Origin of the sequence: Cellvibrio mixtus subsp. mixtus J3-8 (assembly GCF_000766945.1) — a bacterium.
In the GTDB taxonomy this organism is placed as follows: Bacteria; Pseudomonadota; Gammaproteobacteria; order Pseudomonadales; family Cellvibrionaceae; genus Cellvibrio; species Cellvibrio mixtus_A.
Genome location: NZ_KN266210.1, coordinates 234,936 through 283,625, shown reverse-complemented (window position 1 = coordinate 283,625; position 48,690 = coordinate 234,936). Strand labels below are relative to the sequence as shown.

The 48,690-nt window shown below is 45.0% G+C and carries 46 protein-coding genes, 1 pseudogene and 1 riboswitch (1 of these 48 cut by a window edge); of the genes and pseudogenes, 36 read left to right on the top strand and 11 right to left on the bottom strand.

The genetic code is table 11. The annotated features are described in order from the left end of the window. From A596_RS16240 to A596_RS16230, 3 genes and pseudogenes are all read right to left on the bottom strand, one after another. Positions 1-201, bottom strand: a pseudogene (locus A596_RS16240) (acetyl-CoA carboxylase biotin carboxyl carrier protein); the annotation flags it as partial. A 65-nt stretch (positions 202-266) separates the two neighbouring features. After that, positions 267-704, bottom strand: a complete 438-nt coding sequence (gene aroQ, locus A596_RS16235; protein WP_039916606.1) for a type II 3-dehydroquinate dehydratase — start codon at positions 702-704, stop codon at positions 267-269. A 343-nt stretch (positions 705-1,047) separates the two neighbouring features. Then, complete coding sequence (locus A596_RS16230; protein WP_052417595.1) at positions 1,048-2,826, bottom strand: protein-disulfide reductase DsbD family protein; 1,779 nt, start codon at positions 2,824-2,826, stop codon at positions 1,048-1,050. A 213-nt stretch (positions 2,827-3,039) separates the two neighbouring features. Between A596_RS16230 and A596_RS16225 the strand changes: the two genes are divergently transcribed. After that, positions 3,040-3,771: a tetratricopeptide repeat protein gene (locus A596_RS16225; protein WP_039916724.1), complete on the top strand. Its 732-nt coding sequence runs from the start codon at positions 3,040-3,042 to the stop codon at positions 3,769-3,771. Positions 3,772-3,992: 221 nt separating this feature from the next. Next, the gene (waaA, locus tag A596_RS16220; protein ID WP_039916603.1) at positions 3,993-5,267 is read left to right on the top strand and encodes a lipid IV(A) 3-deoxy-D-manno-octulosonic acid transferase; all 1,275 of its coding nucleotides are present in this window, start codon (positions 3,993-3,995) and stop codon (positions 5,265-5,267) included. Between the two features lie 69 nt (positions 5,268-5,336). Here the strand turns inward: waaA and A596_RS22235 are convergent, their stop codons facing one another. Together A596_RS22235 and A596_RS16210 are read right to left on the bottom strand one after the other, a co-directional pair. Further along, positions 5,337-6,302, bottom strand: a complete 966-nt coding sequence (locus tag A596_RS22235) for a pectate lyase (protein WP_052417594.1) — start codon at positions 6,300-6,302, stop codon at positions 5,337-5,339. 470 nt (positions 6,303-6,772) lie between these two features. After that, on the bottom strand, positions 6,773-8,137 hold the full coding sequence (locus A596_RS16210) for a TolC family outer membrane protein (protein WP_039916601.1): 1,365 nt from the start codon (positions 8,135-8,137) through the stop codon (positions 6,773-6,775). A gap of 446 nt (positions 8,138-8,583) precedes the next feature. Continuing rightward, positions 8,584-8,681: riboswitch (TPP riboswitch) on the top strand. 61 nt (positions 8,682-8,742) lie between these two features. Here A596_RS16210 and thiD point away from each other — a divergent pair. From thiD to A596_RS16140, 14 genes are all read left to right on the top strand, one after another. Next, on the top strand, positions 8,743-9,555 hold the full coding sequence (gene thiD, locus A596_RS16205; RefSeq protein WP_052417593.1) for a bifunctional hydroxymethylpyrimidine kinase/phosphomethylpyrimidine kinase: 813 nt from the start codon (positions 8,743-8,745) through the stop codon (positions 9,553-9,555). Positions 9,556-9,626: 71 nt separating this feature from the next. Next, positions 9,627-11,537, top strand: coding sequence for a phosphomethylpyrimidine synthase ThiC (thiC, locus tag A596_RS16200; protein WP_039916716.1), 1,911 nt, complete (start codon positions 9,627-9,629; stop codon positions 11,535-11,537). A gap of 173 nt (positions 11,538-11,710) precedes the next feature. Further along, the gene (locus tag A596_RS16195; protein ID WP_039916599.1) at positions 11,711-12,325 is read left to right on the top strand and encodes an NUDIX domain-containing protein; all 615 of its coding nucleotides are present in this window, start codon (positions 11,711-11,713) and stop codon (positions 12,323-12,325) included. Between the two features lie 106 nt (positions 12,326-12,431). After that, on the top strand, positions 12,432-12,920 hold the full coding sequence (locus A596_RS16190; RefSeq protein WP_052417592.1) for a DUF1249 domain-containing protein: 489 nt from the start codon (positions 12,432-12,434) through the stop codon (positions 12,918-12,920). A 240-nt stretch (positions 12,921-13,160) separates the two neighbouring features. Further along, positions 13,161-13,982: a 3',5'-cyclic-AMP phosphodiesterase gene (cpdA, locus tag A596_RS16185; RefSeq protein ID WP_326979718.1), complete on the top strand. Its 822-nt coding sequence runs from the start codon at positions 13,161-13,163 to the stop codon at positions 13,980-13,982. Positions 13,983-13,991: 9 nt separating this feature from the next. Further along, a complete protein-coding gene (locus A596_RS16180; protein ID WP_039916596.1) occupies positions 13,992-14,588 on the top strand; it encodes a YqiA/YcfP family alpha/beta fold hydrolase in 597 nt (198 codons plus the stop codon). Continuing rightward, positions 14,581-16,470, top strand: coding sequence for a DNA topoisomerase IV subunit B (gene parE, locus A596_RS16175; protein WP_039916593.1), 1,890 nt, complete (start codon positions 14,581-14,583; stop codon positions 16,468-16,470). Before A596_RS16180 ends, parE begins: the two co-directional genes overlap by 8 nt. 112 nt (positions 16,471-16,582) lie before the next feature. Next, positions 16,583-17,221, top strand: a complete 639-nt coding sequence (locus tag A596_RS22230) for a hypothetical protein (RefSeq protein WP_052417591.1) — start codon at positions 16,583-16,585, stop codon at positions 17,219-17,221. Further along, the gene (locus A596_RS16165; protein WP_039916591.1) at positions 17,199-19,115 is read left to right on the top strand and encodes a Mu transposase C-terminal domain-containing protein; all 1,917 of its coding nucleotides are present in this window, start codon (positions 17,199-17,201) and stop codon (positions 19,113-19,115) included. Before A596_RS22230 ends, A596_RS16165 begins: the two co-directional genes overlap by 23 nt. Continuing rightward, positions 19,115-20,116: a TniB family NTP-binding protein gene (locus tag A596_RS16160; RefSeq protein WP_039916588.1), complete on the top strand. Its 1,002-nt coding sequence runs from the start codon at positions 19,115-19,117 to the stop codon at positions 20,114-20,116. The genes A596_RS16165 and A596_RS16160 overlap by 1 nt, the downstream gene beginning before the upstream one ends. Then, positions 20,094-21,041, top strand: a complete 948-nt coding sequence (locus A596_RS16155; RefSeq protein ID WP_039916587.1) for a hypothetical protein — start codon at positions 20,094-20,096, stop codon at positions 21,039-21,041. Before A596_RS16160 ends, A596_RS16155 begins: the two co-directional genes overlap by 23 nt. A 31-nt stretch (positions 21,042-21,072) precedes the next feature. Next, on the top strand, positions 21,073-21,948 hold the full coding sequence (locus tag A596_RS16150) for a hypothetical protein (RefSeq protein ID WP_039916585.1): 876 nt from the start codon (positions 21,073-21,075) through the stop codon (positions 21,946-21,948). 38 nt (positions 21,949-21,986) lie between these two features. Further along, on the top strand, positions 21,987-23,456 hold the full coding sequence (locus tag A596_RS16145) for a TniQ family protein (protein WP_268745695.1): 1,470 nt from the start codon (positions 21,987-21,989) through the stop codon (positions 23,454-23,456). Positions 23,457-23,632: 176 nt separating this feature from the next. After that, positions 23,633-23,833, top strand: a complete 201-nt coding sequence (locus tag A596_RS16140; protein WP_039916580.1) for a hypothetical protein — start codon at positions 23,633-23,635, stop codon at positions 23,831-23,833. A 50-nt stretch (positions 23,834-23,883) separates the two neighbouring features. On the opposite strand, the gene A596_RS16135 is transcribed toward A596_RS16140, so the two are convergent. Then, on the bottom strand, positions 23,884-24,882 hold the full coding sequence (locus A596_RS16135; RefSeq protein WP_039916579.1) for a CBASS cGAMP-activated phospholipase: 999 nt from the start codon (positions 24,880-24,882) through the stop codon (positions 23,884-23,886). Between the two features lie 148 nt (positions 24,883-25,030). Between A596_RS16135 and A596_RS16130 the strand changes: the two genes are divergently transcribed. From A596_RS16130 to A596_RS22225, 3 genes are read left to right on the top strand one after another with little or no spacing between them, the layout of a single operon-like run. Further along, positions 25,031-26,218 carry a CBASS cGAMP synthase gene (locus A596_RS16130; RefSeq protein ID WP_039916578.1) on the top strand — a complete coding sequence of 396 codons (1,188 nt, stop codon included), beginning with the start codon at positions 25,031-25,033 and terminating at the stop codon, positions 26,216-26,218. Positions 26,219-26,237: 19 nt separating this feature from the next. Further along, on the top strand, positions 26,238-28,043 hold the full coding sequence (locus A596_RS16125) for a ThiF family adenylyltransferase (protein ID WP_039916577.1): 1,806 nt from the start codon (positions 26,238-26,240) through the stop codon (positions 28,041-28,043). 3 nt (positions 28,044-28,046) lie between these two features. Further along, the gene (locus A596_RS22225) at positions 28,047-28,550 is read left to right on the top strand and encodes a Mov34/MPN/PAD-1 family protein (RefSeq protein ID WP_052417590.1); all 504 of its coding nucleotides are present in this window, start codon (positions 28,047-28,049) and stop codon (positions 28,548-28,550) included. 31 nt (positions 28,551-28,581) lie between these two features. Here A596_RS22225 and A596_RS16115 read toward each other — a convergent pair whose 3' ends face one another. Further along, positions 28,582-29,235: a Cap15 family cyclic dinucleotide receptor domain-containing protein gene (locus tag A596_RS16115; protein ID WP_039916575.1), complete on the bottom strand. Its 654-nt coding sequence runs from the start codon at positions 29,233-29,235 to the stop codon at positions 28,582-28,584. Then, on the bottom strand, positions 29,235-29,699 hold the full coding sequence (locus A596_RS16110) for a hypothetical protein (protein ID WP_039916573.1): 465 nt from the start codon (positions 29,697-29,699) through the stop codon (positions 29,235-29,237). The genes A596_RS16115 and A596_RS16110 overlap by 1 nt, the downstream gene beginning before the upstream one ends. A gap of 666 nt (positions 29,700-30,365) precedes the next feature. Here A596_RS16110 and nudK point away from each other — a divergent pair. From nudK to radA, 4 genes are all read left to right on the top strand, one after another. Next, positions 30,366-30,947: a GDP-mannose pyrophosphatase NudK gene (nudK, locus tag A596_RS16105; protein WP_039916571.1), complete on the top strand. Its 582-nt coding sequence runs from the start codon at positions 30,366-30,368 to the stop codon at positions 30,945-30,947. Positions 30,948-31,078: 131 nt separating this feature from the next. Beyond that, entirely contained in the window at positions 31,079-33,430 is a 2,352-nt protein-coding gene (locus tag A596_RS16100) for a hypothetical protein (RefSeq protein ID WP_039916569.1), read from the top strand. A 164-nt stretch (positions 33,431-33,594) separates the two neighbouring features. Then, positions 33,595-34,515, top strand: a complete 921-nt coding sequence (locus A596_RS16095) for a PDC sensor domain-containing protein (protein ID WP_039916568.1) — start codon at positions 33,595-33,597, stop codon at positions 34,513-34,515. A 24-nt stretch (positions 34,516-34,539) separates the two neighbouring features. Further along, complete coding sequence (radA, locus tag A596_RS16090) at positions 34,540-35,910, top strand: DNA repair protein RadA (protein WP_039916566.1); 1,371 nt, start codon at positions 34,540-34,542, stop codon at positions 35,908-35,910. 12 nt (positions 35,911-35,922) lie between these two features. On the opposite strand, the gene A596_RS16085 is transcribed toward radA, so the two are convergent. Genes A596_RS16085 through A596_RS16075 form a run of 3 tightly spaced genes read right to left on the bottom strand, consistent with a single transcriptional unit; the run spans position 35,923 to position 37,567 of the window. Further along, positions 35,923-36,747, bottom strand: coding sequence for a substrate-binding periplasmic protein (locus A596_RS16085; RefSeq protein WP_052417589.1), 825 nt, complete (start codon positions 36,745-36,747; stop codon positions 35,923-35,925). Between the two features lie 22 nt (positions 36,748-36,769). Beyond that, positions 36,770-37,135: a PilZ domain-containing protein gene (locus A596_RS16080; RefSeq protein ID WP_039916563.1), complete on the bottom strand. Its 366-nt coding sequence runs from the start codon at positions 37,133-37,135 to the stop codon at positions 36,770-36,772. A gap of 45 nt (positions 37,136-37,180) precedes the next feature. Then, the gene (locus tag A596_RS16075; RefSeq protein WP_039916561.1) at positions 37,181-37,567 is read right to left on the bottom strand and encodes a PilZ domain-containing protein; all 387 of its coding nucleotides are present in this window, start codon (positions 37,565-37,567) and stop codon (positions 37,181-37,183) included. Positions 37,568-37,716: 149 nt separating this feature from the next. Here A596_RS16075 and A596_RS16070 point away from each other — a divergent pair, with 149 nt between their 5' ends. The 13 genes from A596_RS16070 to A596_RS15995 all read left to right on the top strand — a co-directional run. Next, a complete protein-coding gene (locus tag A596_RS16070; RefSeq protein WP_039916704.1) occupies positions 37,717-38,628 on the top strand; it encodes an ROK family protein in 912 nt (303 codons plus the stop codon). Between the two features lie 10 nt (positions 38,629-38,638). Continuing rightward, positions 38,639-39,511 carry an ABC transporter substrate-binding protein gene (locus A596_RS16065; RefSeq protein WP_039916560.1) on the top strand — a complete coding sequence of 291 codons (873 nt, stop codon included), beginning with the start codon at positions 38,639-38,641 and terminating at the stop codon, positions 39,509-39,511. 20 nt (positions 39,512-39,531) lie between these two features. Beyond that, positions 39,532-40,533 (top strand): FecCD family ABC transporter permease, encoded by a 1,002-nt coding sequence (locus A596_RS16060; RefSeq protein ID WP_235425754.1) that lies wholly within the window; start codon positions 39,532-39,534, stop codon positions 40,531-40,533. Then, entirely contained in the window at positions 40,533-41,333 is an 801-nt protein-coding gene (locus A596_RS16055; RefSeq protein WP_039916558.1) for an ABC transporter ATP-binding protein, read from the top strand. Before A596_RS16060 ends, A596_RS16055 begins: the two co-directional genes overlap by 1 nt. 134 nt (positions 41,334-41,467) lie before the next feature. Continuing rightward, complete coding sequence (locus A596_RS16050; protein ID WP_052417588.1) at positions 41,468-41,974, top strand: DUF4442 domain-containing protein; 507 nt, start codon at positions 41,468-41,470, stop codon at positions 41,972-41,974. Positions 41,975-41,993: 19 nt separating this feature from the next. Beyond that, positions 41,994-43,031 carry a Gfo/Idh/MocA family oxidoreductase gene (locus tag A596_RS16045; protein ID WP_039916556.1) on the top strand — a complete coding sequence of 346 codons (1,038 nt, stop codon included), beginning with the start codon at positions 41,994-41,996 and terminating at the stop codon, positions 43,029-43,031. Between the two features lie 30 nt (positions 43,032-43,061). Beyond that, positions 43,062-43,631 carry a hypothetical protein gene (locus A596_RS16040; protein WP_039916555.1) on the top strand — a complete coding sequence of 190 codons (570 nt, stop codon included), beginning with the start codon at positions 43,062-43,064 and terminating at the stop codon, positions 43,629-43,631. A 53-nt stretch (positions 43,632-43,684) separates the two neighbouring features. Then, complete coding sequence (locus A596_RS16035) at positions 43,685-43,999, top strand: hypothetical protein (protein ID WP_152600206.1); 315 nt, start codon at positions 43,685-43,687, stop codon at positions 43,997-43,999. Between the two features lie 13 nt (positions 44,000-44,012). After that, a complete protein-coding gene (locus A596_RS16030) occupies positions 44,013-44,423 on the top strand; it encodes a GFA family protein (RefSeq protein WP_039916553.1) in 411 nt (136 codons plus the stop codon). Positions 44,424-44,435: 12 nt separating this feature from the next. Beyond that, positions 44,436-44,885: a GNAT family N-acetyltransferase gene (locus A596_RS16025; RefSeq protein ID WP_039916551.1), complete on the top strand. Its 450-nt coding sequence runs from the start codon at positions 44,436-44,438 to the stop codon at positions 44,883-44,885. 250 nt (positions 44,886-45,135) lie between these two features. Beyond that, complete coding sequence (locus A596_RS16020) at positions 45,136-46,302, top strand: lytic polysaccharide monooxygenase (protein WP_052417597.1); 1,167 nt, start codon at positions 45,136-45,138, stop codon at positions 46,300-46,302. A 430-nt stretch (positions 46,303-46,732) separates the two neighbouring features. Continuing rightward, on the top strand, positions 46,733-48,343 hold the full coding sequence (locus A596_RS22720) for a cellulose binding domain-containing protein (protein WP_084128464.1): 1,611 nt from the start codon (positions 46,733-46,735) through the stop codon (positions 48,341-48,343). Between the two features lie 330 nt (positions 48,344-48,673). Further along, positions 48,674-48,690 carry the 5' portion of a glycogen debranching protein gene (locus A596_RS15995; protein WP_039916545.1) on the top strand. The gene runs 2,038 nt beyond the window's last position, so the window shows 17 of its 2,055 coding nt (coding positions 1-17); the start codon lies at positions 48,674-48,676; its stop codon lies beyond the right edge, outside the window.

The window sequence follows — 48,690 nt, the reverse complement described above, 5'->3', positions numbered from 1 at the left end:
AGAAGCGGGTGCGGCTGTCGGGGCTGCGGCAACGGGTGCAGCTGCCGGGGCGGCATACGCCGGTGCCGGTGCACTGAAATATTGAGTAGTACCGCTATTGCGGGCAATTCGTACAGATTCTTCGCCTTCTTTGATTTCCAACTCACCGATGTTGGATTCCTCCAGCAGTTCGATCAGTTTTTTAATTTTGCGAATATCCATGGTGTCCTCTCTGGCAACAAGTAGTTGTAATGGTTTGGTAAGACCAAATGGTTAAAGGGTAGGTGTTATTTTACGAGTTTGAATGCGGCTTGAAGTGCCAATTCATAACTGGTGGCTCCAAAACCGCAGATGACGCCCTGGGCGACATCAGAAAAATACGAATGATGGCGAAACGCTTCGCGTTTATGCACATTGGATAAATGAACTTCAATAAACGGGATGTCGACGCCGAGCAATGCATCGCGCAAGGCAACACTGGTATGGGTAAAGGCCGCCGGGTTGATGATGATGAAATCCACTCCTTCCTTGCGCGCATCATGAATACGGTCAATCAGTTCGTATTCGGCGTTGCTTTGCAGGGTTTGCAGGTGGTGACCGGCTTTTTGCGCGGTTTGCGCCAGTGTGCGGTTTATGTCGTCAAGGGTAGTTGCACCATAAATTCCTGGCTCGCGCAGCCCTAACAAGTTCAGGTTGGGGCCGTGAAGTACCAAAATGGTTGCCATTGACTGTTTTCCTGCGGTTATTTTCTGTTTTATGTGGCGAATTTAGCCAATTGGTTGCGATTTGTTGCAATTGGGTTAAAGCGCCCCATCCGGGGAATTCAAAGTGAGGGGAGTTTGCCGCAAAAAAAAGGCTATGTCCACGATAGCTGCAAAATTTTATTCAGATGGCAGAAAATCGCTGCAAGATTGCAGAAGTTAGTTATCGCAGGAGTAAAAATTCAACTGTAAATAACAGTTTTGCACGATTATCCCCGCATCTTGTCGCCCTGTTAGCGACAAGATTAGGGAAGTTTCGTTAAAAAGCCTTTATTTGTTAAAAAATTCGCCCAAAATCGTCGAATTGTCAGTTATTTTTACCGGTTAGTGTGGTGACCAACAAATCTTTCGTCAAAAGTTGCGGCAATATTTGGGCTTTTCCCACACTGTTGGCAGGAAACCACAGATATAAAGGAACGCCACTACGGCCATATTCTTGTAAAAGTTCAGTGATTTTTGGATCTGTATTAGTCCAATCACCTTTGAAGGTTGCTACATCCAGTTCATCAAAGGTTTTCTCCACAGCTTCTGTATGCAATGCGATTCGTTCATTCGCCAGGCAAGTCAGGCACCAATCTGCCGTTAAATTGATAAATACCGGACGGCCTTGAGCGCGCAGCTCGGCAACCAGTTCAGCGTTGTAAGGTTGCCAGCGACTGGAGGTTTCGGTTTTTTGGTGTTGGGTTTGAAAGGGTAGGCTGATGGCCGCAATCCAGCTTAGGGCGATTAGCAAGCGGCGAATCCATTGCCAGAATCCCTTGGCGTCACGACCTGACAACCACAAGCCAAATGCGATAAGGACCGCCCCTGCTGCCAGAGTCGCCATGCCATTAACACTGGTTTGGCGGCCATAAACCCACAGTAACCAAATAGCGCTGAGATAAAGGGGAAAGGCAAGAAATTGTTTGAGGTTATCCATCCATACACCCGGTTTGGGCAGGCGTTGTGCAAGTGCTGGCAAATAGCACAGTAATAACAGCGGTAAGGCCATACCGAATCCAAGGGCTGCAAACACTGCGATACAAACATACGCCGGCTGGGTGAGTGCAAAGCCCAGTGCTGTTCCCATAAAGGGGGCGGTGCATGGGCTGGCGACAACAGCGGCGAGTACGCCGGTAAAAAAGGACCCGCTTAAGCCGGATTTTTGCGTGAGTCCCTGGCCGGCGCCCATCAGGCTGGTACCAACGTTAACCAGGCCGGACATGCTCAATCCCATCACAAAGAATAAATAAGCAAGTGCAGCAATTAATCCCGGTGATTGCAGCTGGAAGCCCCAACCAATGGCTTCACCACCTTTGCGCGCAATCAATAAAGCAACAGCAAAGCCAACAAAGCAGGCAACGATACCCAACGTGTAAACCCAACCGTGAATTGCAAGGCGTGCGCGATCTGCCGCGGCCAGGCTCATTACCTTGATAGACAACACCGGAAAAACGCAGGGCATAAGGTTAAGGATGGTGCCACCCAGGATCGCCAATAAAATAGCCTGTAACAGCCAGCCGGATTCAGCCGGTGCGGGAGCTGGTGCTTCTGTGGTGGGCGGTGTTGATGCAACCGGTATTGCTGCTGCCGATTGCTCCACAACCAATGCGTTGGCCGGATCTATCGACAAGGTTTTCTTTTGCGGGGGGTAGCACAAACCGGCATCGGCACATCCCTGGAATTCGAGCTTCAGGATAAATGGTTTATTAATAGTGCTGAGGTCGAAGCTTGCGGTAACTTCATGGTAATGCACCATGGTTTCGCGCTCGAATAGCTCGTCATACTTCATTTTCCCCGGTGTGTAGCTTGGGATCAGGGTAATTCCTTCATCGGCTTTGAATTTAAAGCGTTCCTCGTAGAGGTAGTAGCTATCGGCAATTTTCCAGTGCAAAACCAGCTTGCCTTGCGCGATGGTGTATTCCGGAATAAATGCCTGGGCGACCGGCAAAAACTCATCCTGCGCAGCAATCTTGTTTTCCAGTGACACGGGGGATTGGTTAAGGCTCTGGTTTTTGGGGGCAAAAGGATCGTTTGCCGCAACCGCTGAAAAACAAGCCATTAACAGCACGGATTGCAGGGCGAATGAAATCAAGCGTGAAAACATAATCGTGTTTCTTTGTTGTAATGGTGAGTACCGGATGCCGGAACGGCTGAGTTACAGTAACATACGCGACCCTATGGACACTGGGCAATGACTTTCATTCCCGAAAAGCCACCATTCCGTAACATTTTTATTCCTGATCCCATATTTGTTATAAAGCGGCCATCCACTGTGGGAATTTCCGCAACAAATGTTGTTTTGCCAAGAGATGTTTTTATGTTGAGTATTGTTGTCCGTTGCAGTGTGTTGATTATTGCCAGTCTGGGATTGGCCGCTTGCCAGGTCAATTTATGGAAGAAAAAAGAGCCTCCACCGCCCCCAGCCCCGGCGCCGGTAGTACAGGCTCCTGCACCACTGACTAAAGAACAACAAGCGGCAAAGTTGTTGATCCTGAATGGTGAATACACACTCGCGCAAAACCAGTTGCTCACTCCCGCAAATGACAATGCATTTGATTATTTCCGTGCGGCGTTAAAGCTGGATCCAAATAATGCGCGCGCAAAAGGCGGTTTGCAGGGAATTGTAATGCGCTATGTGGATTTGGCCCGCCAGGCAGCTGCGCGGGGAAGTTATTCCCAGGCGACTACCATGCTCAACAATGCCCGTATTGTGGACCCGGAAAATCTGCTGATCAAAGAAGTGTCTGCGGCACTGGCTGAGCAAATTAAATCCGCGCCGCCGGTAGAACCTTATCGCGGTGGTGCCAATGAATTCTTATTGAATGCGGATCTAGTGGGCAAGGATGATCCACAAATAATCGCGAAACTGGGCGAGATCGCACGCAAATTAAAAGATACTAATTCGCTCGCGATTATTATTGCGCGCACCGATGTAGAAGGTCGCTGGATCTACCAGAAAATGCGCGAAGCTGTTCCAGGTCATCGCGTACGTGGCGATATAAAATTGGGTAGCCCTGCACGGGTGCAATTGGTACCCATAGCGCAATAATGTTTTACAAGAAAGCGGCGCAGGAATGCGCCGTTTTAATTTATGGGTAATGCGTGTGGTGCAGCGGGGTTGATGGGATATTTGTTCAAGTTCCTGATTAAAGCAGGCCCAAGCCGGTGCGCTAGCAGTTTAATAATGCCTGCCTTGCTGAATGGATAAAAGCTTTGGAGCGTTAGAGGTTTTTGTTATTCTGCCGGTCTTGTTGTTTATTGAGTCGTGATATGCGCTTTCTTTACACAATAGTTTTCTACTGTTTATTACCTTTTATTTTGCTGCGCCTGTTATGGCGCTCCTTTGCTGCGCCAGCTTATGCCAGGCGTTGGGCAGAGCGATTTGGTTTTTTCCCCCGATTAGTTACTGCAAAAAAAGTGGTGTGGTTGCATACCGTTTCCGTTGGGGAGTTCCTTGCTGCGTTACCAATGATTCGCCGTTTAATGGCTGATGACAATTTGCACCTGGTGATTACGACTACTACACCAACAGGTTCAGAGCGGGTACAGGCAACTCTGGGAAATTCAGTATTTCATATCTACGCTCCTTACGACGTACCTGACGCGTTGGCCCGTTTTTTCAAGCGAATAAATCCGGCAGTGTATTTGGTAATGGAAACCGAGCTTTGGCCCAATACATTAGCTGCTTGTACGAAACGCGGCGTTCCCGCGATATTGGTGAACGGGCGTTTGTCAGAAAAGTCGGCGCGAGGCTATGCACGGCTCTCTGCATTGACGTCGCCCATGTTAAATAATTTGCAATTGGCATTAATCCAAAATGCAACCGATGCTGCACGTTTTGTCCAATTGGGGCTGTCGGAATCCAAAGCTCTTGTGACTGGTAATATTAAATTTGATTTGTCCCTTACCGATGAATTGCGCGCGCGCGCTGCGGATCTGAAAAGGCAATTGTCGGATAACGCTAATCGGCTTGTCTGGATTGCCGCGAGCACACACCAGGGAGAAGATGAAATTATTCTCGATGCGTTTGCCGGAGCGCGTGCAACGCTTGGTGAAACAGCGCGGCAATTGATGTTGATATTGGTTCCTCGCCATCCTGAGCGATTTGAAAAAGTAGGGCAGCTGTGCGAGGCGCGCGGATTTAAAACCCGGCGGCGTAGTCGCAATGAAATTTCTGCGGATATGGATATTTTGCTCGGTGACACTATGGGTGAACTGATGTTGCTGTTTGGTGCGAGTGATATTGCGTTTGTTGGTGGCAGCATGGTGCCGAATGGCGGGCATAATTTTATCGAGCCTGCTGCCTGGGGATTGCCTTTGTTAAGTGGCGAACATTTGTTTAATTTTTCTGAAGTATCTTCTTTATTAAAAGCTGCTGATGCGCTCGATATTGCGCGCAATGCCGATGAGTTGACGGCAATGTTAACGCGCTTGTTAAATGATCCGGAGTTGCGACAGCAAAAAGGAGAAAATGCTTTACGTGTGGCAGTTGAAAATCGTGGAGCCCTGGACAAAACATTGGAGTTCATAAAAACAGTATTGTAAAAAAACGCCGGACTTGTAAAAAAGCCCGGCGTTTTTTATGGTTGGTCTATTAATCAGGATTCGCTCCCATTAATAATTGGTAATACCTGAACTGGTGCAGCTTGCCCATTTACCGATACAAATAGAGCCCGCATTACGCAAGCGGCTATTGGTAATTTTTGCGGTACTGGCTGAACTGTCGGTGCGGAAAATACCTTCCCCCATATTGGATATCTGGCAGCGATCCACATTAACAGTGATTTTAAATGTGGTGCCACCATTTTGACGAAGGAACTTCCCCATGCTATCGACAACACAATTGGAAACATTGAGCGTAGATGCTGCATTCACTTGGATAAATTTATCCGAACCATCGTAACCGGAAATATTTTTCACATTTACCGTACCGGAAGATTTGATGGTCATCGCATCCTCGCCCACGTTAGTCCAGCGAATATTATCGATGGTGCCGCCGTTGTAAAAATGAATTCCGTCGGCCGCATTATTACCCAGCACAACATTTTTCAATGTCGCTCCGTTTTCTACACGGAATACCGGTTTTTGTCCTTCGCTTTGGCTTCCATTACCTAATGCACTGGTAGCATTAAATACTTTACAGCCGCCATCATAAATACCGCTCGAAACAACAATCGTGGAGCTTACATTCACAGTGCTACCGCCGGATCCACAGGTTGCACCCGTGATGCTGCCGGAGCCACCACCACCATTATTACCGCTACTGCTGGTGCTAGCCGATGATGCTGGTGTTGAAGAGGTAGTTCCACCGGAACCTGATTTGGGAATGGAACATTCTTTTACGGATTTGGACGGGTTTGGATCTGAACCGAAGGTTGCAACAGAGCAAGAAAAACTGCCGCTTAAAATTTTATAAACAAATTTATCGGCAGCGCCAAACGCGACGTTGGTTGCACCGCTTACTGAACAGGTTTCTCCAATTTTACAGATAGTGACATAACCCTCAGGGCGATTGGATGCAGAAAATGCGCTGGCAGCGCAACCTAGAAGTGCAGTGGTGATAACGATTTTTTTTAACATAATTACAATCTCGTCAAGTTATGGGAAATAAATGGACGGATTGACCGAAACGATAAGTCTGGATTTTCAGGGGAACTACAGCTTTCCAGAGAAACAGTTACAGACTTTTTTATAGTTATTAGTGCTCTTGGGTACTGCGAAAAGCAAAATGACTATACGTATTTTCTGGTTCTATTAACATTTTGGTTGGATGAAAAATTATATTTTTGTGAATTGGTAGATGTTGTGTTGATGATTGATATGTCATCTTTTTTGAATGTGGCCCTATTTTTTTATTGGTAAATAAAAAATTTCCGATAACATCTACATATTTTTTTGCCGCCAGATGAGCTTGCACTGTGAGGGTTGTATTGCTCGTATTTGGATTGTTGATTCGAAAGCAAACGTATTGGCATGTTGAAATAAATCCTTATCAATAAAAATGCCGGGAACTGGCCCGGCATTTTTTTTCACTAATTCAATTATTGATATTAGTTTTCGTATTGCTGGCGGCTCACCAGTGAGTCATCCAATAACCATTTATCAATTTCCTGTACATCAGCTGGCGTTAACATGCCGGCTACTTCGCGCAGTTTGATGGTGTCAATTACATAATCAAACAATGCATTGGAATAATCGCGGCGCGCTTGATAAAGGTTGCGTTGTGAAAGCAATACTTCTACCAGGTTACGCGTTCCTACTTCATAACCCGATTGGGTAGCTTCCAACGCAGATTGGTTGGAAACAATCGCCTGTTTACGTGCTTGTACGGATGCTACATCAGTTTCAACAGATAAGTGCAGTGCACGGGTATTTTGAATTACATTGCGTTGAGTGCTGTTATACAACTCTTGTGCTTGTGTGTATTGCGCGTACGCCTGACGGCTACGGCCAGTAGTTGCTCCACCACTGAAAATGGGTACATCAACTGAAATGGTTACCGAGCTGCCATCGGTTGTACTATCAACAAGGCCACTGCTTCTGGTGCCATCGGTATCATTGTCGGAATATCCCAATGATGCACCCACGGTTGGTAAATGATTGGATCTATTAGCTCTGGCATTTTGCAAAGAGGCATCTGCCTGAAGCTTCGATGCCTTGAGGTTGTAGTTATTGGTTAATGCAAACTCAACCCAATTGGCACGGTTGGCAGGTTCCGGGTTTATTACCGGAAACTTGGCTGACAATGGTGCAACTTTATCTTCCGGTTTGCCGGTCAGTACTTCCAATGCTTCGTAACTAATGCCCAGATTGCCGCGCGCTTCCAATGTGGCTGCACGGGCACTATCAAAAGCAGCTTGTGCTTCGTGAACTTCGGTAATCGCAGTCAAACCTACTTCAAAGCGTTGTTTGGTTTGTTCAAGCTGCTTGGACAATGCTTTTTCTTCTGCAATGGTGGCTTCCAGCGTTTCGATGGAACGTAATACATTGAAGTAAGCTTCCGCTACGCGAACAATCAGGCTCTGCTGATCCGCTCCAAACTGCGCTTCTGCTTGCTCGCTCAATTTCACACCCTGTTTATAAGTAAACCAGGAGGCCATGTTAAACAGCGGCTGGTTAAGCGAAATTCTCCAGCCTTTAGAGTCGTAGTCATCCTTTGTTGTAACGTTGGTGCGATTATTGGTGGTCTCACTATCTTCTTTTCTAGCTTCGTAAGCGGCATTAATTTGCGGCAACAAGCCGGCACGACTAATCGTTTTATTCTGCAAGCCAGCTTCGTATTTGGCTTTATCGGCTTTTAATTGAGCATCATTTTGCAGGGCCAGTTCGTAAACATCGAACAGACTATTGGCGTGCGCGGTAAAAGGAGTTAGGGAAAACAGGCTGACGAGCAGGTAAAGCTTGGTCTTTTTCATAGGGGTATCCAAAAGTCCAGTGTTAAGAATTCCAGTTCGCTACCGGATATTCCGGCTAACTGTCACCCCCTGGAACGATATGGGGCGCAGCTTGTTAATTCATGGTTTCAGGTGAGCGTGGAGTGTAGCTGCTTGACGGTTTCGGGTCGAGCGGTGAACGTAAGTTCATTTTGGGTAAAGAGTAAGGTTTGGCGCCGTTGCGGTGAAGTTACAAATGTAAGCCTCAACGTTACTTTACCTTTCTATACCCACATTCATATCCGGGCGCGGCGGCTTTTGCCATCAACCGTCACGATTAAACCAGGAGCGGCTACCTGTCGTTAGACCCGGACGGGCATCATATAGATTCAGGATGCAAAAAAATGTCAGGGGTTGTAACTGATGAATCATCCGGGCTGGATCAGGCCATTAGCTTTACTCTCCCTGGCAACTCCAATAGACTGCCCACTTTCTTGTCGGGGTGCTGATGCATGTGTATTGGCTGAGATATACCCGTCGACCTGATCCGGTTAGTACCGGCGTAGGGAACGAGATTCTCCATACAACCCATCTGGCCTGTCTGGCGTTTTTCTCTGTTTCCGTGTCTTTTTTATTGCGGAAATTCCATGAGCACACCGATAACACCCATTGCCTTGACCATTGCCGGTAGCGATAGCGGCGGCGGCGCAGGTATCCAGGCTGACTTGAAAGCCTTTTCGGCGTTAGGCGTATTTGGTTGCAGCGTTATCTCTTCACTGACCGCGCAAAATACGTTGGGTGTGCAAGGTGTATACCCCATCCCGCCTGCGTTTGTGCAGCAGCAAATTCATTCTGTGTTGAGCGATATAAATGTTGGTGCAATTAAAACCGGCATGCTGGCTACGGCCGATATTATCGCGGCAGTTGCTGAATCATTGCAGGCCTATCCGGGCATACCTTTTGTACTCGATCCGGTAATGGTTGCCACCAGCGGTGACCGTTTGCTGGCAGAAGATGCTATCGAAACGTTAATCAGGCAACTAATCCCGGTGGCGACGTTAATCACACCCAATTTGCATGAAGCGGCTGCATTATTAAATGAATCTGTGGCGACTGATTTATCCGGCATGCAAGTGCAAGGTGAAAAATTATTGGCGCTCGGTGCAAAAGCAGTGTTGATGAAAGGTGGCCATACCGATGGCGAGCAAGCCAGTGATCTGCTTATTACCTTGGATAGTGCGGAAGTTTTTTCTGCACCGCGCCTGCACACAAAAAATACACACGGCACAGGTTGTACCCTGGCCTCTGCCATTGCGGCCGGTTTAGCGAAACAATTGCCACTTAAGGAAGCCGTGCAGCAAGCTAAAGAGTATTTGCATAACGCATTATCGCACTCAGAAAAATTACAGATAGGGCAGGGTTCCGGCCCGGTCCATCATTTTTATAAATTCCATCCCTAGGGGCGCATCTATTGCGTCTGAAAATTGCTATTCATTCAATCAGCGAATTAAACCAAAAAGCCGAGGACATTATGAACACCAGCGTCGATAAAATTCTGAGCCAAACCGCCGAGGTGGATAAAGCCTCCATTCAACCTTTTACCGGTTCGCAAAAAATTTACGTGCAAGGCTCGCGTGCAGATATTCAAGTGCCTATGCGTGAAATTACCCTGGATGATACCCCGACTGCATTTGGCGGTGAGAAGAATCCACCGGTGCGTGTTTATGATACTTCTGGCCCTTACACCGATCCAAAAGTGAAAATCGATTTGCGCACCGGTTTGCCGGAAGTGCGCACGCGCTGGATCGAAGAGCGTAACGACACCGAAATTCTTGAAGACAGCCATTCAGAATTTACCAAGCAGCGTTTGAGTGACAAAGGTTTGGATCACTTGCGTTTTAATTTAACCCGGCAGCCGCGCCGCGCAAAAGCGGGCCAAAATGTATCGCAAATGCATTACGCCAAAAAAGGCATTATTACACCGGAAATGGAATACATCGCCATCCGTGAAAATATGGCGTTGGCGCAAGCACGCGAGCTGGGCATTCTCAATCAGCAACACAAAGGCATGAGTTTTGGTGCAAGTATTCCCGATGAAATTACGCCGGAATTTGTGCGCAGTGAAGTAGCGCGTGGCCGGGCAATTATTCCTGCAAATATTAATCACCCCGAAGTTGAGCCGATGATTATTGGTCGCAATTTCCTGGTGAAAATTAACGGCAATATCGGTAACTCTGCATTGGGATCTTCTATCGAGGAAGAGGTTGAAAAACTGACATGGGGCGCGCGCTGGGGCGCCGATACCGTAATGGATTTGTCCACCGGTAAAAATATCCACGAAACTCGTGAATGGATTATCCGTAACTCCCATGTACCTATTGGCACCGTGCCAATTTACCAGGCACTGGAAAAAGTAAATGGTGTCGCAGAAGATTTAACCTGGGAAATTTTCCGCGATACATTAATTGAACAGGCAGAGCAGGGCGTGGATTATTTCACTATCCACGCGGGTGTATTGCTGCGTTATGTTCCGCTTACGGCGAAGCGTGTGACAGGTATTGTGTCGCGCGGCGGTTCGATCATGGCAAAGTGGTGCCTTGCCCATCACAAGGAAAATTTCTTGTACACACACTTCGAAGAAATTTGCGAAATCATGAAGGCTTACGACGTAAGTTTTTCATTGGGTGATGGCTTGCGCCCCGGTTCAATCGCCGATGCAAACGACGAAGCGCAATTCGGTGAATTGGAAGCCCTGGGCGAACTAACCAAAATTGCATGGAAGCACGATGTGCAAACCATGATTGAAGGCCCGGGCCATGTGCCAATGCATATGATCAAAGAGAACATGGAAAAGCAATTGGAAGTATGTGACGAAGCACCTTTCTATACGCTTGGTCCATTAACGACAGATATTGCTCCGGGTTACGATCACATTACCTCCGGTATCGGTGCGGCCATGATTGGCTGGTATGGTTGCGCGATGCTTTGTTATGTAACGCCAAAAGAACACCTGGGTTTACCAAATAAAGATGATGTTAAAGAAGGTATCATCACTTACAAAATTGCAGCGCACGCCGCTGATTTGGCGAAAGGACACCCCGGTGCGCAATTGCGCGATAACGCGTTGTCTAAAGCACGTTTTGAGTTCCGTTGGGAAGATCAATTCAATCTGGGCCTGGACCCGGATACCGCACGTGCTTATCACGATGAAACCTTGCCAAAGGAATCGGCAAAGGTTGCCCACTTCTGCTCCATGTGTGGCCCGAAATTCTGCTCTATGAAAATTACCCAGGAAGTCCGCGACTATGCGGCCAAACAAGGTGTAAATGTTGAAGGTATTAATGAAGATCAATTGGTGCGTATGATTGATGTGGAAGCAGAAATGCAACAAAAATCCAAAGAATTTATCGAACAGGGCGCGGAGTTATATCACAAAGTATAATCATTTTTTCCCCTTTGGTTGCGCACCTGTTTCCAAAGGGGAATATCTCCCTTCGGTATTATTGGCATCGTTTAATAATGTAATTTTTACGTTGCAAAGTCATATCTAAATTCGCCTATCTAAACTCCCCGCCCCTTTGACGAAAGGGGCGGGGGTATTCAACAGGACTTACCATGATCGAGAAACCCCAATTCACCAATACCGATGTAGAAATTATTCGCCGCGAAGAAATGTATAAACGTTTTTTTCGTGTTGAAAAATTATTTCTTCGCCACAAATTATTTAACGGTGAGTGGAGTGGAGAGATTGGGCGTGAATTATTTGTGCGCGGTGAAGCAGTAGCCGTTGTGCTTTATGATCCACATCGGGATTTGATTGGTATTGTGGAGCAATTTCGTGTAGGTGCGCTTGCTGAACCTAATGGTCCCTGGTGTTATGAAGTTGTTGCCGGTATGTTGGAAGAGGGCGAATTGCCGGAAGATGTTGCACGTCGTGAACTCAGGGAAGAAGCCAATGTAGAACCTTATGCGTTGGAATATATTTGCAATTATTTATCCAGCCCCGGTGGTTGTGATGAGAAATTACATTTGTATTGCGGGCTCTGTGATTTGAGCCAGGCAGGTGGCGTTTATGGTTTGCCGGAAGAAGGTGAAGATATTCGCGTGCACGTGTTCGCAGCACATGAAGTGTTTGCCGGATTATATAGCGGTGCATTTAATAACGCCGCTGCATTGATTTGTTTGCAATGGTTACAGTTAAATCGTAGCCGCTTGCGCGCAACAACGTAATAAATTTTTTCACCCATTGACTTGGTTGTGAGTCTGGCTAACACTCTGCGTAAGCGATAACAAACACAGCATCTTTTTCCGGCTTAACCAATCCCAACGGGTATCTATGTTCACACTGCGCGTTAATAAACCTCAACCTGACTACGTGACCTATAAAGAGCGTTATAAGGTGGACCTGCCTTTGCAGATGGCGGAGTGTGAGGCTAACTATGCGCGGTTGATGAAACTGGCCGCCGATAAAACCCAAAACGAATTTCGTTTTATGGTGGCTCGTGGCGATCAGCAGTGGTTGCACCTGTTACGGGTGTTGGAAAGATCACCCTATACCACTACATTGGAATTGAGTCGTACATCAGTCGGTATCAGTTCCGAATGGCTTGCTATGCCAAAGTTAACCTTGCGCATGTATCACGACGCAAAACTGGCAGAGGTCCTCGCATGGCAAGGGCACAAACGTTTGCGCCCCCGTTATGAGTACCCTAACCAGGCCATGTACCAAAGCGATGAGAAGTATCAACTCAATCGTTTTTTAGGTGAATGGCTCAATGTCTGTATTGAGCATGGATTTGCACCGGATGCCCGTTTCCCGTTTTAGAACTGCTTAATTCTTGTGCGTAAATATTTCCTTTCATAAATCCCGGGCAGATTATTCACATTTGCATTTATACCCTTTTCACAAAATTTACATGTTTTAACCACGAATGCCCGTTTTTGCGAGGTCGCAGGGTGGCGTAAACTGTGTTTAGCGTATATCGTTGCGATTGATATTTATCCATTCTGACACCTCAGGCCACGAAAAGACGGGATGGATACCCGCAATCAATAACAAAAAAATATCAACCAGATTCAACTATACCGGGAACGAGAATTACCAGTGCGTCTGATTCAGATCACCGACTGCCATCTGGGTCCACGGAAAAGTGAGACCTTGTTGGGACTAGATACCGACCAGAGCCTTGAGGATGTGTTACAGCTGATCCAACAGGCCGAGCCTTCTTTTGATCATTTGCTATGTACAGGCGATGTGGCCAGTGCTGGCCATATTGATTGTTATGTCCGCTACGAACAAATTGTGCGCCGCTACTTTGCCCAACCATTAAGCTGGTTGGCGGGCAATCATGATGCTGCCGATATTATGGAATCCAGCCAGGACTTTCTCGGTGTGCAAGGGCGTCTCGTAGAATTGGGAAATTGGTTGGTGGTATTGTTGGACTCCAGTGTACCCGGTCAGGTCTATGGCCAATTGGCGGCGAGTGAACTGGATTTTCTCGAGCACATCCTTGAATCCCATCCTGATAAACATATTGTCGTTTCCCTGCATCACCAGTTAGTGCCTGTCGGTAGCGCCTGGATTGACCAATACGTTGTGCGCAATGCTGATGCGCTGTTCCAACTCACTGATGCCCATTCGAATGTAAAAATTATTAGCTGGGGACATGTGCATCAGGAATTCCAATTGAAGCGTAACGGCGTTGAATTGCTGGCTACGCCATCAACCTGTGTGCAATTCAAGCCTAAATGTGAAGATTTTACGGTGGATACATTAATGCCTGGTTATCGTTGGTTTGAATTAAATAATGATGGCAGTTTTTCTACCGGTATTGCTCGCGTTACCGGTAAGCAATACGTCATTGATTACAAATCCGCCGGTTATTAATTCATATTCATGGCCGCGTTGTTATACATCCACGGATTTCTCAGTTCCCCCCAATCATTTAAAGCCCGGCAAACCCGATTCTGGTTGGCGGGGAATTATCCTGAAATCGATTTTTATTGCCCGCAATTACCGCCATATCCTGCTGAAACCCAGGCTATCCTCGAATCGTTAGTAGAATCTTTATTGCCTCAACCGGTGTATTTGATGGGCAGTTCACTGGGGGGATTCTGGGCGACATGGCTGGCGGAAAAATACAATCTGCGCGCAATCCTGATTAACCCGGCAGTGCAACCGCAGAATTTTATGCCGGCGTATTTAGAGGTTGACCTGAAAAGTTATCACACGGATGATAGCTACCGTTTACACGCGCAGCACATTGACGAAATTATCGCGGCTGATACGCCCGTGACCCGCCATGCCAATTACTGGCTGCTGGTCCAAACCGGTGACGAAACCCTGGATTATCGCCAGGCAGTACAAAAATACACCGGTTGCAAACAAACAATTGAAGAAGGTGGCGATCACGCCTTTCAAGGTTTTGAACGTTACTTCCACGATTACATCAAATTCTTTCACCACACAGAACACCAATTAAAAAATGGCTAATTATTCCGCAGAAGATATTGAAGTACTCACGGGATTAGACCCGGTAAAAAAACGCCCGGGTATGTATACCGAAACTACACGCCCTAATCACCTCGCGCAGGAAATTATCGATAACTCCGTCGACGAGGCGCTGGCAGGGCATGCGAAATCCATCGAAGTGATTCTGCACAAAGATCATTCCATCACTGTCATTGACGATGGCCGCGGGATGCCGGTGGATATTCACCCCGAACAAGGCAAGCCCGGCGTCGAAGTAATTTTATGTACGCTCCATGCGGGCGGAAAATTTTCCAACAAAAATTATCAATTCTCCGGTGGTTTGCACGGTGTGGGTGTGTCGGTTGTTAACGCCCTGTCTGAAAAATTAATCGTCACGGTTAAACGTGATGGCAATGTTTATCGCATGGGTTTTTCCAATGGCGATAAGGCGAGTGACCTGGAAATTATTGACACTTGTCCCAAACGCCAGACGGGTACCAGCGTCCATTTTTTACCGAATCCAAAATATTTTGATTCGAATAAATTTTCTGTCACGCGTTTGCGCCATGTGTTGCGTGCGAAAGCGGTATTGTGCCCCGGTTTAACCGTTTCATTCCTGGATGAGCAAACCGGCGAAAAAGATGTTTGGTATTACGAAGATGGTTTAAAGGATTATCTGGCCGGCGCCACTAAAGAATGGCTCACCTTGCCCGAACAGCCTTTTGTTGGCGATTTCAGTGGCCAGACTGAGGCGGTGAGCTGGGCGGTACAATGGTTACCCGAAGGCGGCGAATTAATCCAGGAAAGCTACGTCAACCTGATTCCCACTGCACAAGGTGGAACCCATGTAAATGGTTTGCGTACCGGTTTGCTGGATGCCCTGCGTGATTACTGCGAATTCCGCAATTTAATTCCGCGCGGTATCAAACTCGCGCCGGAAGATTTATGGAATGCCTGTTGTTATGTGCTTTCTTACAAACATGCTGACCCGCAATTTTCCGGTCAGACCAAGGAGCGATTAACCTCGCGCGAAGCAGCCGCATTTGTTTCCGGTATCACCAAGGATGCGTTTGCACTTTGGTTAAACCAACACACTGAAGATGGCGATAAACTCGCTGAATTTTGTATCAGCAATGCGCAAAAGCGCGTGCGCGCCAGCAAAAAAATTGAACGTAAGCGCGTAACCCAGGGGCCGGCATTGCCAGGAAAATTGGCAGATTGTTCGAGCGGTGATCCTGCGCGTAGCGAATTGTTTTTGGTGGAAGGGGATTCGGCAGGCGGTTCGGCGAAACAAGCGCGCGATCGGGAATTCCAGGCAATTATGCCGTTGCGCGGAAAAATCCTGAATACCTGGGAAGTAGACTCTGCAGAAATCCTGGCGAGCCAGGAAGTGCACGATATTTCTGTTGCTATTGGTATGGACCCGGGTAGTGAAGATTTGAGTGAACTGCGTTACCACAAAATTTGTATCCTCGCTGACGCTGACTCGGATGGTTTGCATATCGCTACATTGCTGTGTGCGCTCTTTGTAAAACATTTTCCAGTATTGGTACGCAATGGCCACGTGTTTGTCGCAATGCCACCTTTGTACCGTATCGATATAGGCAAGGAAGTTTATTACGCGCTTGATGAAGGCGAAAAAAATGGTGTGTTGAATCGCATCGCCGCGGAAAACAAAAAAGGCAAACCCAATGTGCAACGCTTTAAAGGGTTGGGTGAAATGAATCCGTTGCAATTGCGCGAAACCACCATGGCGCGCGACACGCGCCGTTTGGTGCAATTAACCATCGATGAAGGCGATGAAACCATGCAAGTAATGGATATGATGCTGGCAAAGAAAAGGGCCAGTGACCGCAAAAATTGGTTGGAAGAAAAAGGTAATCTCGCTGAGATTGCTGTGTAGTTGTGAATTTAATCAAAAGTTTATAAATTTATAGGAGAAGTTTATAAAATTTTAATGATAAAGTTATAAATTAGGTTATTATTTGAGCAGTATCGGTTCTGGATGTACTTTAATGACCAGTCCTGCGCGCAAACTCAAAAAGTCAGCTGTAAAAAATATCGTCCGTTTTCCCTCTATTAAGTCAAATGGAGGGAAAACTATCCTTGTTGAATCCCTCCTTGAATCAAAATATTGCCTGCATTTGGAGTTTGACCCCGGCATCTGTGCATATTCCCCTCAACCCAAAACATTCAAAATTCAGGATGAAGACATTACCTACACTCCGGATTTTGAAGTTCTTTATGTTTCTGGCAGTCGTAGCTATGTTGAAGTAAAGCCTGCTCGATTCGCCTCTTCTGACCATTACCAATATATATTTTCATGCTTTGAATCAGCTCTCCAAGGTACCGGTATAACGTTTCTAGTTGTTGATGAGGTAGATATATATGAGCAACCTTTATTGTCCAATTATGAGAAGTTGTATCAGTACAAAAAACGCCCTTTATTGAATATGAGAAATCTTCATGAGTGTGCTAAGGGAATAAACATTTCAATGCCTTTATCTCATCTTATTAGTAAGTTGGAAGATCGAGTTCAATTGAGAGAAATATATTCATGGCTCGCGCTTGGGTATTTGCAATTTGATATGAAGACCGAGCATCTAACTATGGCGACGGAGGTGAGGTTTCATGTCAGTGGATCTTTGGATTGATGGTGTAATTGTCGAGTTTGTTAAAGAAGGCTCTTGTCACCGTGCCATCATTAGGCAAGTAGGAAAAAATGAAATCATCGTAGCGGATATTTCTGATGGCACGACGGAAAGGTTAAATAAAACAAGCCTTCGAGAAATGTATGATTCTGGTGAGGTGAGATTTTTGGCTGAATCTCGTGATCATGGGGAGCTTAAATTTTTTGACTTAACGGAAAAGGAACAGCGTGAGACCAATCGGAAGTATCTTTATATAAAAAGATTAAAGGAAAAAGGAATAAATAAAATAACTGCAAAAAGTGCAGAAATAATAATACGCGAAATGGCTACTGAGCTTGATGAGGATCCACCACATTGGCAGTCTGTTCGTAATTGGTATAAAAATTTTATCGATGCGGGTCAAAAGTTAAGAGGGCTTTATCCAAAACATCGATTTAAAGGTTGTTGTTCTCCAAAAATTGATGCAAAAGTTCTGGCAATAATTCAATCGGAAGCGAAACGTTATTATAAGCTAAGCCAACCTACTATGGCGTCTATTGTTCGTAATATTGAAGATAAAATAATCGCGCATAATATAGATAACCCTCAAAATCCTCTTGAAGCTCCCTCGTATCTGACAATTCAAAAGCGTGTTATGGCTGGGCTATATCATAACAAGCAAAAAGCACGACAAGGCGCACGAGCCTTTAAGGCGGAACTCAGCGGTGCAGTAAGTGCTATTGAAACTAATCGAATTTTGGAACGAGTTGAGATGGATCATACGCTCCTCGACATTCATGTTCTCCATGATGACCATAAAACCCTGCTTGGAAGACCAAACATAACTGTGTTAATTGACCATTATTCACATATGGTGCTCGGTTATCAGCTCTCTTTCGAAAAGCCTTCTTTCGCGGCAGTATGCATGGCATGCATGAATGCTTTTTTACCAAAAGAATCTTTTTTGAATGCTATAGGTTGCGACTCAGTTTGGCCTGCGCATGGAATTCCAACAACGCTTGTAACAGATAATGGAAATGAGTTCTGGGGAAAAAATTTTATCGCTGTTGCTGATGAGGTTGGTTCAATTTTTCAGTACTGCCCTGTTAGAAAAGGAAACTATAAAAGTCGTATTGAGCGCTTTTTCGGAATTGTAAACTCATTGGTGATTGATGATCTACCTGGAGTGGTACGAAAGCAGGGAAAAAGTGGTGACGGATATGATGCACGCCAAGAAGCTAAAATGACATTTTCAGAATTCAAACGCTATTTTACTACTTGGCTTACAGAAATATATCATGGCTTGCCAATAGAAGAATCTGGCATGACTCCAAATGAATTATGGAAAAAATCGGAGGAACAGTTTCCTGTACCTTTAGAAGATGAAATGGATCTGACTCCAATTTTAATGGCCACTCATTCCCGTGAATTAAGCAAAACTGGAATTAGAATTTTTGGAATGGATTACAATTCATCCATTTTAAAAGATATGTACAGACGAGATGGGCCTGGAACTGTAACAGTAAAATGTAACCCCTTTGACATCGGATATATATTGGTTTTGGATCAGGTGAATAAAATATATTTGAAGGTTAATTGCGAAAATTATTCATATGCGTCAGGAATTTCTGAGTTTGAGCACAATAAAATTAAGGCGGAGGCTAAAAATTTAGGTAAATCGAAGTTAGATAACCTTGATCTTCAGAGGGCAAGGGTTAAATTGTCGCAAGAGCGTGACAAACTCCATGCAAGAAATGCTAGAAGAAAGACACAAGTTACTGTAACAAAGGCAGCAAGATCGGAAAAGATTGGAGTTAATGATTTGAAATTAGTTATCAATAACTCAAAAAACATGCTCTACCTGGATTCTGAAGTGGAGGAAGATGAGCTGAATCTTGATGGGTGGAGTAGAAGTTGATGAAAGAGTCTTCGATTGACCGCCCGTTTATAAAAAGCCCATTCTTATCAAAAATAATTGAGCTATTTGATTCTTTACGCTTTAAAAAAGCACATTTTGGGGCAGCCTCATGTTTTTTACTTACCGGAGAATCTGGGAGTGGAAAGAGTGAACTAGCAAAGTACTATTTGAAAAATAATCCTGTTGTTGAGCAGGCTGAACGGACTTATATTCCTGTGGTTCATTTTGAATTGAAATCTATTTCCACACCGCAGGAATTTCTTAGATCTATGCTCGTCACTATTGGTGATCCTCAACAAGGATTGGGTGCAAGGAACAAAGGTGAACTTTATGAGCGTCTGGTAAGGTTAATAAAAGTTACTGGTATTGAGTTGCTTATTCTAGATGAGATTCAGGTGATAATTGAGAGACGAAGTGCAAAAGTCGTTACAGGGATTGCAGATTTATTTAAAGATTTAATAAAGGATACGCAGTTGCCCATAGTATTTATGGGAATGCCATGGAGTACATATTTGATAGATTCAAACCAGCAACTAAGGCGACGTATAGCATATCGTTATGTAATCCCTCCCTACCGGATTAGCCAAAAGGAGTATAGAGAGGATTATCGAAGGTTGTTAAAGCTGCTAGCCGATGCATACGAAATTTCGAAAGACATCAAGTTGGAAGAGCTCTCAATGGCTTTAAGATTTTTTGGTGCGACAAATGGCAATCTTGCAATTACTTCTGACTTAATTTTTGATGCATTTATGCGATCAAAAATGGAAAATAAAAAAGTAGATATAGCACTGCTTGCAGGCGTGTTAGGCGATTATGGAATACATGATGATTGCAATCCATTTTTATTGCCTATAGAGAAACTAGAGCTTAAAGAGTTGATTGTATATTCGGACTGGCACTTTGGTAATCGTGCAAATAAAAATTCAATTATCGAAGCCGAATATGCTATGTATGGCGTTACATCTGACAAGAAGTTATATGCTGTTAGCGGCGTGGCTTAAGGATTTTCATGTGAGGTTGCTATATCGAAAAGAAAAGCATGTTGATGAAAATTTTTTTGATTATGTTTCCAGGTTGGCGTATTGGAATGGTTATTCATCGGAAAAAATATTTTCGGATAAGCTTATTTTATTGTTCAAAAGAAAATTTCCTGATCGGTCGTTTTATGTTGAGAAAACCCAAAAAATAATTACTATGATTGAGTTTCTCATCGAAAAAGAAATTAATTACTCACAGTTAAACTTGAGCATTTTTCGTAAGGTTAATAGTGAATTTCATATCTGCCCTATATGTTGGGAAGAAAATGGTTACATTCGGTTTTATTGGAGGTATGAAAATTACTTGGTTTGCCACATCCATATTGCAAATATGCAGAAGGTATCAGAGCTCGATTATGGTGGCCAAATTGCATGTATGGTAACAGATGAGAGTGTTAAGCCGAATTACAGTTGCTTAATATTAATGCGCTCTGTGGCTGTCTTCTCAAAGTCTGATGGGGCTCCCGATATGGTGAAAATGGAAGTTCAAATTAATTATATTATGATTGGCATGGTAAAGCTAATTTGCAATGTGTTTATAAGCCTATTCGATGTTTATTTGCATGATAAAATTATTATTAGTGCGCTTAAAAATGGATATTTTGTTGGTCTTTCCATTTCTAAAAAAATGGAAAAAATGTTTACTAAGCTGTTGTATGGAAATAATAAGTATCGAGTTGATTTGCAAGGTTTGGTTATGATCTTAATTGATAGTAATCCGATTTTTTTAAGTGGTCAGGCTGGTCGTGAATTTCATGAGTGGTTAACTTCCGAAGGATTTTCTACTAAGCTTTCCATTGAAAATTTTTTAAATGGCGGATTATTTTTTGAGCATTATAATTTCAAAAAAAGTAAGGAAAATCTAATAAGATATAAATTTTCAATTTAATAGTAATTTTTATTTTTGGACGAAAATAACTATGAGTTCATCAGTCGGTGGATCTATTGAGTTCCATGATCGCTTATCCAAACCTAATGCTTTTTTATTTATGCTTGTCGTGGTGTTGTTTTCAGATACTTTTTTGACTTATAGATTTGGAGCTAGTCTTTATTTGGTGGATTATGAGTGGTATGAGAAGTCTCTAAATATTGGCGACTTTATGTTGTATGCGCTTCTGTTTTCATTTTATTTTGGCGTTTTTATCCCATTTTTACTGGCATTTATTGATGCAAGAATAACAGCATCAAAAAGAGTGGTTTCTATGGGTGATAATTATATTCGGTTATACAGATTAAGATTGGATTCAATCGTAGAGAATAATCAAGTTTCCTATCTCGCATATGAAAATAAAGTTGACGAATTAAACAAGCTAGAAGCAACGAAAAAACTAATGCTAGCAAGTGTTGTACTGCTTCTCGCACAAATTTTTAATTACTTTTTTTCGGGATTGGATTCTGGGTTTATTGTATCTTGTTGCATAGAAAAAGTTAAACAAGAAGGTGTGGTTCCGTTGTTTCTTCGTTTGTTGTTGTTGGGTATATCATTCTGGTTTTACTACGGCCTTACTTCAGCAACGGATACCTATACAAACACTATATATATAGACGATTACCATAAGCGGCTTGAGCCTCAATGGCTTAAGGAGCTTGAGATTGGTTTATTAGATAGGCAAGAGCTTTTGAATCATTTAAAAAATGTAATTAATGATAATTCACATCACAGATTTAGTAATGGCTCTCGAGAGTATGATCATCAAAACAAGTCTCATAAATACTGCAAAAGGTATAGTTTAATATTAAATGATGGAAGCCTATCCTTATCCAAGAAAGGGGAGTTTTACTCAAAATACTGTTGAGGATTTCATTATGCTTTACTTGAGTTGAGTAATTTATTGTGAGCTCGTTGCTCGCTCGTCCTAAAGCATATTCGAACGAATGTTTAATGAGCTATCTGATACGATTGTCAGAGTTGAATGGCTTCAAAAATGTAGGACATATTCTCAATTTTGCTGGTTTAGATTGGAAGAATAATCGCGCTCCAGTGCGTAAAATATTAACTGGAGATTATGATCTATCTCCGCATTTTTCAAAATTAGGAATTGAAAATTTTGCGTCACCAGCAACCCATGATTACCTTTCCTTCAAACGAGTGATTGATACTCCTTACTTATTCGTTAAGTATCCGAAGGTTTGCCCCAAATGTTTAAAACAGCTGGGATATTGTAATTATCGTTGGGCATTTCTACCGATAGTGGCCTGCAATATACACAGCACGCTCTTGATTGATGTATACGAAAAGAATGGGAAAAGATTAAGTTGGTACAGGGAAAAACTTGATGGTAAAGATCAACAGTGTGGATCATTAAAAGCAATTTCACTAAATCCGAGCTCACCCATTCTTCAATTTAATTCCTATATCAACTCCCTTTTTACCAAATCCACTTCTAGGTCTGACGTTCCTCCCGTAATGAAAGGTATTTCGTTGCGGGAGGCGCTGAGTTGTATAAATTTTATTGCGCATTACATGACACGAGTTAAAGGTGGCCATTTTCACCCTTATCAAATGGAAAATTCTTATCTGGCTGCAATTTATGTGGATGTTTGGAAACTTTTAAAGCAATGGCCTGATGGTTTATATACATTGCTGTCCCAATTTATTGATAACCCTATGAGCAGTAGAGGTGTAGCAGGGCTGAATAAGCACTATCGAGATTTGTATGAGCAGCTTCATCGTAGAAAAGAGAATCGTGGTATTTTGCTGATCAAGGAAGAATTTGACCGATATATCGGCACCTATTGGCCTGGGATATTGGAAAAAGATCGGCTCACTCGTATAAAGCTGCCGTCAACCGCCAACAATATTATTTCAAAGAAGGGCGCAGCATCGATTTTGGGGTGTGGGCCTGAGAGGATTGATAAACTCGTTAGCTTGAAGTTATTGTCACGAGTTATCTTCAAAGGAAAGGCTCATTACTTGCGGGATGAGGCAGAGGATTTAGCCAAATTACAAAGCTCAAACTGGACAATGAGCCAGGCATGTGCAGCTCTACAAATTACGAGGTATCAGTTAAAGCAGTTATTAGATGAAAATGTACTAATTGCTATTCAAAAGCCGGGTAAGTTGAATCGTGACTGGATTATTGATCGTGTAGTATGTGAAAAGCTTGTAAAACGTTTAATTAAAAACTCGCGTATTGGACCTGTTCCCTTGGACACCATTTCTATGGCAGGTGTACAGCATCAGGGTTTTTCTATTGTTGACCTAGTGTTATTGATGCAAGATGGTATTTTGAGTTATAGCTATAGGCCAGATAAAGCGAACCTATTGAGTATTAAACAATTCAATAATTTTTTATCTGTTTGAAACGGCGCTTTTTTGCTGATTTTAATTTAGCTATTTTTACTGTCCCCGAAAATATTCGACATGGAGTTATGAAACTTGTAAAGTAATATGCTCAGGAGTCGTTTTCCGATTGCCGCCCGGTGACCTCCTGCCTGTGTCAATTTTCGAGTCAACTTATGGGAATACAGGACCCGAGCATGTCCATCACTCATGATCAGGCGGTCGTTAAATGTGTTTCAGAAAAGATGTCCCTTCAGCCCAAAAAAAACGAAGTTGCAATTAACTTAAACATTGATGGAGGACTCAATATGAACATAAAAAAAATGCAAGTGCTTTTCAAAAAACTCTCGATTGGAGTAGCTGTAAGTTCCTTGATGAACATGAGTGTATTGCCGTAAGTTGACTTCCACCAAGCCCACATAGTGTGGGCTTTTCATTTAAAGGTGTCTTAATTTCCATAGAAAACTGGTTTAGACGGTTGATGGTTACGAAATGCCGCAAATTTGGGATCTCCTAGTGCGCGTTGTGCAGCACTCATTCCTCTATCCCGGAGTGTATTAGTAGAGGCCTCCGTTACCACGTCCAGCGCCCGTACATCCTTGCTTTGATCTGGAGTTACTTGATCATCGATTTTAAAATAATTGTCCTGAAGAATATGTTTGAGCATGTAATCAACCGAAGATTCCTGAGCTGAGATAACAAGATCAAAAAGGTCACTTTTCCATCCTAGGATTCCTTGATCAAGTGCGGCATTTCCTCGAATTGTTGCTCCAATCGTTAATGTGCCTATCGATAGAACGCGAATGCGGATAAGGCTGTTTGGGTTAGCGATAAACCGTTGAATTTCATGAACGCCAAACAAACCTGGTGCATTGCCAACTAAGCCACCATCAACGAAGACGCCTCTGCTGTTTCGATATAATGGAAAATATACGGGTGCTGCTGAGGTCGAAAGGGCTGCGTCCTTAAGGCTTAAGGTTCGATCCATTTCAAATGTTGGGTGATGAGGAGTCTTGAAAAATTGCCCTCGGCCGGTAGTGAAATTCACAGTTGGGATCAACACTCGATGTTTAAGATGGCTAAATGTCTGATCCTTGAAAAGATCGTTCAAAACCCCTTTTAACCCCTTATTGGAGTGTTTGGCACGAAGCCAAAATCCGGTCATTTTTCTCAACCAATTACGTTGACCAAAAATCTTTTTTCCGTCCTTTTCGAATGTTTCCTTGAGCTTTTTAGCAGGTATTTCACTTGCTAAACCCAAAGCCAACAGACCACCTGCTGAGGTGCCACAAATCAAATCGAATTTCTGTGCAATTGGACAGCCAATCACCCGCTCCAGCTCGGTAAGAATCGTCGCCGAATAAAGAGCTCGGTACCCTCCGCCAGACAGAGCCAACACATGGTATGTAGAAATGTTGTTTTGGGGGGCGCTTTCTAAGTTTTCCATTTTTACGTTTAGTCTCCTGTCCACTACAAGATATGGTTAGTAAGGTGCGGCTATTTACTATAGGTTGTGGTTGTCGCTATACTACCTATTGATCATAGATTAATCAATTTAGCAGGCAATCTTACATGTGCACCATTAGGAGGCGCAAATGACCCAATTGCAAAACTTTCACCGGGTGTTCCGAAATGAAACTAAAGGTTATTGGGTCAAGGTGCTTCCGACTCGCCAGCAAGTCGACGCTTTAGTCGAAGCTCAGAGGGCTGTGCGCGAGCAATTGAGTGAGGATTTGTCCGCTCATTATGACGTCTCTCCAAAATATCGAGTGCAGGGGTCATGGGCATATGGCACATGTAATCAACCAGCTCAAGTTGGCCAGGAAATGGATCTCGACTATGGGGTTTATTTACCTGCAAAAGTGTTTAGCCAACAAAAATCCTCTCAAGAAGCAAAACAGTACTTCGAAACAGCAAAAAAATCTTTGGAAAAAGTATGTAGTAAAAATGGTTGGACAATTATCACGGATAATCCTAACTGCTTACGATTTAAAGGGTTTATGCCCAATGCTCACATGGACATTCCGCTGTATGCGGTTCCCGATGATATGTTTGACGAACTGGAACAAAATCATGGTTTGCTTTTAGAGAAATCATTAAGGACTGATGAGCATTATGCGATGGATGCTTTAACGGCGAATTTATTCGATAGTGTTTCCTTTTCAGAAAGCAAGTTGATCGATTTAAGTAGTATCGAAATGATTCATATGGCCAAATCAGACGGTGAGTGGAAAGCCTCAGATTGTGAGAAGGTGCGCAAATGGTTTCAGGATGAATGTATGAAATACCCAAACGGCGGACTACAGCTTCGTTCGGTGGTTCGGTATCTTAAAGGCTGGCGAGATCATCATTGGAAGTCAGGTGGTCCAACCTCCATTCTGCTGATGATAATTGCCACAAAATGTTATCAATACATTGCAGGGAGAGATGACCAGGCGTTGATTTATGTCGCACAGAAACTTCCGTCAATGTTGGAAAGTGACATATTCGAACCTAACATTGACGGACACCAAGACGAAAATTTCAATAAGTCCACTCCAGCGCAAAGGAAAGAAAATGCAGGCAAAGCAAAAGATTTACTAAGTCGGTTGCTGAGTGCTGCACAGAGCTCAACTTCTCAACTCACTATAGATTGTTTGATTGTCGACTTTGGACAAAGAATTCCGAATGCACCAGAGTTGGTAAACAAAGAAATTTCTGAAGATCCTTACAAGACAATTAAGGAAATTCCTGCTTCTAGAGTAGTGGCACCAGCAGTTATTGAATCACAAAGCGGCGGCTGATGTTTACGTAGGGAAACGTATGGAAAAAGTAGCTCAAGTATCCAATGTTTTAGCGAAAATAGGTACAGTTCGATATACGAGAACCTCTCCTGTACGCGAAATTATCAACAATAAATTAGATGATGATTTAATAATTATAGACAGTTGGCTAATGGAGGATATTTTTCTAGGAAAAAAAATCACATATCTGATTCAAATTCATGATTGGGATTTTTTGACTCTTCCAAAAGTGTATTTACGCTTACCTCTTGATCCCTCCTTTTTCACTTTATTGAAGTCGGCCCACTTTGGGCCAATCAATGTCGTCTCAAAAAAAACAAACTATCTTCCTGTTTGTTATAGCCCCGAAGATTCTCGCGAGTTTCCGCGAAGTTCTGCTAAACATGTAATTAAATGGGTAATGGCGCAAACAACGGAAATTATAAGACGAACCTTGAGCGATCCTTTGTACCGACAAAAAGAAATATTGAGAGAAATTGAGCCTCTGTGGGCGTGGTTATCAGGTGCAAATGTTGATTTCTCGAATTCAGCGGATTCGCGCTTTTCCCGTCATGGATTAGTGATGAGTTCGATTCCAGATCAAATATTTGATTGTAGAGTCAGGGATTGGATGATCCCTGTTGGTGAAGACCCTTCTGTTATTAAATGGCCTACTTTTACTCTAAAAACATCGTCAGATCAATTTGTGAGCATATTTAAGTTATTTGAAATTGTTGTTCAACAACGGAAAAGTATTAATTTGGTCGAATTTCTAACTTTTCTTAAAGCAGTTGACAAGTCCCTTATTGAGAAATTGCGTACTTATTTGAAATTATTCTGGATTCCTATCATTGAAGAAAAAGTGGTTAGTGTTGTATTGATTGTCCAAGAAAAATTTTTCCTGCCGTTTAATTTAACTGCGACTGCTATTCCATCAACTTGTACAGACCATAAAAAATTATTGAAAGAAATTGATGGTAAAACTTCGCCTAATCTTCTTCTGAAGCTGCTAGTTCATCCTCAGCGCGCACTCAATTTAACCCCTAAATATATTTTCAGAAGAAATACTGAGAATCTTATGTCGAAAAATTTTTCTGGCTTAAACGTTGTATTGATCGGTTGTGGTGCCATTGGTGGACATTTGGCTTTGGCAATGGCACGCCTTGGAGCTGGCACAGATGGAGGTGAATTGGCTTTAATCGATCCTGATGTGTTAGGCACTCATAATCTTGGTCGGCATGTGCTAGGGCGAAAATATATTGAAAAAAATAAGGCGATAGCTATCTCAGAAGAAATCCAGCAACAGTTTGATGATTTGAATATTTCTGTGTGGGGTAATTCCGCATTATCTTATGATAATGATTTTTATAAAAAGTATTCTCTGATAATTGACGCTACTGGAAAGATAGAACTATCGGAGGCGCTCAATGAGCGATATCAAAATGGCGGAATGCTTGCAGCTTCTTTATTACATGTATGGATACGTGGCAATGGTGAGGCAGTCCAAGCTATCATGGTCAATAGGAGTAATGGATATGCATGTCGATCTTGTTTGCAAGAAACCGGCTATTACTTCGTAGATGAACATGATGCATTACCTCAGATGAAAACTAAATCTGGATTGACCGCATGTCAAAGTTTTACTCCATACTCAGTTGCGGCCAGCATGTCTTCTGCAGCTTTAGCTATTGATATGTTGTTGGGATGGATAAATGATCAGGAATTTCCTCGTTATCAAACTCGATATACGGAAGTCTGGGGTGGGCGAAGATTGGCTTCGTATAACGCTAGGCGTAGACACGATTGCGGTGTGTGTGCGAGTGCTTATTTAGATGGTATACAATAAAAAATGAACAAAGCTAATCGTGTATGCTGGCGAGTTTTCAATAAGAATATTGGTGTAGATTCGTGGATTATTTTCGAGCCCAGTGTGATAGTTGAGATTAACAAATATCGCCAGCATCAATTTTATAAGCAGCCTGAATCATGTGGGGTTTTATTAGGAGAAAGGAGAGGGCAACATTTGTTAGTGACGAATTTGAGCACACCGTTTCCAACGGATGATAGAACGCCGATTGGCTATACGAGGCATAGCGAAGGGCATCAAGGGATTGTTAATTACTATCACCATCAGTCAAATGGGGCAATTCAGTACATCGGTGAGTGGCACACGCATCCGCAAGTTTCTGCATCTCCATCAATCACCGATTACTGTGAATGGGCGAGAACTATGGAATCACCAGCAAATAAAAATAAAAAAATGATCTTCTTTATTGCAGGCACTAATGATGATTGGTTAGGCCTATATTCTGATTCAATACTGTTACACGCGGATATTTGGCCATCACTATGACAAATTGGTGAGCACCTTGCTAATACATTTCTTAACTAAGAGATTGGGTGAATATGGACTCGGCGGATTCAAAACAGTCTATGCCAGAGCAAGTTCTCGTTATCAGCGATAGTTCGATATCGCCATGAGTTGGAGAGTTAGTCCAATAATTACCTTTAAGTTTTTTTCCTCCATCAATTAATTTCAAATCACCAGATCCCGTTGTTAGCTTATTTTCTCCGCTGTAAGTTCGCTTTAATTCAAAAATGTAACAGACACGGAATGCATCTGTTTTAGGATTTTGAATTAATGCTTCAATCTTAGATTCACCATCCTGGCTTCGGGTGAATGACTCAATTGATAAAGTCATGTAGGTTTGCTTTATGACAAAAAATATCTCTATTGGATTGTTTGTTGCTGTTGCGTGATTGGAATTTAGAGTGCCCCGCCAAAGCCCATGAATTACAGGTCTCTTGAGCCATCTTGCAAGTTTCGGTGAGGTCCATTGCATCTTTGAGAAAAATCCAAAGCTGATGACAGAAACGGTCAATCCAGAAGCAACAGCTTGCCATATATGAAACAAACTAAATGAATCCGAAAACCAATATCTCAGGCCGAATATGATGCAGGAAACTACAAAAGTGAAGTATCCGAATACCTTCAGTAGTCTTTCAAGTTCTGAGCGAGTTAAACTCACAAGATTCATTAAATTTTCTCCGTTATTATCGATAAGCCATTTTCAAAAATTGTGAGTTCATCTTCGGCAGTTAAAAGACCAACGCAATCTATACCAGATATCGTTGATACAATTGTGGCAGTCATATGGCGTGCTCCTGACGGGCGCTTATTAAGTGGCACCGATCTAAAGAACTCTAACGGTGGAGATATAAAGTGCGATAAATGAGTGAGTGCTAAACCGCTCGACTTAATTAAATGAAAGCCATCATGCCAAGGAGAATTGTGACCTGCGGCGTCTGCTAAAACGGAGCTAACCTCATTAAGTCCAAGAATTGGCAGTAACGGGCGAATGGCTTTAGGGTGACCCATTTCGATATGGGCTATTGTTTGAAGATCTGAGTAAAAGACTACTCCAATTCCCGAAAATGCTTGCGTTTTCCTTTCTGCAATAGCTTTCAGCAATGCACGTGCGGTGAATGAGTAAGAGGTCATTATTGACAAGCCGGTTCACGGTGAAGGTGTTGGCGAAGTTTAATACATCCCAAGGCATTTTAAGTAACGTTTAGTATTGATTTGTGAAGCTGGGGACGCCTCGTGGAAAAGAGAAAGTTAAAGGCATAATATTTTCGGGTAACGCATTAACAATTGAGTATCTGTCATTCTTTGGCGCCATGTCTCACGTGAGCGACTGGATGATTATCGCGCCAAGTGTAAGCTATCCTTTAAGCGGCGCTTAACCTAAGCTTGGCTGTGGTCTAATTTTTAACCAGATAATTGAGGCAAAGGAAATTTTTATAAACTTTCGGTTAAATATGGTGGCGAAACTTTCGGTATAACCTGGAGGAAACCCGCATGGATAGGCTTAAAATTTATAAACTTTCGGTTAAATCGACAGTAGTAATTACTGTCTGCTCAAATGCGATAATCATTTTCTAATGCTGCGCAAGAATACTAGCCTGCTGACACAAAGCGGCTAGTATTTTTTTATACAAATGTTTCATTATTTTTCATCAGTGTATTATCACTTTCCGCTGCTTTATTTTCTCGTCCAGTTAATATTTTCTATTCTTGTTCGAACGATGCCAGGTTTGATTCTTATCTTTTATCAAGCTGTTTCATAAGCGCTATTCGCCAGTAATGATTTCAGGAGAGTTGCAGATGAATGACCGGATTAAAAACCTGAACAAAATGGTGTTATCCGACAATTGGTACAGGTTATATAAATACAGTTTTGATTATCGAAATAATGCCGGGGAATGGGAGACGCAACATCGCGAAGCTTATGACCGCGGCAATGGCGCTACTATTTTGCTGTACAACACATCAAGGCAAACGGTTATTTTGACGCGGCAGTTCAGGCTTCCGACCTTCGTAAATGGTAATGCGGATGGCATGTTGATTGAGGCTTGTGCCGGTTTGCTGGATGCTGACAATCCTCGCGATTGCATTGTAAAAGAGGCGCGGGAAGAAACCGGGTATCAAATAAATAATCCCCGCAAAATATTTGAAGCATACATGTCCCCGGGTTCAGTGACAGAGATTTTGTATTTCTTTGTCGCGGAATATCAACAAGAAGATAAGGTGGAGGAGGGCGGCGGGCTGGCCCACGAACAGGAAAATATTGATGTTCTGGAGCTGGCTTTTGATGAGGCATTTGGAATGATTGGTTCCGGGGAGATCCGGGATGGAAAAACTATTATGTTATTGCAATACGCCAGGTTGAATATATTCCAGCAGTAATTACAGTGACATTGTGTTGTGGGCGGATACTGGAACGCAGAACTTGTATTCACTCCGGGTGATTTATTCGCGCTGCGCCAAATTCTGGCTAAACTTGTTGAACTGCCATAATTTATGCCCAGGGAATTATCATGAAAAATAAATCTAATGTGTTCCTGTTGTCTTCGTTAACGTTCACGCTGCTGGCCTTGCAAGGTTGTGGCGGCGGCGATGGTACTAAAAAAGCCCCCGAGCCGACTGGCCCCGAGATCTTCGTGGAAGGTACACACCCGCGTTTTGATCCGATTGCCTCCGATGTTCCATTTAATTCCGACCTTATTTTTGCCAAGGCAAAGGAAACCGATGGCACTGCCGATTTGGGCGCTCCTACTGATGCGGTACGCGCGACCATCAACCAAATGGACGGCTTTTCAACCTCGGCATTTTTTGATGTATTGATTAGTGGAAGCTTGACGCCTGCCAGTGTTATTGCTGGCAAAACCGTCTTTTTGGTTGAGTTGAATGCAAACGGGAAGGATGCACTCGACCCTGCCAATATTGTGGGGGTGACAGGCCTGGCGAGTTTCGATGTACAAGTGGTTTCGCTCGATGGCGGCACCAATAACACCTTGCGTATTCGCCCCACCCAACCGCTTAAACCCAAATCCAAATACCTGGTGATTCTGACGAATGATTTGAAGGATGGGGCGGGTACCGCATTGACCCGTTCCTGGACTTACAATCTTTTGCGCGACCCATCCTATGAGACACTGCCAGCATTGCTTCCTGTGCGCAGTGCCATTGTCGGTTGGGAAACCATTGCCAGTAAATTCCTTGCTGCAGCCAGTGGCGGGCAATTAACTGAATCTGCCGCTAAAGAAAAACTGGTATTGACTTATACTTTTACGACTACAGATCCGGTCGCGCCATTAATTGCCATGGCGGCACCGCGCGCCGCCATTGCGAGCAGCCAGATCCAGGCGGGTACAGCACCTGCAGCGGCAGTAGCCAACGCCGTGGAATTGGAATCACTCAATCTACTATCCACACCAAAACCGCGCCCCCTGGGTATTTCAGGGGCGACTGGAATTGATTTCAACAATTTCAGCAGCGCACTTGCTGCCAATGTGGGCAAGTTATACACCGGGTATATCAAGTTGCCGTATTACCAGACTGCGGCAACGGGTCTGGCATTTGGTGAATATCTCAAGCGTAACTGGAAGCCGGATTTAACGCTTGCCGGCGCATTGGGAAGGGTGATTCCGACCGATGTAGATGGTAGTTACAACGTCACCTACCGCTACCCGTTTGCTGCGAAAACCGGTGATGAATCTATCCCCTTGCAAGTAACCCTGCCGCACGATAATTGGGTTCCCGGTTATGCCGGTGCCGCTAATTGCGGGCAAATTTATGCGGCGACCGGTTATCCAACGGTTATTTATGTGCACGGTATTACCAGCGATCGCACCTCGGTAGTTGCCCTCGGCCATACCCTGGCGAGCCGTTGCATCGCGACTGTCGCGATTGATTTGCCGGTGCACGGGGTTCCTGCCAATAGTGCCTTCGTCAATGCACTGAATGTGGAAAAAAGTAAAATCATTCCATTTACACAGTTATACGGTGCTGATGCTCCCCATGAACGTCACTTCAACGTCGCCGGTTCTGGCGGCGCACCGGCGCCGATGAATTTCACTACACCAGGCACAACAGATGGGTCGGGGGCGCAATTTATTAATTTGGGGTATTTGCCAAATACCCGCGATAACAATCGCCAGGCGGTGATGGATTTACTGAACCTCAATGCGAGCCTCGGCAATGTAAATACTGAAATTCGCAAATCGGTTAGTACCGGTTTGGATTTGAATCGTGTGTATGTGGTCGGCGTGTCTTTGGGCGGTATTTTGGGCAGTGTATTCACTACCGTGAACCAGATTGCTATTGGCAGCGAAGCGCAATTGGGGATTGCCTCCAACCTCAAACCCATTCGCGGATTGATAATCAGTGGTGCAGGTACGCAAGTCGCGCAAGTGCTGGTAAATTCCGCGACCTTTGCACCGGTCATCAACGGCGGTTTGGGTAATAGCGGTGTAAATGTCGGCACTACCAATTACGAACGTTTCCTTTATGCCGCCCAAACTGCGATGGACTCTGGTGATCCGGTTAATTTCGTAGGGACTCTGGCCAAGTTGGGTGTTCCAACACTGGTGCAGCAAATTAACAACGATGCGGTTATTCCTAATAGCGCTGCCGGTGCACCATTAATGGGAACAAAGGCGATGGCGAGCTTGTTGGATGCGACACCATTGGGAACCGGAACTGTCCAGTTGGGCCGTGGCTATGTGAAACACACCGCAGGCGGCCATTCCTCTTTGCTACGGCCTGAAGGTGGGGCGCCCCAGGTAACTGCAGAGTTGCAAACCCAGGTGGTTACCTTTGTATTAAACAACGGTAATGTCTCTATCGGTGGCGCGGCTCCCGGTAACATTGAAGCGCCTGCCAATTAGTTATCTCCACCTTGCGATAAACCCCGGCTTGCCCGGGGTTTATTTTTTATACACCGGTGTTATCTCTTGTCTGATTTATCGCAGACTGGCGTAATAACTGCTTGGCAATGATGTAAACTGCCGCGCAATTTATGGCAGCCATTTTCTTGTAGTGAGTTACCCCTATGACCCCACGCAATTATTTATACCTGTTGAAAAAGTACGATGAGTATCAGGCGCAAATCACACGCCTGCTTGAATCGATTGTGACCTCCTTGTCTCCGAATAAATTGGAGACGGCTAGCGACCAACTTAAAGAGGTTGTGAAGCGCTTGCACGACTCCTATCCGTTTGTGGAATTGATTTATTTGCTGGATGACAAAGGTATACAAACCACTGAATCTGCTGCATCGCCAACAGTCCCGGACCCAAAACGCCGTGAGCCCGGTTTGGGTTCGGATCGCAGCAAACGCGTGTATTACATGTTGGCACGCGATAATGAATCAACCGCAACGGTGACCCAACCTTATTTATCCAGTGCCACCCATCAGTTAGCAATTTCAGCGGTACAGCGTTTTGTTGATAACAACAATGCGGTTTGTTATCTGGTGATGAATTTTAATTTGGAAAAGCTGATCACCTTTTTAAATGGCGATAGCTTGCGCCGCGCAGTGCATCCGTTCTTCCAGGTGGTTTACGGCATTATCGGTGGCATGCTGGTGTTGGTTGCCGGCTTGCTACTTTTCTCAGCGGGCAGTTCTCTGTTTGATGTAGTGCATGAACATACCAACACGGCCACGCAAGCGTTCCACCTTGTTATCCTCGTGACCCTGGGGTTGGCAATTTTCGACTTGGGAAAAACAATCCTCGAAGAAGAAGTGCTATTGCATAAAGATATTCACCACACCGGTTCAACGCGCAGGACCATTTCACGTTTTATGTCGGCTATTGTTATTGCGGTCTCGATTGAATCGCTGTTGCTGATGTTTAAGTCCTTGCTGGGCGATGCCACCCATTTAAATTCAGCTGTGTTGATGTTGTTTGCTGCTGTGGCATTGCTCGTGGGATTGGGTGCATATTTGAAATTGACCAGCGAAAAGAAATAATCAGGGCAGCAACGGGAATTTTCTGTGAGCACAAAAAATAAAACTGCATTTGTCTGTAATGAGTGCGGTGCTGATTACAAAAAATGGCAAGGCCAATGCACTGAGTGCGGAGTTTGGAACTCTATCACTGAGGTGCGTCTGGGGCCAACGCCCTCCAACCGTTCAGCAAAATTTGAAGGTTATGCCGGTGGTGCCAGCGGTAATAAAATCCAAACGCTCGCCGACATTGCTTTAAATGATGTGCCGCGTTTTAGCAGCGGCACCGGAGAGTTTGATCGTGTATTAGGTGGCGGTTTTGTTCCCGGCTCGGTGGTATTAATTGGTGGCAATCCCGGTGCGGGAAAATCCACATTGCTGTTGCAAACCTTGTGCAACCTTGCGCGTACCATGCCCGCGTTATACATCACCGGTGAAGAATCTTTACAGCAAGTGGCGATGCGCGCCCAGCGTTTGGGCTTGCCTGCCGATCAATTGCAAATGCTGAGCGAAACCAGTGTGGAGGCTATCTGTGCGACTGCACAACAGGTTGCACCGAAAGTGATGGTGATCGATTCCATTCAAGTGATGCATATGGAAGATATTTCTTCCGCACCCGGTTCGGTTTCGCAAGTGCGTGAAAGCGCTGCCTATCTCACGCGCTTTGCCAAACAAACCGGGACAGTATTAATTCTGGTGGGGCACGTTACCAAAGATGGTTCACTCGCAGGGCCCAAAGTGTTGGAACATATGATCGACTGTTCCATATTATTGGACGGTGATAATGACTCCCGCTTCCGCACCTTGCGCGGCAATAAAAACCGTTTTGGTGCGGTGAATGAGTTGGGTGTTTTTGCCATGACCGAGCAAGGGATGCGCGAAGTAAATAATCCTTCGGCGATTTTTTTGCAGCGTGCAGAAGACGCTGCACCCGGTTCAGTGGTGATGGTGATGTGGGAAGGCACACGGCCATTGCTTATTGAAATCCAGGCGCTGGTTGATGACAGTCATCTCGGCAACCCCCGTCGCGTCACCGTGGGGTTGGAACAAAATCGTGTGGCCATGTTGCTTGCGGTATTGCATCGCCACGGTGGCATTATGGTGGGTGACCAGGATGTATTTGTAAACGTGGTCGGCGGTGTAAAAGTAATGGAAACCAGTGCTGACCTCGCCGTATTACTCGCCATTGTTTCCAGTTTTCGCGATCGTATTTTGCCGCAGGATTTAATTGTTTTTGGTGAGGTTGGCTTGTCTGGCGAAATTCGTCCGGTACCCAGTGGACAAGAGCGTTTGCGTGAAGCAGCGAAACACGGATTCAAACGCGCGATAGTGCCTTTTGCTAACGCACCGCGGGAAAAAAATCCGGGTATTGAAGTGGTTGCGGTAAAAAACCTGCAGGAAGCGCTGAATGCACTTTAGCCAATGAAAGATTTAATCTTCGCGCTGTAATTCGATTACCCGGCGATCTATATGGCGAATTTTTTCTGCTGCTGCTTTAAAGCCGGGAATACTTGCAAATAATTCATCCAGGCTACCATCTGCTTGCGCGAGCAATAATCCTTGTTCAATGCGTGTTGCCAGCGCCTGATGTTTTTTATTCAGGAAAAAATAAATCGGCTGTGGATAGTGGATCAACAAATTCTTTTCCACAGTTAAGCCAAGCTTACCGTACTGTTTTAATTCGTAACCAACTTCCTGCAGGCTGCGCGCCATATAATCAAACCGCTTGGCAGCCAGCATGCGGAACATCGTATCGTAGGCATAGGATGTGACCATTGGCAGGCCATTGAAGTTATAGACTTGCGTATCGCTCCAATGAATACCCGAGCCAATTTTAAATCGCCGCAAATCCTCGAGGGTTTTGACCTGGTCAAATCGGTGCTGCTCATCTGCACGAATGAGCAACACGCGATATTCATTGATGCCGCGCAACAAATTAAATTTCACCGGAATAAATTCCTCTTCGCGCTGCTGGTTGCTGCTGCTCCAGATCACATCCACCACCCCTTGTTTTACCAGCAGGCGAAAACGTTCGCGCCCGACAACATGGGGGTGGTAAGTAATTTTGTAAACAGGAGCTGGTGTTATTTCCGGAAGTGTTGCTGTTTTACTTAAGGCGAGGGTAAGAACTTTTTCATAATAAATTCCGGTAGCCTCAGGTTCCAGTGACCCTGGTGCAGGAATAACCAGTGGTAATTGCTGCGCTGCCTGTGTTGGAAGGCAAACAATGAATAGAAAAATAATAAAGATGCGCATAACACCGCACACAATGTTGAAGCTAATGATCGTTTTCTATCAACGTCAATAATTCGTAAAGCAGTGTCCTGTCGGCGGGAGTATCGGGTTGAAATTCAAAGCCCAGATGTTGTTCGCGCACATGAATCAAGCGGCCGTGCAAGTTGAGCAGGGTTTTGCTTGAAGCAACCAGATTTAAATCATCCAGTTGAATATGGATTCGCAAGGGGTCGCCTTTTTGCAACAAGTGCTCACTCAAAATCACCAGGCGCGCACCGGATTCGGAAATATCCAGCACATGCGCATCCCAACTTTTTGTGGAGTATTGTAATTCCGCCAGCGCACGCAAAGGAAAACGCGGATGGCGGCGCTTGTTCTCAAGAGAATCGCTGGCCGGTAGCTCAGTCATTCTATTTATAGGCTCCACTGCTTGGGGTAGTCGTTTGCGAACGGATTAATAATCGCTCATCAATTCATTGAGTTCGCGCTCGGCAGCGCTAGAGTCGCCGAGGTTTAATTCGATCAGGCGACGCAAATGGCTAATGCTGTCGATATCAATAGTGGTGCACATCAAACCGGTCTGGTTATGATGTTGATGGGAAACACTCACTGTCATGGCGATGCAAGTGTTATCTGACAACAGAATTTTTACCAGGATGGGCAAATCTTTTTGTACTTGTGCCGGCAATTGTTGCTGGATCAACAAGCCCTTGAGGGATATATCCAGCAAGCTCGCACGCCAGTGGCTATTGCCCTGCGCCAGCTCCACATGGGCATCAAAAAGGATACGGCTAAATTTGCGACGCTCCTGGGTGCTGTCTGTTTTTTTTGTACTAGTCATAATCGGTTCGTGAATCACTGCAATAAGTTATGCTTCAGTGTAGCCCGCACTGGCAGTTTCGCCATAGGCATTTGCCTGGGGTTGTCGCCAGCGCCTATAATCCCGCCCGTTTTTATCCGATTGATCATAAAGCTAACAGATTGATTCCTATGACAGATTTTCGTATCGGCATTGACCTCGGCGGCACTAAAACCGAGGTAATATTACTCAATGGCACAAGCCAGGAGCTATTTCGTACCCGTATTCCTACCGTGCGCGATGATTACCGAGCGACCTTGCGCGATATCGCCAGTTTGGTGGCCCAGGCGGAAGCGGCTGCCGGTGAATCCAATTTACCGGTAGGCATTGGTATTCCCGGTACCGTATCGCGCAAAACCGGCTTCGTAAAAAATGCGAATTCGACCTGGCTCAATGGCAAACCTTTCCAGAAAGATTTATCGGAATTCCTCAAGCGTGATGTAAAAGTCACCAACGATGCCAATTGCCTTGCCGTATCCGAAGCAACGGACGGTGCCGGTCGAGGCTATGACCTGGTGTTCGCCGGTATTATCGGTACCGGTTGCGGTGCCGGTGTCGCGTACAAAGGTGCACCGATTGTTGGCCCGAATGGTGTAGCGGGTGAATGGGGGCATAACCCGTTAGCCTGGACTTCCGAAGCGGATTTGAACGCGCGCCCTTGTTATTGCGGGAAGGCCGGTTGCCAGGAAACATTTTTATCCGGCACTGGTTTGTGCCTTTCCTATCAATTAATTACTGACGAAAAACTCAAAGGCCATGAAATCGTGGCGTTGGCAGAGCAGGGCGATGCTGTTGCAAAAGAAGTTCTTGCCAATTATTTCGATCAGCTCGCGCGCGGGTTGGCGACCATCATTAATGTTATGGACCCGGATGTGATTGTGCTGGGCGGCGGTGCCTCCAATATCGCGGCGATTTACACTGAAGTACCAAAGTTATTGCCGCACTATGTATTTGGTCGCGAATGCGATACGCCGATTGTTCCCGCTGTGCATGGTGACTCCAGTGGTGTGCGCGGCGCGGCCTGGTTAAATCCAATTGTGTAAGACACATTTAATGTTGCCGATTAAAAAGCCCATCCGTTGTTGGATGGGCTTTTTATTTTTGGTTTGCGCAATACAAGGTTTTGCACAAACAGCATCATCACCAACGCCACAGAAAAAATCACCGGCAGTACCACAAAAAATTGCATCGCTGAATATTTGCATCGATCAATTGTTGTGGGAGTTGGTGGCGCATGAGCGTTTGGTTTCGCTGAGTTATCTCACCGCAAATCCGGCGTGGTCACCAATTGCAAAACAGGTTCAGGGTATGCCATTGAACCATGGTTTGGCGGAAGAAATTGTGCCTCTGCATCCGGACGTTATTTTTGCTGGCGAGTTTGATGCACCCAATGCAATCGAGCTACTACAAAAGTTGGGAAAACGGGTAGAGCGTTTACCTTTGCCGCGTAAGCTGGGCGATATTAACGAACAGATTTTGCAGTTGGCAAACACGGTGGGTGCACAGGAAAAAGCACAACACATGGTGGAAAAAATCAACACCGAAATTGCAGGCTTGCAAATGGCCAATGCCGGAAAAACACCGCTCACTGCATTCTGGTATTCATCCAACGGGGTGGTCATTGGTGATGGCACACTGGAACATGAATTGATGCAGCTCGCCGGTTTGCGCAACCTGGCCGCTGAGCGTGGTATGTTTGGTTTTAATCAACTCGATCTTGAATTATTGCTCAGTGCCAAACCGCAAATCCTGATTATTGAAGAAAGCCAGGATGAATCTTTTTCGCTCGCGCGTGAATATTTATTGCATCCCGCATTAAAGCATGCTGATTTTAAAATGGTGATATTACCGGCGGGATTGTCCGGTTGTGCTGCATCTGTGATTGGCGATGTTGCATTGACGTTGAAACAAGAGTTGGCGAAATAATTTTTAAACTGGAATCGATTGTGAAAATTACTATTTCATTTGCTGCATTGACCAGCGCCTTGGTAATTGCGCTGATCGCTGCATCGGTGCTTGCATTAAATACCGGCCTTGCTGATATTGAAGTCATCGCCGGGCTGCACGATTTTTTTAATGGCGAGCAAAGCCTCGCCGCGAATGTTGCCGGGCAAATTCGTTTGCCGCGTTTAATTCTTGCCATCATTATTGGCGCAACATTGGGAATGTCCGGTGCCGCCATGCAAGGATTGTTGCGTAATCCGTTGGCTGATCCCGGAGTATTGGGGGTAAGCAGCGGCGCTGCCTTCGGGGCAATTTGCACATTATATTTTGGCATTGCCGCCAGCGCCTGGTATTGGTTGCCGGGTGCAGCTATTGCCGGTGCATTGTTTACTTTATTTATGGTGTATGTACTGGCCGGTTTGCACAGCAGCATGCTCGCATTAATTCTGGCGGGTACAGCGATGAGTTCAATCATGGTTGCACTGATTGCAGTGGCTTTAAATTTTGCACCGAGTTTGTACGCGATGCAGGAAATTGTGTTTTGGATGTTAGGCTCGTTGGCGAATCGCCATTTTGACCACGTCAGTGTTGCACTGCCGCTTGCGGCAATCAGTTGGGTAATGATGTTAAGCCGCAGCCGTTTCCTCGATGCACTGAGCCTGGGTGAAGATAGTGCGCGTTCGCTTGGTTTCAATAATCAACGTGAACGCTGGATTTTGCTGTTAGGAGTTTCTATTGGTGTTGGCGCATGTGTGGCGGTTAGTGGCGCGATTGGTTTTATCGGTTTGGTGATTCCGCATTTACTGCGGCCTTTTGTGGGTTATCGCCCCGGTCGCTTAATGGTTGCCAGCGCACTTGGCGGTGCATTGCTACTAGTGCTTGCTGATATTCTGGTGCGCCAGTTTGACAGTGCGCGCGAATTAAAAATTGGTGTGGTTACATCATTAATCGGCGCACCATTTTTCCTGTTGTTGATTTTAAAAACGCGTTCACGGTGGGCATGATGACAACTACACTTAAAGCTCAGTCCATTGCCGTTATTCGCGATAACAACCGGATTATCGATAATGTTGACGTGCACTTGCATCCAGGTGAATTTGTTGGCCTGATTGGCCCCAATGGTGCTGGCAAAAGTTCGCTGCTGCGTGTTCTCGCTGGTTTGCATAAAGCCGATGCAGGGCAAGTAAGCATTAGCAATGACAACTATTCGAATGTGTTATTGCAACAATTGCCTGACCGCGAACGTGCGCAATTACTGGCCTATTTGCCACAACAGGAAACACCGGCCTGGCCATTGCAAGTTGAACATTTGGTAGGGCTTGGCCGCGCGCCCTGGCATAAACCGTTGAGTGGTAAATCGGAGCGCGATGCCAAGGCGATTGAGCGCGCATTACAGCTCACCGGGTTAACCAATTTCCGTCATCGACTAGTGACTACACTTTCCGGTGGCGAATTGCAGCGCAGTTTGCTTGCCCGTGTTTTTGCCGGCGAACCGGAAATTATTTTGGCTGATGAACCTATTGCAGCGCTCGATCCATACCATCAACTACATATGATGGAATTGTTAGCTGAACAGGCACAACAGGGTGGTTCAGTATTTGCGGCGTTGCATGATTTAAGCCTGGCTGCACGTTTCTGTTCACGCCTGGTATTAATTCATCACGGCAAGGTTGTTGCAGACGGGCAACCGGTTCAGGTGCTGACTACGGAAAATCTGCAACACGTTTATGGTATCAGCGCTTATGTGGAATGCAGGGATGATGGTGTTGTTATCATCCCGCGTAAACGGGTATTGCACCAATAGCCCACACATCCGGGTGATTTAAATATAACCCTGCACAAGCGGACACTAAAAAAAATAGTTTTGTATTAGTCAATGTTTTTAACCATAACCCCGCAGAAGCGGGTAGTGAAAAATTCCGCTGATGGAATATCAATATGAAAGCAGCTCTATTCAAAGCTATGGTAAACCTTTGGCCGCCGCTATTCTTTTCAGGCATTAAAGTGACTTACCTTGCGACAGATTACAAGGAAACACGCGTGACATTAAAGTTGCGCTGGTACAACCAGAATTATGTCCGAACACAATATGGCGGCAGTTTAATGTCCATGACGGACCCCTGGTATATGTTGATGATAATGAACAACCTGGGGCGCGATTATTTTGTGTGGGATAAACATGCAGAGATAGATTACATCTCTCCCGGTAAAACCCACGTGCATGCGCAGTTCACACTTACCGATGAAATCCTTGGCGAAATCCGTGCTAAAACCGCCAACGGCGAAAAATATGTGCCCGAGTTTTTGGTGGAAATCAAGGATGATAATAATCAATTGGTGGCGCGGGTGAAACGCCGTGTCTATATCAAATTAAAACCGCGCGCACGCAACAATGAAACACCGGACGCAAATGGCATTGATCCGGATGATGTAAATAACAATTAATGAGAGACATTACACCACCATGTTAAATGTTGCCCTTTGTTCTTATGGCATGTCCGGCAAAGTATTTCATGCACCGTTGATCACCGCCGATTCCCGCTTGAACCTTCACAGTATTTTGCAGCGCAATGAACCAACGGCGCTGGCGGATTATCCGCAGGTAAATATCGTAAAAAGTTTTGATGAATTAATTGCCCACCCGGATACTCATTTGGTAGTGGTGAATACACCCAATGAGCATCATTATCCGATGACCAAAGCAGCCTTGCTTGCCGGTAAACATGTGGTGGTAGAAAAACCGTTCACATTAAGTGTGGCTGAAGGCAATGAGTTAATTGCATTGGCGCAACAAAAAAATCGGATCCTTTCGGTGTTTCAAAATAAACGCTTGGAAAGTGATCATCTTGATGCACAACAGATTGTCCAGTCCGGTGAATTAGGGCGTATTGTAGAAGTCGAATGGCATTATGACCGCTATCGCACTAACGTCACGCACAAAAAATGGAAGGAAGATAATTTACCGGGTTCCGGCACCTGGTTTGATCTGGGAATCCATATGGTGGATTCCATGTTGTGTTTATTCAGAAAACCCAATGCCGTTTATGCGGATATGCGCAGCTTGCGTCGCGCAGAAGGTTCAACTGATTATTTCAATACGATTTTTCACTACGACGATATGCGCGTAATTTTGCGCTCCAATACTTACGTTAGTGAAAAGGGTGCAACGGTTGCTATCCACGGCGATAAAGGCTCATTCCTGAAATTTGGACAAGATGTGCAGGAAAGCCAAATGATGCGCGGAATCATTCCGGGCATGTCCGGCTGGGCGCAACCGGGTGACGATAATTACGGTGTGCTTCACACGCACAATAACGGTGAATCCACGCGCCGCATCATTCCCGGCCAACGCGGTTACTACGAACATTATTATCAAAATATTGTGGACGCCATTACCGCTAAAGCCCCGCTTGCATTTTTACCGCAGCAATCATTGCTTGGCGTAGAGCTGTTATTGGCTGCGGAAGAAAGCGCTAAACAGCGGCGTTTGATTTCGGTGTAATGACAAGTGACGGGCGAAAAGGTACTTCCAATGACTGACAATAATAATCCTGCAGGCAATAAAAATTTTCTGGATTCAGTGGTGGGCTTTATTGGCGTTGCCGGTGGCTTGATTGCTATTTTCACCGGTGTGTTCCAGTTGTGGGAAAGCAATCAGCAAGGCGCTCGTGAATTACGCTGGGAGCAGGCAAAAATGGCCAAGGAAATGGTAAGCACTATGCTTGCCGATGACGGCTGGGTTGCAATGGAAATGATGGATTGGGATGACGAAGGGCGTGAGTACGAAATAAACGGTAGTAAAACGTTAGTTAATGCACAAACGGTGTTTGACGCGTTGGAAAATCCGGTTAGCGATGCAAAAGCGAAGTATATTGTCGACCGGTTTGATCGATCATTATTTTTAATCAGCCAGATGGAAATTGCTGTTCGTTCAAGCCTGGTCAAAATAGAGGACGTGCGCTATCCCCTGAGCTGGTATGTTTCCCACCGGATTTGCGCAAAAAAATCCTTGTTTGAAAATTACATGAAAGAAAATGCGGCAGCTGAAACCCTGCAATTTTTCCAGCGCCTTGATGAATGGAACCAATGCAATCTGCAGTAACCTTGCCGCAGACCAATTGCCCTCCAGATTTTTCTATATCGTTGGAGTTTTCCATGAAAAAATTACTCGCTGCTTTATTCCTTCTGTCACTCTGTATGCCCAGCTTTGCAGGCCGTATGCCAGATAATGTTGAAAGCGTAGAGGCTATTGGCAAAGGCTACGTTAAACTCAATATCGCCAAAAATTCACCGGATGCGGAATACGATTATCAAGTTGTGAGTGCCACCGATATTAAACGCCTGGTTGGTGGCAGCAATAAAAAGAACTGTTTTATTTTTTATTTTACCGGTATTGAAACACTGAAAATCCAGGTTTCCAACCAAGCCTGTAGCGCGATTGTTAAAGAGTTGATCGTGGCGCAGAGTTAAAAAGGAGCGGAATATGACTATCAATTTAAAGGAAGTAGACGGTGTAGTTATCCAGCCAAAACATAAGGCAACCTGCCATTGCGGTGGCGTAGAGTTTGAGCTGGACTTGCCGGATGGTTTGATTGATGTGCGTCGTTGTGACTGCTCTTTATGCAGGAGAAGAGGTGCAGTTGTAGCTTCCATTCCGTTATCAGGAATAAGCATTGTCAAAGGCGAAGCACTGCTAAAGCTTTATCAATTCAATACAAAAACCGCCAGGCATTATTTTTGTAGTAATTGTGGTGTTTACACTCACCACCAACGCCGGTCAAATCCGTCCCAGTATGGATTTAATGTGGGATGCCTTGATGGCATTAATCCGTTAAAAATTAAAAAAATTTCTACATACGATGGTGTTAATCATCCTGCAGATAGACAGAAATAGGGAACCGGTTTTATGGAAATAACCAAAGCAGTAGTCACGGATGCTGAAACAATTCTCGCATTACAAAAGCGTGCTTATCATTCAGAAGCGGAATTAAACAATGATTTTTCAATTCTTCCGTTAATCCAAACTATAGAACAATTGCGCGCTGAGTTTTCCGCAAAAGAAATTCTGAAAGTGATTATCGATGATGAAATTGTCGGCAGTGGCCAGGCAACATTGGAAAATGGTTCTGTGCGCATCGGCCGTATAATCGTGCACCCGGATTTTTGGGGGCGGGGGATTGGTTCTGGTATTTTGCTAGCATTGGAATCTCTATTTCCTGCAGCTGCACGTTATGAATTATTCACCGGTTCCAAAAGTCATAAAAATCTCGCTTTCTATAAAAGTCGTGGTTATAAAAATTTTAAGACTGCGATTTCAGGTAAAACAGAACTGGTGTATTTGGAAAAATGTAAATAACTACTATGCGCTGATCGGTTGTCGCCTAAATATAAAGTCGTACGCGTGTCCATATCGTCTCACCTAAAGCGGGACGCTTTCTCCCAAAGTCGAACCTTAAAACCAAAACTCGTACTGGCCTTTCCTTACGAGGGGTTTTAGGCTTTTTTTGCCTGCTATAAACCGCACCGGTTTGTTGGTGGCAGGAAACGCTATTCAACTAACGAGAGCAGCGTGTGTGGTTTGCTGCCTATTTAAGGAGAAAGTGAAAGTGCAAATAATTCCGAAGCGTTCCGCGATTTCCCGTGTTAGAGATATTGGTTTTTCTGCTGTTGTTGCCGCTACTGCATTGTTGGGTGCAGTTGATGTGAGCGCGCATGGCTATGTGTCATCACCCAAGGCGCGGGTGATTGTGTGTAAGGAAAATAATATTGAAAGCCCGACCTTACCTGCGTGTATCGCGGCAAAGGCAGCAGGGAATGTGGGATTTTATTCACCGCAAAGTATTGCGATTGGCGGCGTGCGTGATAACCACGAAACAGTTATTCCCGATGGCAAATTATGTAGCGCCGGCGTTGGGGGTTACGGTGGTTTGGATCTGGCGCGCAGCGATTGGCCGGCAACCCAGGTGCAAGCGGGTTATCGCGAATTTGTGTGGACGAATACCGCCCAGCATCGCAGCATGTATTTCCGCTACTACATCACCAAGCAAGGTTATAACCCAAATCAACCATTGAAGTGGTCTGATCTGGAACAGATTCACCAGTCCGCGCCCACGGGCCAGGAGGCCGTGTCCCGTCATCAGGTTAATTTGCCACCGCGTACCGGGCGACATGTTGTCTACAGTATTTGGCAACGCGATTATGCTGACGCTCCTGAAGGCTTTTACCAATGTATTGATGTGGTATACGGCAATGATCCGGTGAGTTCGACACCGTCTACATCCAGTTCGCGTCCCGCTTCAAGTTCCTCGGTGGGTAGTAGCATTGGCAGTGATACCTGTGCGGCTTTGCCGGCCTGGGATGCCGGAACTATTTACAACAAGCCGCAACAAGTGAAATACAACAATAAACGTTACCAGGCAAATTACTGGACGCAGGGCAACAATCCTGAACTGACCTCGGGCCAATTTAACTACTGGCTGGATTTGGGGGATTGTAATGGTTCCGGTGGTACGTCTTCGGCGACTGCCGTTTCTTCATCGCGTAGCGCTGTGGCAGAAGCAAGTTCACGCTCCAGTTCATCGACACCTGCTGGAAGTTGCACATCACCTGCTTATGTTAACGGGGCGACTTATGCGACAGGTGCAGTCGTACGCAATGCCGGTAGTGAATACCGCTGCACCGTTGGTGGTTGGTGTACTGTTGGTGGACCTTACGAACCAGGCGTAGGCTGGGCGTGGGCAAATGCGTGGGCTTTAGTACGTAGTTGCCAATAAAAAATACGTAGTTGCTAATAAACATTAAAAAGCTGGAAATAATGTTATTGGCTTTATAAAAATAAAATCATTGATGAAACAAAACGGCAGCTTCTGTTGCCGTTTTTTTATAGATAATTTTTCGCGCGACACATTCAAGTTAATCCAGTCACAGATTGATGATTCCTGCGTTGTAAATTCAGGTTGCTGCGCTAGTCTTACCGCTACAAAAATAAAATTCAAAAAATCTCTCCTGTTGTTATCAACCTCTGGCGTTTCCCTGCTGTATCCGTGTTGACCTTGCTCGGAGTCTGCTCCGGGGAATCGCTTGCATCACTGCATTGTCGCTCGCTAATTTCAATTTAGTGGAGTGATTGCCGCCCATTATTTTTGTTGTTCCTGATCGGGTTAACACCCCTTGACCAGACCAATAAATAAAGAGGACCGATAAATGAAATTGCTCTCGGCTATATACAAAACAACGTTGAAAAAACCGGCTGCAGTAAAACGCTGGATCATCGGTGTATCCATTGTAATCGCTACCGCGAATATAAACACTGCGCAGGCAGCGCAATGTGAATACATTGTTGCCAATGATTGGGGCAGCGGATTCACCGCGACCCTGCGCATTACCAATAATGGTACCGGCAGTATTTCCGGCTGGAACATTGGCTGGAATTACACGGATGGTTCGCGTATAACCAGCAACTGGAATGCAAATATCTCCGGCTCCAACCCTTACACGGCAACAGCGCTTAACTGGAATAGCACGATTGGTGTAAATGCCAGTGTGGAATTCGGTGTACAGGGAACCAATGGTGCGAGCAGGGCTCAAGTACCGGTTATTACCGGAGCGGTGTGTAGTTCGGTAATTACTTCCAGTACACCTTCAACCCTTGCCAGTTCCAGTGCGCCGCGCACCAGTTCTTCTGCCATGCCAAGTTCTGCGCCACGAACCTCTTCCAGTGCTCCATCGTCATCGCTGCGCTCATCGTCATCAAGTGCAGTATCGATTAATGGCGAAGCCTGTAATTGGTACGGAACGATTACACCTCTTTGTGCAAGCACAACCAGTGGTTGGGGTTATGAAAATGGCAAGAGTTGTGTAAGTCGTACAACTTGTGCGAGCCAGCCGGCACCTTACGGTATTGTAAATGCGGGCAATTCATCCAGTGCAGTTGCTACCAGCCGTAGCTCTTCAAGTGCAGCTGCAACCAGCCGCAGCTCGTCCAGTGTAAATACCTTGCCATCGTCCAGCTCTTCATCCCGTTCATCGTTAAGCAGTTCATCTACGAGTAGCATTACGTTGGGCGCAACTTGCAACGGTTATGCAACCCGCTATTGGGATTGTTGTAAAGCGCATTGCAGCTGGACTGCAAACGTTCCTTCGGTGGTGAATCCATTGCCTGCGTGTGGCAGCAATAACTCACGCTTAACTGATGTCAATGCCGGCAGTGCTTGTGGCAACGGTGGTGGTGGTGCGCATATGTGTTGGGGCATGGCACCTTTTGCAGTGAGCGATAAATTAGCCTACGGTTATGCGGCGACTGCCAGCGGCGATGTGTGCGGACGTTGTTATCAACTAGAGTTTACCGGTCAATCCCATAATTCGCCGGGTGATCCCGGTTCTTCCGCGCTTGCGGGAAAAGTGATGATCGTACAGGCCACGAATATTGGTTACGACGTAGGTGGTGGCCAGTTCGATATCCTGGTTCCCGGCGGTGGTGTTGGCGCATTTAACGCCTGTTCCGCGCAATGGGGCGTTTCCAATTCCGAATTGGGCGCGCAATACGGCGGTTTCCTCGCCGCGTGTAAACAGGAGCTGGGTTACAACGCGAGCCTGGCGCAATACAAAAGTTGTTTGACCAGTCGTTGTAATAGTGTGTTTGGTTCGCGCGGATTAACTGAATTGCAACAAGCCTGTACCTGGTACGCCAACTGGTTTGAAGCTGCCGATAATCCCGCACTTAAATATAAAGAAGTCGCTTGCCCGGCGGAGTTAACATCGCGCTCCGGAATGAACCGTGGCCCCTTAAACGATATTAAAAGCACTTGTAATTAAGTACTTAAAAACACTGCGTGTAATGCACGCAGTGTTTTCCTCAGGGGTTCAAAATTTTTCCGATCAAATATCTTTGCCGCTACGCAATTTACTTTTCGTTTTGGGAAATACTCACACTGCTTTAGTGAAATAAGGCATTTGAAATTTTTTAGAATAATATAGTGTCTCTCATATCCTGATCTGTTCCCTCCGTGATTTTTCGGGGAAGCTAGACTCTCCATGAGTATTCCCATTCGCTTTTTTTTCTTGTGTCGATTTACCAGGATATATCCAACATCATTTTTATAGCCAGTGTTTATTTTTCCAGCGTGGATAACGCAAGGAGTTATTATGAATTCCTGGTTTGC

What these genes read in the sequence shown, in the direction of transcription:
- A596_RS16035 (WP_152600206.1), top strand. Translation starts at nt 43,685, where the DNA reads ATGAAAAAATTACTCGCTGCTTTATTCCTTCTGTCACTCTGTATGCCC.
- aroQ (WP_039916606.1), bottom strand. Translation starts at nt 704, where the DNA reads ATGGCAACCATTTTGGTACTTCACGGCCCCAACCTGAACTTGTTAGGG.
- A596_RS16050 (WP_052417588.1), top strand. Translation starts at nt 41,468, where the DNA reads ATGAAAGCAGCTCTATTCAAAGCTATGGTAAACCTTTGGCCGCCGCTA.
- A596_RS16225 (WP_039916724.1), top strand. Translation starts at nt 3,040, where the DNA reads ATGTTGAGTATTGTTGTCCGTTGCAGTGTGTTGATTATTGCCAGTCTG.
- thiC (WP_039916716.1), top strand. Translation starts at nt 9,627, where the DNA reads ATGAACACCAGCGTCGATAAAATTCTGAGCCAAACCGCCGAGGTGGAT.
- A596_RS16025 (WP_039916551.1), top strand. Translation starts at nt 44,436, where the DNA reads ATGGAAATAACCAAAGCAGTAGTCACGGATGCTGAAACAATTCTCGCA.
- A596_RS16165 (WP_039916591.1), top strand. Translation starts at nt 17,199, where the DNA reads ATGTCAGTGGATCTTTGGATTGATGGTGTAATTGTCGAGTTTGTTAAA.
- A596_RS16100 (WP_039916569.1), top strand. Translation starts at nt 31,079, where the DNA reads ATGAAAAATAAATCTAATGTGTTCCTGTTGTCTTCGTTAACGTTCACG.
- A596_RS22720 (WP_084128464.1), top strand. Translation starts at nt 46,733, where the DNA reads ATGAAATTGCTCTCGGCTATATACAAAACAACGTTGAAAAAACCGGCT.
- parE (WP_039916593.1), top strand. Translation starts at nt 14,581, where the DNA reads ATGGCTAATTATTCCGCAGAAGATATTGAAGTACTCACGGGATTAGAC.
- A596_RS16180 (WP_039916596.1), top strand. Translation starts at nt 13,992, where the DNA reads ATGGCCGCGTTGTTATACATCCACGGATTTCTCAGTTCCCCCCAATCA.
- A596_RS16140 (WP_039916580.1), top strand. Translation starts at nt 23,633, where the DNA reads ATGTCCATCACTCATGATCAGGCGGTCGTTAAATGTGTTTCAGAAAAG.
- A596_RS16160 (WP_039916588.1), top strand. Translation starts at nt 19,115, where the DNA reads ATGAAAGAGTCTTCGATTGACCGCCCGTTTATAAAAAGCCCATTCTTA.
- A596_RS16130 (WP_039916578.1), top strand. Translation starts at nt 25,031, where the DNA reads ATGACCCAATTGCAAAACTTTCACCGGGTGTTCCGAAATGAAACTAAA.
- nudK (WP_039916571.1), top strand. Translation starts at nt 30,366, where the DNA reads ATGAATGACCGGATTAAAAACCTGAACAAAATGGTGTTATCCGACAAT.
- A596_RS16110 (WP_039916573.1), bottom strand. Translation starts at nt 29,699, where the DNA reads ATGACCTCTTACTCATTCACCGCACGTGCATTGCTGAAAGCTATTGCA.
- A596_RS16150 (WP_039916585.1), top strand. Translation starts at nt 21,073, where the DNA reads ATGAGTTCATCAGTCGGTGGATCTATTGAGTTCCATGATCGCTTATCC.
- A596_RS16115 (WP_039916575.1), bottom strand. Translation starts at nt 29,235, where the DNA reads ATGAATCTTGTGAGTTTAACTCGCTCAGAACTTGAAAGACTACTGAAG.
- waaA (WP_039916603.1), top strand. Translation starts at nt 3,993, where the DNA reads ATGCGCTTTCTTTACACAATAGTTTTCTACTGTTTATTACCTTTTATT.
- thiD (WP_052417593.1), top strand. Translation starts at nt 8,743, where the DNA reads ATGAGCACACCGATAACACCCATTGCCTTGACCATTGCCGGTAGCGAT.
- A596_RS16195 (WP_039916599.1), top strand. Translation starts at nt 11,711, where the DNA reads ATGATCGAGAAACCCCAATTCACCAATACCGATGTAGAAATTATTCGC.
- A596_RS22235 (WP_052417594.1), bottom strand. Translation starts at nt 6,302, where the DNA reads ATGTTAAAAAAAATCGTTATCACCACTGCACTTCTAGGTTGCGCTGCC.
- A596_RS16070 (WP_039916704.1), top strand. Translation starts at nt 37,717, where the DNA reads ATGACAGATTTTCGTATCGGCATTGACCTCGGCGGCACTAAAACCGAG.
- A596_RS16045 (WP_039916556.1), top strand. Translation starts at nt 41,994, where the DNA reads ATGTTAAATGTTGCCCTTTGTTCTTATGGCATGTCCGGCAAAGTATTT.
- A596_RS16135 (WP_039916579.1), bottom strand. Translation starts at nt 24,882, where the DNA reads ATGGAAAACTTAGAAAGCGCCCCCCAAAACAACATTTCTACATACCAT.
- A596_RS16055 (WP_039916558.1), top strand. Translation starts at nt 40,533, where the DNA reads ATGACAACTACACTTAAAGCTCAGTCCATTGCCGTTATTCGCGATAAC.
- A596_RS22230 (WP_052417591.1), top strand. Translation starts at nt 16,583, where the DNA reads ATGACCAGTCCTGCGCGCAAACTCAAAAAGTCAGCTGTAAAAAATATC.
- A596_RS16155 (WP_039916587.1), top strand. Translation starts at nt 20,094, where the DNA reads ATGCTGTTAGCGGCGTGGCTTAAGGATTTTCATGTGAGGTTGCTATAT.
- A596_RS16190 (WP_052417592.1), top strand. Translation starts at nt 12,432, where the DNA reads ATGTTCACACTGCGCGTTAATAAACCTCAACCTGACTACGTGACCTAT.
- A596_RS16075 (WP_039916561.1), bottom strand. Translation starts at nt 37,567, where the DNA reads ATGACTAGTACAAAAAAAACAGACAGCACCCAGGAGCGTCGCAAATTT.
- A596_RS16230 (WP_052417595.1), bottom strand. Translation starts at nt 2,826, where the DNA reads ATGTTTTCACGCTTGATTTCATTCGCCCTGCAATCCGTGCTGTTAATG.
- A596_RS16085 (WP_052417589.1), bottom strand. Translation starts at nt 36,747, where the DNA reads ATGCGCATCTTTATTATTTTTCTATTCATTGTTTGCCTTCCAACACAG.
- A596_RS16080 (WP_039916563.1), bottom strand. Translation starts at nt 37,135, where the DNA reads ATGACTGAGCTACCGGCCAGCGATTCTCTTGAGAACAAGCGCCGCCAT.
- A596_RS16040 (WP_039916555.1), top strand. Translation starts at nt 43,062, where the DNA reads ATGACTGACAATAATAATCCTGCAGGCAATAAAAATTTTCTGGATTCA.
- A596_RS22225 (WP_052417590.1), top strand. Translation starts at nt 28,047, where the DNA reads ATGAACAAAGCTAATCGTGTATGCTGGCGAGTTTTCAATAAGAATATT.
- A596_RS16030 (WP_039916553.1), top strand. Translation starts at nt 44,013, where the DNA reads ATGACTATCAATTTAAAGGAAGTAGACGGTGTAGTTATCCAGCCAAAA.
- A596_RS16065 (WP_039916560.1), top strand. Translation starts at nt 38,639, where the DNA reads ATGTTGCCGATTAAAAAGCCCATCCGTTGTTGGATGGGCTTTTTATTT.
- A596_RS16095 (WP_039916568.1), top strand. Translation starts at nt 33,595, where the DNA reads ATGACCCCACGCAATTATTTATACCTGTTGAAAAAGTACGATGAGTAT.
- A596_RS16125 (WP_039916577.1), top strand. Translation starts at nt 26,238, where the DNA reads ATGGAAAAAGTAGCTCAAGTATCCAATGTTTTAGCGAAAATAGGTACA.
- A596_RS16210 (WP_039916601.1), bottom strand. Translation starts at nt 8,137, where the DNA reads ATGAAAAAGACCAAGCTTTACCTGCTCGTCAGCCTGTTTTCCCTAACT.